The organism is Streptomyces sp. MBT53 (genome assembly GCF_016654115.1).
Taxonomy (GTDB): Bacteria; Actinomycetota; Actinomycetes; order Streptomycetales; family Streptomycetaceae; genus Streptomyces.
Genome location: NZ_JAEQAZ010000129.1, coordinates 1 through 42,971, shown reverse-complemented (window position 1 = coordinate 42,971; position 42,971 = coordinate 1). Strand labels below are relative to the sequence as shown.

The following is a 42,971-nucleotide window of genomic DNA, read 5'->3' as shown; positions in this document are numbered from 1 at the left end:
CACGGCGGCGCACCCGAAAACGACGGCATCCGTTTCGCCTCAGTCTCCTTCCGCTACCCAGACGCCCATCCCGATTCCCCACCCACCCTCGACCGCATAGACCTGCACATCAGACCCGGCGAATCCATGGCCCTGGTCGGCGCCACCGGCACAGGCAAAACCACCCTCACCGCACTCGTCCCCCGCCTCCACGAGGTGACCTCGGGCCACATCACACTCGACGGCGAGGACATCACATCGATGCCCCGCGAGGAACTGCGCACACTCGTAGCCGTGGCCTTCGAAGAGCCGACCCTCTTCTCGACCAGCGTCGGCGAAAACGTCCTGATGGGCGCCGAAGAGGGCGCGGGACAAACGGAGTTGGACCGCGCACTGGCCGTGGCGCAGGCGGACTTCGCGCACGCGCTCCCCCAGGGCACGGACACCCGCGTCGGCGAACAGGGCCTGAGCCTCTCCGGCGGCCAGCGCCAACGCCTCGCGCTGGCAAGGGCGGTGGTGGGCAAACCCCGCTTCCTCGTCCTCGACGACCCGCTGTCCGCACTGGACGTCCACACGGAGGCCGCAGTTGAGGCAGCCCTGCGTCAAGTCCTCGCGGACACAACGGCGTTGATCGTGGCCCACCGCCCGTCCACGGTCCTGCTCGCCGACCGGGTGGCCCTGCTGTCGGACGGCCGTATCACGGCGGTCGGCACCCACCAGGAACTCCTGCGCACGAACGCCGAGTACGCGCATCTCATGTCGGGATCCGAACCGCACGACCGGCCGGAGGACGAACGATGACCGCCCCCACCACATCGGCGCCCACCACCGACGACGACCACGAACCCCCGCGCCCGCACGCCGTGGACGACCCTTTCGACCACGACGACCTGCCCACTCCCCCGGGCGCGACCGCCGCCCTCCTGCGTTCCCTGCTCGCGCCCATGAAGGCCCGTGTCACCGTCACCACCCTCCTCCTGCTGCTCCAGCAGGCGGCCGTGCAGGTGGGCCCGCTGCTGGTGGCGTACGCGATCGACCGGGCGGTGCCCGCGTTCCGCGATCACGACCGCGGGCCGCTGATCGCCGTGGCCGTCGGCTATCTGCTGTGCGCGCTGCTCTCCGGCGGCCTGCAGTACGCGTTCATCGGCGCCTCCGCCCGCGTCAACCAGGACGTGCTGCTCGATCTGCGCGGCCGGATCTTCCGGCACGCGCAGGCGCTGAGCATCGACTTCCACGAGCGCTACACGTCCGGCCGGCTCATCTCCCGTTCCACCACGGACGTCGAGGCGCTGCGCGAACTGCTCAGCGAGGGCCTCCAGGAACTGATCACGGTCATCCTGTCGTTCGTCTACATCTCGGCGATGCTGCTCTGGCTGGACCTGGGGCTGGGCGCGGTCGCGGTGGCGTCCTTCGTGCCGCTGTATCTGCTGGTGCGGGTCTACCAGCGGCGCGCGGTGCGGGTGTACGGGGCGCGGTCCACGGCGATCGCGCGGGTGATCGTGAAGTTCGTGGAGACGATGAACGGCATCCGCCCGGTGCGCGCGTTCCGTCGCGAGGCGGTGAACGACGCCGACTTCCGGATCCTCAACCAGCGGCACGAACGGTCCAACGGCGACGCCCTGTTGGAGATGGCCCGCTATGTCACCGGCTCCCGCCTGGTCGCCAACACGGCGGTCGCGGTGATCGTGCTGTGGGGCGCGAACCGGGTCGCGGACGGCTCCCTGGAACTGGGCGTCCTGGCCGCCGCGGTGCTGTATCTACGGCGGCTCTACGACCCGATCGACCGGCTCGGCATGTTCCTCAACTCCTACCAGTCGGCCGCCGCCTCCCTGCAGAAGATCGCGGGCCTGCTGGCCCAGACACCGTCCGTGCCCGAGCCGTCAACACCCTTGCAGCTGCCCGCACTTGAGTCGGAACAGCCCGGCCGCGAGGTGGTCTTCGACGGGGTCCGCTTCGCCTACCGCACCGGCGGCGAGGTGCTGCCCGTCTTCGACCTCACCCTCCCGGCCGGACAGACGGTCGCCGTGGTCGGCTCCACCGGCGCCGGCAAGTCCACCCTGGCCAAGCTGCTGGCCCGCTTCTACGACCCCTCGGACGGGCGGGTGCTGCTCGACGGCGTGGACCTGCGCGAGCTGTCCGGGCCCGAACTGCGGCGCGGGGTGGTGATGGTGACGCAGGAGGCGTTCCTGTTCTCCGGCACGGTCGCCGAGAACATCGCGATCGGCCGTCCGGACGCGCCCCGTGAGGAGATCGAGCGGGCCGCGAAGGCGATCGGCGCGCACGACTTCATCAGCGCGCTGCCCGACGGCTACGACACGGACGTACGCAAACGGGGTGGCCGTATCTCGGCCGGTCAGCGTCAACTCGTGGCGTTCGCGCGGGCGTTGCTCGCCGACCCGGCGGTACTGATCCTGGACGAGGCGACCAGTTCGCTCGACGTACCGGGCGAACAGGCCGTGCAGCGGGCCATGTCGACGGTCCTGCGGGGCCGTACGGCGGTGGTGATCGCGCACCGGCTGTCCACCGTCGAGATCGCGGACCGGGTGCTGGTCATGGAGCACGGCCGGATCGTCGAGGACGGCCGCCCGGCCGAACTCATCGCGGGGACCGGGCGGTTCTCGGATCTGCACCGGGCGTGGCGGGACAGTCTGGCGTGAGAAGGAGAGCCGCCCCGCCACAGGCCGTCACAGGGGGATGAAACTCCAGCTCATCTGGGCCTGGGTGAGGCCGGTGCTCCAGGAGGTGACCGCGGCGGGCTGCACGAACGCGGCGGAGTAGCCGTTGAGGTTGAGGTCGTAGTTGCCGGAAGGGCGGAACGCCGTGTAGCCGAGGTCGGTGGTTGCCGGGTTCCACCACTCGTAGGTCTGCAGCGGGTTGGTGTAGAACGGCTGCAGGTTGACGGGGGTGGGGTCGTTCAGCGGGCCGCTGCCGTTGATGTCGAGGACCTTGCCGGTGGCGGGGTTGTACAGGTAGATCACGTTCGACGGGATTCCGTCGGGCCTGCCCTTCTGCCATATGCAGTACGGGTTGATGGACCGGCTGAGCAGCTGTAGCCGCACGTTGCTGTCATCCGTGTCGGCGCAGAGGGCCATACCGGGGCGGGGAGAGCCGGCGAGCGGCCGCGCGGACTGGTCCACCAACAATCCGTAGGACCCGACGCTGAACGGTGCGGGGGTGAGGGTGGCCTTGGGTGGCGTCGCGACCGGGTCCACCATGGTGAACTGCCAGCTCATGGACCGCCGATTCTGATCCCACGTGGTGAGCATGACGCCTACGTTGTTGGGGTCGTAGCCGTTCCTGTTGATGTTGAGATCGAGGTTGTTGGTCGGGCGTATCGCCACGCCGCCGTTCCCGGTCTGGCTGCTGAAGTTGAACTGCTGCAGGTTGACCGCGGACGCACCGGAGAGCAGTGGTTTGAGAAGGAGGCTGACACCTTTGGCGGGGTTGCCCGCCAGAGTGATGTACTCACCGATGCCGGTGTTGTACACGTAGTAGTTGTCTCCCACCGCTTTCAGCGTCCACTGGCACGAGGGGTCCAAGTCGGCGCCGCCGACGTTGGTGGACACGAAGTGCACAGGGTTGGGGTAGCCGTACCCGCACAGCATCCCGCCGTCGGCGGAGGTGAGGATGAGGGTGATCGTGACGGCGTGCGCGGACGCCGCGGCCACCACCACGGTGGCGACACTCAGGGCGGCTGCCACCAGGCAGCGCAGGACACGCCCGAGGCGGCGGGTGGCTAACAGGGACACGTCGGAGGCCTTTCGCAAGGGGGGATGGCTCGGTGACAGCTCACTCAGTGACCGCCGTGGCGTCGCGCAGCACTGAGATATTAGGGACGCCGCCGCACCGGGGAAACCCGGTTGCCCCCGCCCGATCACCGCTGACAGGGTTTTGACCATGCCTTGCCCGTCCGCGCCCGACGAGACCGAGCTCGCCCACCACGATTCCGCGGGATCCGGTGGCGAAGGTCGAGGGAAACCCGTACGGGGACGGCGGGCGGGGAAACCACGGCGACGACGGGGGCAGTGATGATCGACGCCTACGAGGATCCCGGGACACCCGACTGTCGGGGCGGCTGGCACTTCCTGTGGTGGCTGGTGATGCGGCAGCGGTGGCGGGCGGTGGTCGGGGCGCTGCTGTCGAGCGTGTGGATGGTGCTGATGGCGGCGGCGCCGTATCTGATGGCGCGGGCGGTCGACGACGGTCTGGTGCCGGGGCATTTGGGCACGCTGGCCTGGTGGACCGGGGCGCTGTTCGTGGTCGGGGCGGTCAACTCGTGGCTGAGCATCATGCGGCACCGCACCATGACCCGGGTGCGGATGGACGCCAACTTCCGCACGGTGAAGCTGATCGTGGGCCAGGCGGTCCGGCTGGGCGCCGTGCTGTCGCGCCGGGCGCGGGCGGGCGAGGTCATCACGATCGGCGTCGGTGACGTGTGGACGATCGCCCAGTCCCTGACCGTCGTCGGCCCCGGCTTCGGCGCCCTGGTCGTCTACGGCGTGGTGGCCGGGGTGCTGCTGTCGATCTCGGCGCCGCTGGCCGCCGTAGTGCTGCTGGGGGTGCCGGTGCTCGCGCTGCTCGCGGGGCCGTTGACCCGGCGGCTGCAAGGTGTGGAGACGGAGTACCGGGAGCGGCAGAGCGTGCTGACCGCGCGTATCGCCGACCTCTCGGGCGGGCTGCGGGTCCTCAACGGGCTTGGTGGCAAAGGGCTGTTCGCGGACGCGTTCCGGCGTGACTCGCAGCGGCTGCGGTCGCAGGGCTACCGGGTGGGCGCGGTGGCCAGCTGGGTGCAGGCGATCGGGGTCGGGCTGCCGACCCTGTTCCTCGCCGTGGTGACCTGGCTCGCGGCCCGGCTGGCGGCCCAAGGGCAGCTCAGCGTGGGCGAGTTGGTCGCCGTGTACGGCTATGTCGCGGTCCTGGTGGGCCCGGTGGCCTTCTTCGTGCAGATGGTCTACGAGCTGAGCCGGGGCGTGGTCGCCGCGCGGAGGGTCGTACGGCTGCTGGCGCTCCAGCCCGAGGCGGACACGGGCACGTCGGCCGCGCCCGCCGAACCTGCCGCCCTGCACGACCCCGACTCCGGGGTGCGGGTGGTGCCGGGGCGGCTGACCGCGCTGGTCGGGGCGCGGCCCGGGGAGACGCTGGCCGTGGTCGACCGGCTCGGCCGGTACGCGCCGTCCCGGGTCACCTGGGGCGGGGTCGCGCTCGACGCGATTCCGCTGGACCAGGTCAGGTCCCGGATCCTGGTCGCGGACAACGAGGCAGACCTGTTCGCCGGACCGCTGCGGGAGGTGGTGTCCGGGCGGCGGGAGCGGTCGGCGGAGGCGGTGGCCGAGGCCGTGTTCGCCGGTGCCGCCGACGACATCGTGCAGGGCCTGCCGGAGGGTCTCGACTCACTCGTGGCCGCACAGGGCCGCAGTCTCTCCGGCGGGCAGCGCCAACGGGTGCGGCTGGTAAGGGCGTTGCTCGCCGAGCCCGAGGTGCTGCTCGCGGTGGAGCCGACCTCGGCGCTGGACGCGCACACGGAGGCGGCGGTCGCCCGGCGGCTGCGCGAGGCGCGCTCGGGCCGTACGACGGTGGTGACCACGACGTCCCCGCTGGTCCTGGACCAGGCGGACACGGTCCTCTACCTGGTCGACGGCAAGGTGGCGGCCGGCGGCGAGCACCGTCGGCTGCTGGCGGAGGAACCCGGCTATCGCGCGCTGGTGGCCCGGGACGCGGGTGCGGATGCGGATGCGGACACGGAGGAGGTCGCACGGTGACGGCGGACAAAGGTCAACTCCCGGTCGCCGAACGGGCCGAGGTGCGGCGGGCCGCGGTCCGGCTGATCCGGGTGGACCGGCGGGCCTTCGCCGTCGTGCTGGTGGTGAACGCGCTGGCCGCCGGGGCCGGGCTGGTCGGGCCGTGGCTGCTCGGGCGGATCGTGGACGAGGTGCGGGCCGGGGCCGGAGTGGGGGTGGTGGACCGGCTGGCGCTGGTCATCGTGGTGTGCTCGCTGGCCCAGTTGCTGCTGGCGCGCTGGGCGCGGTACGTGGGGTACCGGTTCGGGGAGCGCACGCTGGCCCGGGTCCGGGAGGACTTCGTCGACCGGGCGCTGGCGCTGCCCGCGTCGGTGGTGGAGCGGGCCGGGACGGGCGATCTGACGGCGCGCGGCACCTCCGACGTGGCGACCGTGGGCACGACCCTGCGGGACGTCGCGCCCGAACTGCTGGTCTGCTCGGTGCAGGCGCTGTTCGTGATGGGCGCGGTGTTCGCGCTCGACCCGCTGCTCGGGCTGTTCGGGGTGTTGGGTCTGACGCCGATCTGGTTCGCGCTGCGCTGGTATCTGCGCCGGGCCCGGGACGGCTATCTCGCGGAGGGCGCGGCGATGTCGGAGGTCGCCGAGATCCTGACGGCGACCGCGTCCGGGGCGCGCACGGTGGAGGCGTTCCGGCTCCAGGAGCGCCAGGTCATGGCGAGCCGGGACACCCTGGAGACCGCCAAGCGGGCCCGGTTGTACACGCTGTTCCTGCGGACCGTGTTCTTCCCCGCGGTCGAGGTGTCGTACACGATCCCGGTGGCGGGCGTGCTGCTGGTCGGCGGGTGGCTGCACGCGCGCGGGGCGGTGGGTGTGGGCGCGGTGGTGGCGGCGGCGCTGTATCTGCGGCAGTTCACCGAGCCCTTGGACCAGATCCTGATGCGGGTCGAGCAACTGCAGAGCAGCGGCGCCTCGTTCGCCCGGGTGGAGGGGCTGGCCCGGGCGCCGCGCGCGGAGGGCGACGGGGACGCGCCGGCTCCGGCGGACGACCGGATCGATGTGACCGGGGTGCGGTACGCCTACGAGCGCGGCGGCGAGGTGCTGCACGGCGTGGACCTGTCGGTGCGGCCGGGCGAACGGCTGGCGGTCGTCGGCCCGTCGGGCGCCGGAAAGACCACGCTGAGCCGGCTGCTGGCGGGCGTCGACGCGCCGACCGAGGGCACGGTGACCGTGGGCGGGGTGCCGGTCTCCGGACTCTCGCCGGAGACACTGCGCCGCCAGGTCGTGCTGGTCACCCAGGAGCACCACGTCTTCCTGGGCTCGGTCCGCGAGAACCTCCTGATCGCCGAACCGGCCGCCACGGACGAGGAGTTGTGGGCGGCACTGGCGGCGGTCGGCGCGGAGGAGTGGGTGCGGGAGCTGCCGGACGGGCTCAACACCCCGCTGGGCGCGGACGGTCGGGCCACGGACGGTTCACAGGCGCAGCAACTCGCGCTGGCCCGCGTGGTGTTGGCCGACCCGCACACGCTGATCCTGGACGAGGCGACGGCCCTGCTGGATCCGGCCACCGCCCGGCACACCGAACGCGCGCTGGCCGCCGTGCTGGAGGGCCGTACCGTCATCGCCATCGCGCACCGGCTGCACACCGCCCACGACGCGGACCGGGTGGCGGTGATGGAGAACGGGCTGCTGACCGAACTCGGGCCGCACGATGAGCTGGTGGCGGCGGAGGGCGCGTACGCGGCGCTGTGGCATTCGTGGCACGGGAACGGGCGGGCGGCGTCGGACGACTGACGCCGGGCGGTCCTCGCCCGCTCCGCCAAGCCCCGCTCCGCCAAGCGCCGTCCCGTCCCGCCCCGTTCGCGTGCAACCGTCCGATGTTCGCGGCTCTCATACGGGCGTGACAACCACGCCTTCGCTGCCCTCACTCGTCCTGCATGGCCGCAATGCCACGGCCCGCTTCGAGAGCGGCTCGGACCATGCGCGGTGGGAACAGGACGGATGTATCGCGCGTATCCCGCTGGAGGCCATCGAGACAGTCCGCGGTCTGGACCGCACCATCGAGATCGTCCTGACCACCGCGCAGGCCGACCGTCCGGCTGCCGTGTACGCGCTGCGGGATGCCGCCGCCCCCGCCGTGGCCGCGTTCAGTGCCGCCGTGCGGGCGCGCCTTCCCGAACGGGCAACCGACCAGCCCCGGACGGACGGCAAGGACCTGGTCGTCACCGTGTCCGGGCGAACGGGCCGGCCGCTCACGTGGCGGGTACGCGCCATCGCTGCCGCGGTCGCCGTCTGCGCGGCGATCGACGTGACCGTGGGAGTTCTCGACGGGTGGGGGAACGCGGGCCGCGGGAAGAGGTTCACCTCACGGTCAGGGAAGCGCCAAGTGGCGCTCCGTATAGCGGACATGACCACCCGGACAACGAACGATTTCCGGCCAAGTTCCTGACGCGCTCCTGACAGAAAGCGCGGGCTGGTGCCACTCTTCCCACTGGCGCTTCACAGCAACCCCACAGTTTCACTCCTGTGATCCCTGTGATCTCCCCTGGTCGCGCGATCCGCGACCGTCCTGAAGGAGTCAGTGTTGAGAAGCAATTCCTCGCGCAGACGCACCTCCCACATAGTCGCCGTAGCCGGCGTCACCGCTCTGCTCGCCGCGGCCGTCCAGGCGGGCGCGACCTCCTCCGCCGCACCGGCCAAACCCCTTGCCAGCAAGGGGAATCCGGCGCACATGGCCCTCTCCCTCTCCGCCTCGCAGCGCGCCGAGCTGCTCCGCGACGCCCAGTCGGCGCGGACCATCACCGCCAAGGACATCGGCCTCGGCGCCAAGGAGACGCTCGTCGCCCGTGACGTCATCAAGGACGCCGACGGCACGGTCCACACCCGCTACGAGCGCACCTACGCCGGACTCCCCGTGCTCGGCGGTGACTTGGTGGTCGACACCGCCAAGTCGGGCGCCACCGAGCGGGTCATCAAGGCGACCAACGCCACCATCGCGGTCGCCGACCTCACCCCGGCCGTCGCCACCGCGACCGCCGAGAAGCAGGCCGTCTCCCGCGCCAAGGCGCTCGGTTCCACCAAGTCGGCCGCGGACTCGGCCCGCAAGGTGATCTGGGCGGCGAGCGGCAAGCCGGTCCTCGCCTACGAGACGGTCGTCGGCGGCCTCCAGGACGACGGCACCCCGAACGAGCTCCACGTCATCACCGACGCGGCCACCGGCAAGAAGCTGTACGAGTACCAGGGCATCGAGAACGCCACCGGTACCGGCAACACCCAGTACAGCGGCACGGTTTCGCTGACCACGACCCAGTCGGGCACGTCGTACAACCTCACCGACGGCGACCGCGGCGGCCACAAGACGTACAACCTCAACCACGGCACCTCGGGCACCGGCACGCTGTTCTCCCAGACCAGCAACACCTGGGGCAACGGCACCACGTCGAACGCGGCGACGGCCGGCGCCGACGCGCACTACGGCGCGGCGGAGACCTGGGACTTCTACAAGAACACGTTCGGCCGCAGCGGCATCAAGAACAACGGTGTCGGCGCCTACTCCCGTGTCCACTACGGGAATTCGTACGTGAACGCGTTCTGGGACGACAGCTGCTTCTGCATGACCTACGGCGACGGCTCCGGCAACGCGGACCCGCTGACGGCGCTGGACGTGGCGGGCCACGAGATGAGCCACGGCGTCACGTCGAACACGGCCGGGCTCAACTACACCGGTGAGTCTGGTGGGTTGAACGAGGCGACCTCCGACATCTTCGGCACCGGCGTGGAGTTCTACGCCAACAACAGCAGCGATGTCGGCGACTACCTCATCGGCGAGAAGATCGACATCAACGGCGACGGCACGCCGCTGCGTTACATGGACAAGCCGAGCAAGGACGGCGGCAGCGCGGACAGTTGGTACTCGGGGGTCGGCAACCTCGACGTCCACTACTCGTCGGGCGTCGCCAACCACTTCTTCTACCTGCTCTCCGAGGGCAGCGGCGCCAAGGTCATCAACGGCGTCAGCTACAACTCGCCCACCTCGGACGGGCTTCCGGTCACCGGCATCGGCCGGGACAAGGCGCTGCAGATCTGGTACCGCGCCCTCACCACGAAGTTCACGTCCACCACCAACTACGCGGCGGCCCGCACCGGGACGCTCGCGGCGGCCGGTGAGCTGTACGGCACGACGGGCGCCGAGTACAAGGCGGTGCAGGACGCGTGGGCGGCCGTCGCGGTCGGTGCGCGTTCCGGTGGCGGCGGCGGTGGCGGCACGTCGTTCGAGAACACGGCCGACGTGTCGATTCCGGACAACGGGGCGGCCGTCACGTCGTCGGTCACCGTGTCCGGGCGGACCGGCAACGCGCCCTCGAACCTCTCGGTGACGGTCGACATCGTGCACACCTGGCGCGGTGACCTGGTGATCGACCTGGTGGCCCCGGACGGGTCGACGTACCGCCTGAAGAACTCCAGCTCGTCCGACTCGGCGGACAACGTGCAGGCGACCTACACGGTCAACGCGTCCTCCGAAGTCGCCAACGGCGTCTGGAAGTTGAAGGTCCAGGACGTGGCTGCACAGGACACCGGCTACATCAACAGCTGGAAGCTTACGTTCCCGTAAAAACCAGCCGTCCACTTCAGGCCGCACAAACAAGGCGCCGCCCCGGGGTTTCAACTCCGGGGCGGCGCCCTGTTGTGGACGTTTACATTGCCGCAACGTTCACCGGACAGTCGATTTTCAGCCAACATCACTTGGGGGTCCTGACATGTACGCGCCCCTGATGCCAGTCTTCCCTCACGCCGCTTCAGCACAGCCAATTCACATCGCTCCGGTCGGTAACCCCACGCCGTCCGGACTCCCCCACAGAGGAGCTCGCGTGACCCCCCTCTACGCGCGTCACAAGCGCACCACCCTGGCCATCGCCACCGCGGTGGCCGCAGGCGCCCTGCTCGCCACCGGTGTCACCACCGGTGCCTCCGCCCAGCCCGCCACGGGCAAGGCGGCCCCCCTCGCCGCCGCCCCGCAGCTGCTCTCCAACGCCGCGCGCACCGCGCTGGTCCAGGAGAAGCAGGCCGACGCGGCCGAGACGGCGACGCAGATAGGCCTCGGCACCAAGGAGAAGCTGGTCGTCAAGGACGTCGTCAAGGACGTCGACGGCACGGTGCACACCCGCTACGAGCGCACCTACGCGGGCCTCCCGGTCCTCGGTGGCGACCTGGTCGTCCACACCTCGCCGGCCGGCAAGACCGAGGGTGTCACCAAGGCGCACTCGGCGACCATCAAGGTCGCCACCGTCACGCCGAAGATCACGGTCGCCAAGGCCGAGAAGCAGGCGCTGACCGCCGCCAAGGCCGCCGGTTCGGACAAGACCGCCGCCGACGGTGCCCGCAAGGTCATCTGGGCCGCGAGCGGCACCCCCGTCCTCGCCTACGAGACGATCGTCGGCGGCCTCCAGGAGGACGGCACCCCGAACAAGCTGCACGTCATCACCGACGCGGCCACCGGCAAGAAGCTCTTCGAGTACCAGGGCGTCGAGAACGCCACCGGCACCGGCAAGACCCTGTACTCGGGCACGGTCAGCCTCACCACCACGCTGTCGGGCACGACGTACTCGCTGACCGACGCCTCGCGCGGCGGCCACAAGACGTACAACCTGAAGCACACCACCAGCTCCGGCACCGGCACGCTGTTCACCAACACCACGAACACCTGGGGCACCGGCGCCGCGTCCAGCTCCACCACCGACGTGACCGCCGCCGCGGACGCCGCCTACGGCGCCCAGGAGACGTGGGACTTCTACAAGAACACGTTCGGCCGCAGCGGCATCAAGAACGACGGTGTCGGCGCCTACTCCCGTGTCCACTACGGCAGTTCGTACGTCAACGCCTTCTGGGACGACGACTGCTTCTGCATGACCTACGGAGACGGGTCCAGCAACACCCACCCGCTGACCTCGCTGGACGTGGCCGGCCACGAGATGAGCCACGGCGTCACCGCCAACACCGCGGGCCTCAACTACTCGGGCGAGTCCGGCGGCCTGAACGAGGCGACCTCCGACATCTTCGGCACCGGCGTCGAGTTCTACGCCGCGAACAGCAACGACGTCGGTGACTACCTCATCGGCGAGAAGATCGACATCAACGGCGACGGCACCCCGCTGCGCTACATGGACCAGCCCAGCAAGGACGGCGGCTCCGCCAACTACTGGTCCTCCTCGGTCGGCAACCTCGACGTGCACTACTCGTCGGGCGTCGCGAACCACTTCTTCTACCTCCTCTCGGAGGGCAGCGGTTCGAAGACCATCAACGGGGTGGCCTACAACTCCCCGACGTACAACGGCGCCACGCTCGCCGGCATCGGCCGCGCCAAGGCGCTGCAGATCTGGTACAAGGCGCTGACGACGTACTTCACGTCGACCACCAACTACAAGTCGGCCCGCACCGGCACCCTGAGCGCGGCAGCGGCGCTCTACGGTTCCAGCTCCGCCGAGTACGCGGCGGTCGCGGCGACCTGGACGGCCGTCAACGTCACCTGACAGCCGCCGAGTTGACAGGTAAGCGGTAAGGGCGGTACCCGGAGCGAAGGCATCTCCGGGTACCGCCCTACTCTTGGGTCCCATGTCCTTCACGTACGACGACGTCGGCGCGACCCGCGAACGCGGCTTCTGCCCCCCGGGATTCCACCCCCTGTTTGTGCGCACCCGGATCGGCGAGGGCGAGAAGGTCTTCCGCCGGGCGTCCGACGCGCTCCTCACCTGGGAGCTGCACCGCGAGATGGGCGTCGGCATCGAGGCGAGCGCCGACAAGGCCGCCCCCGGCGTGGACGTGACGGTCACCCTCGCGGGCCTGATCAAAGGCCCCTGCCGCATCGTCTGGACGGTCGAGGAACACCGCAGATCGGGCTGGGCCTACGGCACGCTCCCCGGCCACCCCGAGTGCGGCGAGGAGGCCTTCGTGGTCGACCGCACGGGCGACGGCACGGTCTGGCTGACGGTCTCGGCGTTCAGCCGCGGCGCGAAGTGGTACACACGGCTGGGCGGCCCGGCGACACGAGGCGTGCAGCACGCGTACGCGAGACGGATAGGCAGCACGCTGCGACAGATGTGCGCGCCGTACTCGGAGGTGTGAGCGGGTCCGTCAAAACTCCGGTGCGCACCCGCGCCCTACAGGGGCGCGGGGAACTGCGCGACCAGCCACGACGGCCCCGCAGACGGACTACCTCATCAGCACACCGGCCCCTTCAACCCCATCCTCCGAAGGCACCGCCACCAGCCCCAACTCCGCACTGGACGCCAGCAGTCGATGCGCGGGCAGAATCCGAACGGTGTACCCATAAGGCCCGGTCCGATCAAGGGAAAGCGGCCCCTCGAACAACCAGTGCCCTTCCGAGTCCGGTCCCCCCACCGGCTTGAGCGGCACAGCCACCCCGTCCCCGATCCGGTCCTCCGGATCCACCCGCCCCGAAACCGCCTGCACTTCGACGTCGTCCGGGGCCAGGCCGCCCAGGCCAACCCGCACCCGCAGATTCAGCGTCGTACCGAGTTCCGCAGTGGCCGTAGCCGCGGACGTCTCCACGTGGTCGACCGTCACCCCGTGCCAAGCCGCCCGCACCCGCCCCTTCCAGGAGGCGAGTTCGCGCGCCGCGTCCGGCGTCATCGCGCGATGCGCGTGCGCGGCCGGGGCGTACAGCCGCTCCACGTACTCGCGGACCATCCGGCCGGCCAGCACCTTCGGGCCGAGCAGCGTCAGCGTCTGGCGGACCATTTCGATCCAGCGGTCGGGCAGCCCGTCCTGGCCGCGTTCGTAGAAGCGCGGGGTGACACGCTGCTCCAGGAGGTCGTACAGCGCCGCGGCCTCCACGTCGTCGCGGTGGTCGGGGTCCGTGCCGGTGCCGTCGGCCGTGGGGATGGCCCAGCCGAAGTCGGGCTGGAACCACTCGTCCCACCAGCCGTCCAGGACCGAGAGGTTGAGGCAGCCATTCAGGGCCGCCTTCATTCCGCTCGTGCCGCAGGCCTCCAGCGGGCGGAGCGGGTTGTTGAGCCAGATGTCGCAGCCGGGGTACAGCTTCTGCGCCATCGCCATGCCGTAGTCGGGGAGGAACACGATGCGGTGGCGGACGCGCGGGTCGTCCGCGAACTTGACCAGTTCCTGCACGAGCCGCTTGCCGCCGTCGTCCGCCGGGTGCGCCTTGCCCGCCACCACGATCTGGATCGGGTGGTCCGGGTGCAGGAGGAGGTCCATCAGCCGGTCGCGGTCCCGCAGCATCAGCGTCAGGCGCTTGTACGACGGGACGCGGCGCGCGAAGCCGATGGTGAGGACGTCGGGGTCGAGCACGCCGTCGATCCAGCCCAACTCGGCGGATCCCGCGCCGCGTTGACGCCAGGAGGCGCGCAGCCGCTCCCGTACCTCCACGACCAGTTGCTCGCGCAGATCGCGCCGGAGCTCCCAGATGTCCTGGTCCGGGATCTCCGCGACCGCGTCCCAGCGGTCCGAGCCGCCCACCGTCAACGCGTCCTCGGTGCGCTGGGCGCCGATCTGCCGGGCGCCGAGCCGGAACACCTCGGGGGCGACCCAGGTCGGCGCGTGCACGCCGTTGGTCACGGAGGTGATCGGCACCTCCTCGGCGTCGAAGCCCGGCCACAGGCCCGAGAACATCTCGCGGCTGACCGAGCCGTGCAACAGCGAGACGCCGTTGGCGCGTTGGCCCAGGCGCAGGCCCATCACGGCCATGTTGAAGAGGTTGGGTTCGCCGCCCGGGTAGGTCTCCATGCCGAGCCGGAGGATGTTTCCGACGTCCATGCGCGGGAGTTCGGCGTCCGGCCCGAAGTGGGTGGCGACCAACTCCCGGTCGAACCGGTCGATTCCGGCCGGGACGGGGGTGTGCGTGGTGAAGACCGTGCCGGCCCGCACCGCCTCCAGGCCCGCGTCGAAGTCCAGCCCGGCGTCGCAGAGTTCGGCGATCCGCTCCAGGCCGAGGAAGCCCGCGTGCCCCTCGTTGGTGTGGAACACCTCGGGCTCGGGGTGACCGGTGAGACGGCAGTACGTCCGTACCGCGCGCACACCCCCTATGCCGAGCAACATCTCCTGGAGCAGCCGGTGTTCGCTGCCGCCGCCGTAGAGGACGTCGGTCACGCCCCGCGCGGCGATGTCGTTCTCCTCGACGTCCGAGTCGAGCATAAGCAGCGGCACCCGGCCGACCTGCGCGAGCCAGATCCGGGCGCGCAGCGAGCGGCCGCCGGGCAGGGCGATGGAGACCTGGGCCGGGGAACCGTCGTCCTCACGCAGCAGTGCCACCGGGAGTTCGTTGGGGTCGAGGACCGGATAGGTCTCCTGCTGCCAGCCGTCCCGGGACAGGGACTGGCGGAAGTAGCCGTGCCGGTAGAGGAGTCCGACGCCGATGAGCGGTACGCCGAGGTCGCTGGCCGACTTGAGATGGTCGCCGGCGAGGATGCCGAGGCCGCCGGAGTACTGCGGCAGGGCGGCCGTGACCCCGAACTCGGGTGAGAAGTAGGCGACGGCGGCGGGCAGTTCACCGGACTGGGCCTGGTACCAGCGGTCGCCGCCCACATAGTCGGCGAGATCGCCGGCCACCTCGGTGAGCCGGCGCAGGAAGCGGTGGTCTTCGGCCAGCTCCGCGAGCCGCTCGGCGGACACGCTGCCGAGCAGTCGTACGGGATCGCCTTCCGAGGCGGTCCAGCGCTCGGGATCGACGGACTGGAAGAGATCGCGGGTTTCCGCGTGCCAGGACCAGCGCAGGTTGCGCGCGAGATCGCTGAGCGGCCGTAGGGGTTCGGGGAGAACGGGACGGACGGTGAATCGACGGATCGCCTTCACAGCTCCACCTTGCGCGTTCGCTGGATGACACACGGCAATGTGCGTCGTCGTCTCTGAAGACGGTACCGGTGACCGTGTGGACGTCGTCCTGGAATGCCGGACGAGCTGGATGATGCCGACCTGGGCCGAAAAGGCCCCCTCATGCGCCCTTGTGGTGCTTCGCACCGCACGAGAGGCTGCCCAGTGGAGAGTTGAAGGAGGGGAACTCGACCATGGCACGGACGCGTACGCGGCGTCTGCGCCGGGCGGGGGGACTGACCGCGGTCGCCACAGCCGTGGTGTTTTCGGCCATCACCCTGCCCGCGCACGCCGCACCGGAGGGGACCATACTCGGCGCCGGCGCACCCGGCACCGTCAGTGGCAGTTACCTGGTGACACTCAAGGGGGGAACGAAGGCTCCGTCGGCAGCGGGCAAGGGGCTCGCCGAGAAGTACGGGGCGAAAATAAGCCACACCTACGGCACGGCCCTGAACGGCTACGCCGTCGAGGCGAACGAGAGACAGGCGAGACTCCTCGCGGCGGACCCGCGGGTCGCCTCGGTCGCCCAGGACACCCGGGTGACCCTGGAGAGCAGCAGCCGCGTCGAGCGCAACCCGCCGTCCTGGGGCCTGGACCGCCTCGACCAGCCGAGCCTGCCGCTCGACAAGAGCTACACCTCGCCGGACTCCGGGGGCAGCGGGGTGACGGTGTACGTGATCGACACCGGCATCCGCATCACCCACAAGGACTTCGGCGGCCGGGCGAGCTACGGCTGGGACTTCGTCGACGACGACACCACCGCCCAGGACGGCAACGGCCACGGCACCCATGTGGCCGGCACGATCGTCGGCTCCACGTACGGCGTCGCCAAGAAGGCCAAGGTGGTCGCCGTCCGCGTCCTGGACAACGCGGGAGCCGGTACGACCTCGCAGGTCATCGCGGGGATCGACTGGGTCACGCGGCACGCGCACAAACCGGCGGTGGCCAATCTCAGCCTGGGCGGCTACTACAACGCCCAGCTCGACGCCGCCGTACGCAACTCGATCGCCTCCGGAGTCACCTACACGGTGGCGGCGGGCAACGACGGGCTGTCGGCCGGTCTGTACTCCCCCGCCGACGTGAAAGAGGCGATCACGGTCGGCGCCACCGACCGCACCGACGCCCGGGCGGCCTTCTCGAACTACGGCCCGGCCGTCGACCTGTTCGCCCCGGGCGTCGCGATCACCTCCGCGACGGACACGAGCGACACGGCGAAGGCGACCTTCTCCGGTACGTCGATGGCGTCGCCGCACGCGGCCGGCGCGGCGGCGGTCTATCTGGGCACTCACCCGCGCGCCACACCCGCACAGGTGTCCAAGGCGCTCGTCGCGGGAGCGGTTTCCGGCAAGGTGTCCGGTGAAGGGCTCGGTTCGCCGGACAAACTTCTGCAGGTACCGCGGTCGTAGCGCGGGAGTGACGGCTCCGGCCCCGTTCGTCCAGGACGGGGCCGGATCTTCTGTGGAGACCTGCGCGTAAGTAGTTGGCAACCTGCCGGATTGCTAACCCGAATAGGGTGGGAAGGCTCCACCGGTACACCCCCAGACGCACCACGGGATCTCCTTCGCAGGACCCACCTCCCCACATCCATCCGCCCACACCCACGTTGACGCGGACAGGAGCGGTCATGCCCGCCACGCACCACTCGTCAGCACCCCCGACAACCGGCACGGCCACGCCCCCCGTGCGCCCCGCCGGCACGGCACCGCCCGCCCCGGAGCCACCCTCCGCGGTCGGCACGTCCCCCGGCATCGGACGCATCCCCGTCCTCGATGTCCGGCCGGTCGTCCAGCACGGCCACCGGGCCGCCAAAGCGGTCACCGGTGAGACGTTCGAGGTCTCGGCCACCGTCTTCCGCGAAGGCCATGACGCGGTCGCCGCCAATGTCGTCCTCCGCGATCCGGACGGCCGTCCCGGTCCGTGGACCCCGATGCGGGAGCTCGCCCCGGGCACCGACCGCTGGGGCGCCACCGTCACACCGGACGCGCCGGGCCACTGGTCGTACGTCGTGGAGGCCTGGAGCGATCCGGTCGCCACCTGGCGCCACCACGCGGGGATCAAGATCCCGGCCGGGATGGACACGGACCTGGTCCTGGAGGAGGGCGCGCGGCTCCACGAACGCGCCATCGCCGGGGTACCGAAGGGCAGGGGCCTCCGGCCCGTCCTCCGCACCGCCGTCACCGCGCTCCGCGACGAGACCCGCCCGGCCGCGGCACGCCTCGCCGCCGCGCTGACGCCGGAGGTGGACCAGGTTCTCGCCCGCTATCCGCTGCGGGAGTTGATCACGGCCTCCGAGCCGCGCGCGCTGCTGGTGGAGCGGGAGCGTGCGCTCTACGGCTCCTGGTACGAGTTCTTTCCCCGCTCCGAGGGCACGGCCGCCGAGCCGCACGGCACCTTCCGTACGGCGGCGAAACGGCTCGCGGGCATCGCGGCGATGGGCTTCGACGTCGTATACCTGCCGCCGATCCATCCCATCGGGGCGACCTTCCGCAAGGGGCCGAACAACACGCTGTCCGCCGGGCCCGAGGACGTCGGTGTGCCCTGGGCGATCGGCTCCCCCGAGGGCGGCCACGACGCGATCCATCCCCGGCTGGGCACGCTGGAGGACTTCGACGCGTTCGTCGCGCGCGCCGGTGAGCTGGGCCTGGAGATCGCGCTGGACTTCGCGTTGCAGTGCTCGCCGGACCACCCGTGGGTGGACAAGCACCCAGAGTGGTTCCACCACCGCCCCGACGGCACCATCGCGTACGCGGAGAACCCGCCGAAGAAGTACCAGGACATCTACCCGATCGCCTTCGACCGGGACCTGGACGGCCTGGTCGCGGAGACCGTGCGGGTGCTGCGGCACTGGATGGACCACGGCGTGCGGATCTTCCGCGTGGACAACCCGCACACCAAGCCGGTGGTGTTCTGGGAGCGGGTCATCTCGGACATCAACGCCACCGACCCGGACGTGATCTTCCTGGCCGAGGCGTTCACCCGCCCCGCGATGATGGCCACCCTCGCCCAGGTCGGCTTCCAGCAGTCGTACACCTACTTCACCTGGCGCAACACCAAACAGGAACTCACCGAGTACCTGAGCGAGCTGTCGGGCGAGGCGGCCGCCTACATGCGGCCCAACTTCTTCGTCAACACCCCCGACATCCTCCACGAGTTCCTCCAGCACGGCGGCCGGCCCGCCTTCGAACTGCGGGCGGTGCTCGCGGCGACCCTCGCGCCGACGTGGGGGGTGTACAGCGGGTATGAGTTGTGCGAGAACACTCCGCTACGGCCCGGCAGCGAGGAGTATCTGAACTCCGAGAAGTACCAACTCCGGCCGCGCGACTGGGCGTCGGCCGAGCGGGAAGGACGTAGCATCGCGCCATTGCTGGGCAAACTGAACGATGTCCGGCGCCGCAGCCCGGCGTTGCGGCAGTTGCGCGACCTCCACTTCCATCACACGGACCAGGAGGCGGTGATCGCCTACTCGAAACGGAGTGGTTCGAACACGGTTCTGGTGGTTGTGAACCTGGACCCCCACCACACCCAGGAAGCCACGGTCTCGTTGGACATGCCGCAACTCGGCCTGGAATGGCACGAGTCGGTGCCGGTGCGCGACGAGCTCACCGGTGAGACCTATCACTGGGGCAGGGCCAACTATGTGCGCCTGGAACCGGGCAACCGGCCCGCACACATCCTCACCGTCCTGCGACCGTCCCCGCAGATCGGAGGGTCACCCACAATATGATCGTCAACGAGCCCGTCCCGGACACCTTCGAGGACACTCCCGCCAAGGACCGGGACCCCGAGTGGTTCAAACGCGCCGTCTTCTACGAGGTCCTGGTCCGCTCCTTCCAGGACAGCAACGGCGACGGCATCGGTGACCTCAAGGGCATCACCGCCAAACTCGACTACCTCCAGTGGCTCGGCATCGACTGCCTCTGGCTCCCGCCGTTCTTCAAGTCCCCCCTCCGCGACGGCGGTTACGACGTCTCCGACTACACCGCCGTCCTCCCCGAGTTCGGGGACCTCGCGGACTTCGTGGACTTCGTGGACTCCGCGCACCAGCGGGGCATGCGGGTCATCATCGACTTCGTCATGAACCACACCAGTGACCAGCACCCGTGGTTCCAGGAGTCCAGAAAAGACCCCGAAGGCCCGTACGGCGACTACTACATGTGGGCCGACGACGACAAGCAGTACCCCGACGCCCGCATCATCTTCGTCGACACCGAGGCGTCGAACTGGACCTTCGACCCGGTCCGCAAGCAGTACTTCTGGCACCGCTTCTTCTCCCACCAGCCGGACCTCAACTACGAGAACCCGGCCGTGCAGGAAGAGATCATCTCGGCGCTGAAGTTCTGGCTGGACCTGGGCATCGACGGCTTCCGCCTCGACGCCGTGCCGTACCTCTTCGCGGCCGAGGGCACCAACTGCGAAAACCTTCCGGCAACCCACGAGTTCCTGAAGCGGGTGCGGAAGGAGATCGACGCCCAGTACCCCGACACGGTGGTGCTCGCGGAGGCGAACCAGTGGCCCGAGGACGTCGTCGACTACTTCGGCGACTTCCAGAGCGGCGGCGACGAAGCCCACATGGCCTTCCACTTCCCGGTCATGCCCCGCATCTTCATGGCGGTCCGCCGGGAGTCGAGGTATCCGGTCTCGGAGATCCTCGCGAAGACGCCCGCGATCCCGTCCGGCTGCCAGTGGGGCATCTTCCTGCGCAACCACGACGAGCTGACCCTGGAGATGGTCACCGACGAGGAACGCGACTACATGTGGGCCGAGTACGCCAAGGACCCGCGCATGCGCGCCAACATCGGCATCCGACGGCGTCTGGCCCCGCTCCTGGACAACGACCGCAACCAGATCGAACTGTTCACGGCCCTGCTGCTGTCGCTGCCCGGCTCACCGATCCTCTACTACGGCGACGAGATCGGCATGGGCGACAACATCTGGCTCGGCGACCGCGACGCCGTCCGCACCCCCATGCAGTGGACACCTGATCGCAACGCAGGTTTTTCGTCCTGTGACCCCGGCCGGCTGTCGCTGCCGACCATCATGGACCCCGTCTACGGCTACCAGGTCACCAACGTCGAGGCGTCGATGTCGTCGCCCTCCTCGCTGCTGCACTGGACCCGCCGCATGATCGAGATCCGCAAGCAGAACCTGGCGTTCGGCCTCGGCTCGTACCGGGAACTGCCGTCGTCGAACCCCGCGGTGATCGCCTTCCTGCGCGAGTACGAGGACGACCTCGTCCTGTGCGTGAACAACTTCTCCCGGTTCGCGCAGCCGACGGAACTCGACCTGCGGGCGTTCAATGGAAGGCATCCGGTCGAACTGTTCGGCGGGGTGCGCTTTCCGGCCGTAGGAGAGCTGCCGTACTTGCTGACCTTGGCGGGGCACGGCTTCTACTGGTTCCGGCTCCGCAAGGAAGCCGCCTAGTCACCCCGTGGGGCGGGGTGGATCCGGTTTCCCCCGCCCCGCCCGGGGCACGCAACAGTGACACCCCGACCACCCCGGGGAAAGGAACGTGACGCCATGGCGGAAACTGTCACACTTTCCGGCCGGACCAGTCCCGGTCCCGGCCTCCTCGCGTCCCTCGACCCCCTCCTGCGGGAGTGGCTGCCGAGGCAGCGGTGGTTCGCGGGCAAAGGCCGTCCCGTCACCGGTTTCTCGCTGGTGGCCGCCACCGAACTGCTGCCGGTGGACGGCCCGCTCGGCCTGTACCACCTGCTGGTCCGTGCCCATCAGGCACCCGCGCCCGGCGAGTGCTACCAGCTCCTCATAGGCGTGCGCGAGGCGCTGCCGCCCCGGCTCGCGCCCGCGCTGATCGGACATGTGGAGGAGGGCCCGCTCGCCGGACGCACGGTGTACGAGGCCCTGCACGACCCCCGGCCCGCCGAGGTGCTCCTGGAAGCCCTGCGCACCCAGGCCCACATCGGCGGGCTGCGCTTCGAACGGGACCCGGGCCAGGAGATCGCGGCCGGTCTCGCACCCCGCCTGATGACCGCCGAGCAGTCCAACTCGTCCGTCGTCTACGGCGACCGGTTCATCCTGAAGCTGCTGCGCCGGATCGTCCCCGGCACCAACCCCGACCTGGAACTCCCGCTCGCCCTCGCCCTGGAGGGCTGCCCCCGGGTGCCCGCGCCGACGGCGTGGCTGCGCGCGGAGTTCGCCGAGGAGCCGTACGTCCTCGGGGTGCTCCAGCCGTTCGTACGGGGCGCGACCGACGGCTGGGAACTGGCGCTGCGCGAGCTGCGCAAGGGCGAGGACTTCGGCGCGGAGGCACGGGCGCTGGGGCGGGCCACGGCCGAGGTCCATGTGGCGCTGGCCCGGGCACTGCCCACCACGACCCTGGGCCGCGTCCAGCTGGACCTGCTGGTGACGGGCATGACCGAGCGGCTCGACGCGGCGGCACAGGCCGTCCCCGTGCTCCGGCCGTACGTACCCGGACTGCGTACGGCGTTCTCGGCACTGGCCGATCTCGCGGCCGAGGGACACACCTGGACCGCCCAGCGCATCCACGGCGACCTGCACCTCGGCCAGTGCCTGCGCTCGCCGTCCGGGGAGTGGTCGCTGATCGACTTCGAGGGCGAGCCCTCCCGGCCACTGGCGGAACGCCGACTGCCCCAGCCGCCGGTGCGGGACATCGCGGGGATGCTGCGGTCCTTCGACTACGCGGCCCACTCCGCCGACCCGCCGGCCCCGGGCTGGGCGGCGCGGTGCCGGGCCGCGTACTGCTCCGGGTACGCGGAGATCGCCGGTGCGGACCCGCGCACCGACCCCGTCCTGCTGCGCGCGTACGAGACGGACAAGGCGGTCTACGAGGTCGTCTACGAGGCCCGGCACCGCCCCGACTGGCTCCCGGTCCCGCTCTCCGCCGTACGCCGCCTCGCCAACCCGACCACCTGACCCACCCCGCCCAGGAGGCCCCGCCGTGACCCCGCGCACCCCGTCGTCCAACGGTCCGGATCCGAAGAAGAAGGCCGCCGCGAAGAAGGCGACGGCCAAGAAGGGTGCCGGTGCCGGGAAGAAGAGCTCAGCGAAGAAGAACGCGCTGAAGAAGGCCGGGGGCAAGAAGGCTTCGGCCAAGAAGACGAGCGCCGCCGAGAAGGCCACGCGCAAGACGGTGACGGCCGACACGGGCACCGGCTCGCCCACCCCCGAGCCGACGCCCGCACTCACGCCTGCGCCTGCGCCTGCGCCGGAGAAGGACGCGCCCGCGCTCACATCCGCATCATCACCCACGCCCGAAATCGAACCCGTACCCACGCCCACGCCCGCACCCGCACCCGCACCCGCACCGGAGATCGCCATATCCCCTGCCCTAGATGCCCTGGACCGCGACCGCCTCCTCCACGGCACCCACCACGCCCCGCACTCCGTCCTCGGCGCCCACCCGGTCCCCGGCGGCATCGCGTTCCGGGTGTTCCGGCCGTTCGCACTCGGCGTGACCGTCGTGACGGACGGCTCGACGTCCGAACTGCACGACGACGGGGACGGCTTCTTCTCCGGGCTGCTCCCCCTCCCCGACGTACCGGAGTACCGGCTCCTCGTGGCCTACGACGGCACCGTGCAGGACATCGAGGACGCGTACCGTTTCCTGCCCGCGCTCGGTGACCTGGACCTGCATCTGATCGGCGAGGGCCGGCACGAGCAGCTGTGGCAGGCGCTCGGCGCGGAGCCGATGACCCACCAGGGCGTTACCGGCACCCGCTTCACGGTGTGGGCGCCGAACGCCCGGGGCGTACGGCTGGCAGGCACCTTCAACTTCTGGGACGGCACGGGCGCCCCGATGCGCTCGCTCGGCGCCACCGGCGTCTGGGAACTGTTCATGCCGGGCATCGGCGAGGGCGAGCTGTACAAGTTCGAGATCACCAGGCCCGACGGTTCCAAGACCATGCGCGCCGACCCGATGGCCCGCCGGACGGAGGTCCCGCCCGCCACGTCCTCCATCGTGACGGCCTCGCACCACGAGTGGGACGACGCGGAGTGGATAGCCGGGCGCACCGAAGTCCCGTCCCACGAGGCACCGTTCTCCGTCTACGAGATCCATCTCGCCTCCTGGCGCCCGGGCCTGACATATCGTCAGCTCGCCGAGCAACTCCCCGCCTACGTCAAGGACTTGGGCTTCACCCACGTGGAGCTGATGCCGGTCGCCGAGCATCCCTTCGGTGGTTCATGGGGCTACCAGGTCACCGGCTTCTACGCCCCGACGGCCCGCCTCGGCACCCCCGACGACTTCAAGTTCCTGGTCGACGCCCTGCACCAGGCGGGCATCGGCGTCCTGATGGACTGGGTCCCGGCCCACTTCCCGCGCGACGACTGGGCGTTGGCCGAGTTCGACGGACGGCCCCTGTACGAGCACGAGGACCCGCTCCGCGCCGCGCACCCCGACTGGGGCACGCTGGAGTTCGACTTCGGCCGCCGCGAGGTGCGCAACTTCCTGGTGGCGAACGCCGTGTACTGGTGCGAGGAGTTCCACATCGACGGCCTGCGCGTGGACGCGGTCGCCTCGATGCTCTACCTCGACTACTCGCGCGAGCCGGGTCAGTGGACCCCGAACGAGCACGGCGGCCGGGAGAACCTGGACGCGGTGGCCTTCCTCCAGGAGATGAACGCGACCGTGTACCGGCGGGTGCCCAGCGTCGTGACGATCGCCGAGGAATCCACCGCCTGGGACGGCGTGACCCGCCCCACCGACACCGGCGGCCTCGGCTTCGGGTTCAAGTGGAACATGGGCTGGATGCACGACTCGCTCGACTACATGACCCACGACCCGGTCCACCGCCGACACCACCACGGCGAGATGACGTTCTCCATGGTCTACGCGTACAGCGAGAACTACGTCCTCCCGATCTCGCACGACGAAGTGGTCCACGGCAAGCGCTCGTTGGTGTCGAAGATGCCCGGCGACTGGTGGCAGCAGCGCGCCAACCTCCGCGCCTACCTCGCCTTCATGTGGGCCCACCCGGGCAAGCAACTCCTCTTCATGGGCCAGGAGTTCGCCCAGGGCGCCGAGTGGTCCGAGACCCACGGCCCCGACTGGTGGCTCCTCGACCCGGCCTACGGCGCCGAAGCCGACCACCGGGGCGTACGCGACCTGGTCCGCGACCTCAACACGGTCTACCGCCACACGCCTTCGCTCTGGCAGCTGGACACCGACCCCACCGGCTTCCAGTGGATAACGGGCGACGCGGCCGAGGACAACGTCTTCGCCTTCCTCCGCCACGACACCGACGGCACCCCCCTCCTCGCCGTCAGCAACTTCTCCCCCGTCGTCCGCCACGACTACCGCCTCGGCGTCCCCGACGACACCCCCGCCTGGCACGAAGCCCTCAACACCGACACCGCGGTCTACGGCGGCAGCGACGTCACCAACCCCGACCCGATAAAGCCCGAACCCACCGCGTGGCACGGCCGCTCGGCAAGCATCCGCCTTACGCTGCCACCGCTGGCGACGGTGTGGCTGCGGCCGGCCTAGGACAGCTCCGGTACATCGGTGAGCGCGCGGGGCAGCGGTCCCGTGTGCACCACCCCGAGCCGCTGAGTGGCCCGGGTCAACGCCACGTACAGATCGCTCGTGCCGTAACGCCCCGGCTCGACGACAAGTACGGAGTCGAATTCCAAGCCCTTGGCCTGGCGCGGGTCCAGCAGGACGACCGTCCGCGTCAGGTCCGGCTCCGCGCCCGCCGTCACTCCGTCGAGGCGCGCGGCCAGCCGCCGGTGCAGGTCGCGCGGGGCGATGACGGCCAACCGGCCCTCGGCGGGGGTGAGTTCGCCGACGGCCTTGGCCACGGCGCCGGGGAGGTCGTCGGTGGCGCGCACCCAGGGCCGTACGCCCGTGGACCGTACCGAACTCGGCGGTTCGAAGTCGGGGTGCTCGGCGCGGACGACGGCTGCCGCGAGGTCCATGATCTCGGCGGGGGTGCGGTAGTTGACGCCGAGGCGGGTGTGGGTGAAGCGGTCCTCGACGTAGGGGGCGAGGATCGCCGACCAGGAGCCGACGCCCGCCGGTTCCGCGGTCTGGGCCGGGTCGCCGACCAGGGTCATCGAGCGGGTGGGGCTGCGCCGCATGAGCAACCGCCAGGCCATCGGGGAGAGTTCCTGTGCCTCGTCGACGATGATGTGGCCGAACGCCCAGGTCCGGTCGGCCGCCGCGCGCTCGGCGGCGCTGCGGTGGTCCTCCTCCTCGTGCCGCTCGGCGAAGCGCTCCGCGTCGATGATGTCGTGCGCGGACAGCACCTCGGAGCCCTCGGGGTCGCCCTCCTCCTTGTCCTCGAACTCGAAGGTCCGGGAGGCGAAGGACACGTCCAACACGCCCTGCGCGAACGACACTTGCTCCTCGCGCTCGCGCTGGGCCCGCGCCCGCACCACCCGGTCGTCGCGGCCGAGGAGTTCGGCGGCCTCGTCGAGCAGCGGTACGTCCGCCACGGTCCACTCGCGGGTCACCGGGCGGCGGATGGCGTCCGCGTCGTCGTCGGAGACGTAGCCGACGGGGTCGGCGAGGAAGTCCGCGACGAGGTACTGCGGGGTCAGCCGCGGCCACAACTGGTCGATGGCGGCCCAGACTTCGGGGTTCTCGGCGAGTTCGTCGCGGATCTGCGTGATGTCGCTGGGGTCGAGCAGGTTGCTGCCGTCGAAGGGGTCGGTGCCGATGCGTTCGGCGACCATCTCCGTGAGGGTGTTGAGGATGTGGCCCTCGAAGTGCTCGCGGGCCGCGTTGTGCGGGAGCCCGGCCTCGCGGGTGCGGTCGCGGGCCATCCGGACCAGTCCGTCGTCGAGCATGAGGATCTCGCGGTCGTGCTCGATCGCGATCACCGGGTCGGGGAGCGACTGCCAGTCGCGTACGACCCTGGCGAGGACGTCGGCCATGTCGGCGCGGCCCTTCACCGCGGCGGCGGCCCGGCTGTCGGTGGCGGTCGCCTTCACACCGGGGAACAGCTCGCCGACGGTCGCCAGCAGTACGCCGGTCTCGCCGAGGGAGGGCAGCACCTCACCGATGTAGCCGAGGAACGCGGGGTTCGGGCCGACGATGAGGACGGCGCGCTTGGCGAGCAACTCCCGGTGTTCGTACAGGAGATACGCGGCCCGGTGCAGCGCGACGGCGGTCTTGCCGGTGCCGGGTCCGCCCTCGACGACGAGCACGCCTCGATGGGGTGCCCGGATGATCTCGTCCTGCTCGGCCTGGATGGTCTGGACGATGTCGCTCATCCGGCCGGTGCGCGCGGAGTTGAGCGCGGCGAGCAGCACCGCGTCGCCGGTCGGGTCCTCGTGGCCGGTGCGGGTGGCGTCCCCGAGGTCGAGGATCTCGTCGTGCAGGGCGGTGACGCGGCGGCCGTCGGTGGTGAGGTGCCGGCGGCGGCGCAGACCCATCGGGGTGTGGCCGGTGGCGAGGTAGAAGGGGCGGGCGACATCGGCCCGCCAGTCGATCAGGATCGGGGTGAGGTCGGCGTCGTCGGCGCGGATGCCGATGCGGCCGATGTGGTGCCGGACTCCGGAGGTCAGGTCGATCCGGCCGAAGCAGAGCGAGCCGTCCACGGCGTTCAGCGCGGCCAGCAGCCCCGAGCGCTCGGCGACCAGGATGTCCCGCTCGAGCCGGGCCTGCATGGGTGTGTTGCCCTGCCCGAGCGCGTCCGTGACGGAGTCCTCGGTGGCGCCGCGCAGCGCGTCCACGCGCGTGTACAGACCGTCGATGAATTCCTGCTCACCGTGAATTTCATCGCTGTTTGACAATTCCACTCCCGGACCTATATACTGTGCTCACTGAGCCTCTTTGCGACCTAATTCCCATGAAGTCGCGAACCATTGAATATACGCAAAAGAATCCCCCGAGCGCAATTGCTCAGGGGATTTTTTCGTGCCTGCGGATCGTGTCAGCGGGTTCAGATCACGTCGGCCAGTTCCTCCAGCAGCCGCCGCTTCGGCCTGGCTCCCACCATGGCCTTCACCGGCTCACCGCCCCGGAAGACCATGAACGTGGGCATCGAGAGAACCTTGTACGCGTTCGTGGTCTCCGGATTCTGGTCCACGTTCAGCTGGACCACCTTCAGCCGCTCGCCCTCCTCCGCGGCGAGCGCCCGCAGCACCGGCGCCATCTGCCGGCACGGCGGGCACCAGTCCGCGGTGAACTCCACCAGCACCGGCAACTCGGCCCCGATCACCTCGGCCGTGAAGTTCTCGTCCGTCACATCGGTCACGTGCGTCACATCGATCACAGTTCAGACCCTCCCAGTTCGCACAACGGCGTCGGCTCCTCGACGGTCGCCAGCCGCACCCCGATCTCCGCCCGCACCGCCTGCAACTCCCCGATCAGGGAATCCAGTTCGGCCAGCTTGCGCCGGTAGACCGCGAGCGACGCCGGGCACGAGTCGCCCTCCGGGTGCCCGGCCCGCAGACACTCCACGAAGGGCCGCGTCTCCTCCAGGTCGAACCCGAAGTCCTGCAGGGTCCTGATCTGCCGCAGCAGCTTCAGATCCCCCTCGTCGTACGTCCGGTACCCGTTGCCACCGCGCCGCGCGGGCAGCAGCCCCCGCGACTCGTAGTACCTGAGCGTTCGCGTCGTGGTCCCGGCCCGCGCGGCCAGCTCGCCGATTCGCATGCCCCCGACGGTAATCCTTGACGTCGGCGTCAGGGCAAGAGCGGTCACGGCAGGAACGGTCAGGGCAGGAGCGGTTTCCGCTCCACCGGGGAGGTCAGCACGATCGACGTCGTGGTGCGCCCAAGCGCGGAGACCGCTTCGAGGACGTCCTCCAGGTGGACGGTGTCCCGGACGACGACCTTGAGGATCCAGCAGTCCTCGCCGACGACATGGTGCACCTCGGTGATCTCGGGGCGCTCGATCAGCTCCAGGGTCCTGGGGTGCTTCAGGTTGTAGCCGCCGTGCGGATTGACCCGGATGAACGCCTGGATGCCGTAACCGAGCCGGCCGGGGACCACCTGGGCGCCGTAGCCGCTGATCACGCCCGCGGTCTCCAGCCGCCGCACCCGCTCGGTGACCGCCGCCGGACTCAGCCGGACGCGTCGCCCCAGCTCGCTGAGCTTGATCCGGCCGTCGGTCTGGAGGAGTTGCAGAATCTGCCGGTCCACGGCGTCGAAGGCCGCCGATGTTTCATCGGCACCGGCCCGCGAATGCCGTGGTTCTTTCGGTGCGGCGGCCGGAACTCCCATGTCTTCCCCTTCAGTCCATACGGTTGCGCCAGCAGAATTATGGTCATGGAAAAGGCGCGAGAGGTATTGGTCATCGGCGGCAACCGCTACTTCGGCAAGCGGCTGATCGCCCGGCTGCTGGCCGCCGGAGACCGGGTCACGGTCCTCAACCGGGGTTCGTCCGCGCCGCCCGCCGGAGCGGCGCACCTGATCGCCGACCGCGACGACGAGGACGCGCTGCGCACCGCGCTCGGCCCGCGCACCTTCGACGTCGTCGTCGACCAGGTCTGCTACACCCCGCGCCAGGCGGCGATCGCCCGCCGCGTCTTCACCGGCCGCACCGGCCGCTACGTCATGACGTCGACGGTCGAGGTGTACGAGTACGAGGACTCAGCCGAACTCGTGGGCGAGGCGGCCGTCGATCCGGTCGCCGTGCCCGTCGACCTCGAACTCCCCTGGGACGCACCGGAGTTCCTCGACACGCACTACGGCGAGGGCAAGCGCCAGGCGGAGGCGGTCTTCGCGGCACCGGGACCGGAGTTGCCGTATGCGGCCGTCCGCGTGGCCCATGTCCTGGGCGGCGCCGACGACTTCACCGGCCGCCTCCAGCACTACGCCGACCGCATCCGCGCGGGCGAGCCGATCGCCGTACCGGCCGCGAACCACCCGGCGACCTACATCCACGTCGACGAGATCGCCGACTTCCTCCACTGGACGGTCGGCCAGGACTTCACCGGCCCGGTCAACGCGGCCTCCCACGGCCTGCTGACCACACAGGAGTTGTGCGAGGCGATCTCCGCACACCTCCCCTCCGGCAGCACGGTCCTCCGCACGGTAGAGGTCGGCGAGACCTCCCCCTTCTCCTTCGCCCGCGCCTACGGCATGGCCAACTCCCGTGCGGAGCGGCTCGGTTTCGCCTTCGGTGACGTACGGCGGTGGCTGCCGCAGGCGGTCGCCGAGACCCTGGGAAAGGACAACTGACATGCGGTACCGCGCACTTGGCGACCTGCGGGTGAGCGCCGTGGGACTCGGCGCGATGCCGCTGTCCCTGCCGGGCCGCCCGGACGGACGACGCGCGCTCGCCACGGTGCACGCCGCCCTGGACGCGGGCGTGACCCTGCTGGACACGGCGGACTCCTACCACCTCCCCGGTGCCGAACCCGGCCACAACGAACGGCTGATCGCCCGCGCGCTCGCGAGTTACGGCGGCGACACGTCCGACGTGCTGGTCACCACCAAGGGCGGGCGCGGCAGACCGGCGGACGGCAGCTGGACGGTGACCGGTTCGCCACGCCACCTCAAGGCCGCCGCCGAGTCCTCCCTGCAGCGGCTCGGCGTGGACGCGATCGGCCTCTACCAGCTCCACAAGCCCGACCCGGACGTGCCCTACGAGGAGTCGGTGGGTGCCCTGCGCGAACTGCTCGACGAGGGCAAGATCCGGCTGGCCGGCATCTCCAACACGGACACCGGCCTGATCCGCCGGGCCCACGCGATCCTCGGCGACCGTCTGGTGTCGGTGCAGAACCAGTACTCGCCCGCCGTCCGGGACAGCGAGCCGGAGCTGCGGCTCTGCGCCGAACTCGGCCTGGCCTTCCTGCCGTGGAGCCCGCTCGGCGGTATCTCCCGCAGCTCCCTGGACGGCCCGCAGGACCCGGACGGCGCGACCGGCTCCACCGCGTTCCACTCGGTGGCCCGCGAGCACGGGGTCAGCCCCCAACAGGTTTGTCTGGCCTGGCTGTTGGCGAAGTCACCGACCGTGATCCCGATCCCGGGCGCCAGTCGCCCCGAGTCCGTCCGGGACTCGACACAGGCGGCGGAACTGACCCTGACCACGGCCCAGCTGACGCGCCTGGACCAGGGTCTCAAGGGCGTCAGACCATGACCCCGGCGGACGTCTCCACTTCGAGCAGGGACGCGCTCTCCCGCTCCTCGTCGAAGGCCTTGCGCCCCCCGCGCAGCCCGAACAGCCGCTTGGCGAGGGCGATGTAGAGGACGGCGAGGATGTTGAGGACGAGGGTGGCGATCTTCAACCAGCTGATGTGCTCGGTGAGTTCGTAGATCTCCAGCGGCAGGAACGCGGCGGTCGCGACCACCGTCAGATACTCCGCCCAGCGCTTGGCGTACCAGAGCCCGCCGGCCTCGACGAGTTCGATCAGCGCGTACGCCAGCAGCAGTACGGCGACCAGGACCAGCGTGGAGTGCTTGTAGCCGAAGGTCTTCTGGATGGAGCCGACGACCGGCGAGTGGTCGAGGTCGTAATGGAAGTGCTTGAAGACCGGGCGGAAGACGTTCAGGTAGTCGTCGAAGAGCTTGCGCACCGAGTCCTGGCTGTTGCTGAACTTCCACACCGCGGCGGCGACCAGCACGATGAACACCCCGCGCACGGCCCGCTCGATCGCCAGGAACCGCAGGATGAACAGGTCCCGCAGCACCTTCCCGCGCGGCACCAGCGGGGCGTTCTCGGCGGGCCCCGAGCCGTGCGGGTCGCCGAGCACGAAGTCGCCGCAGCGCAGACAGCGCCAGGCCGCACCGAACTTGGTCTCGACGCGCAGCCGCTCCCGCAGCACCGTCTCGTCGGGCGCGTACGTCACATGCCCGTGCCGTGCGCAGTGCCGCCGGTCCCAGTCGATCTTCATGCCCATGTCCCCCGTGACTCCCGCCGAACGAAAACGTGCCATACCGCGCCGGAGTTTTCCGGCACGGCACGGCACGGTAGTGCATCCCCCAGAAGTGCGGGGAGGTGGACCGGGCGGCTGAGCGACGGGGGGACACCCAGCCACCCGGAGTCCGTGGGGCGTCCGGACCTTGTTCAGGTGGGTCCGGGCGCCCCGCTCGGGGGGCGGATCAGGCCTTGGCGAGTTCCTTCTCGCCGCCCTGCTCGGGCACACCGTCGAGGTGCTCGTCGCTGTCCTCGTCGAGCAACGTCTTCTCGTCGAAGGGCAGTTCACCCGCGAGGACGCGGTCCACCCGCTCCTTGTCGACCTCGCCGGTCCAGGTGCCGATGAGCAGCGTGGCGACGGCGTTGCCGGCGAAGTTGGTGACCGCGCGGGCCTCGCTCATGAAGCGGTCGATGCCGATGATCAGGCCGACACCGTCGACCAGGGCCGGCTTGTGCGACTGCAGACCGCTGGCGAGCACGGCGATACCGGAGCCGGAAACCCCTGCCGCACCCTTCGAAGCGACCATCATGAAGAGCAGCAGCCCGATCTGCTGGCCGATGCTCATCGGCTGGTCCATGGCGTCGGCGATGAACAGCGAGGCCATGGTCAGGTAGATCATCGTGCCGTCGAGGTTGAAGGAGTAGCCGGTCGGCACGGTGATGCCGACGACCGGGCGGCTGACACCGAGGTGCTCCATCTTCGCGATGAGCCGCGGCAGCGCGGACTCGGACGAGGAGGTGGAGACGATCAGCAGGAACTCGCGGCCGAGGTACTTCAGCAGCTGGAAGAGGTTGACCTTGGCGACCAGCTTGGTCAGCGTGCCGAGCACGATCACGATGAACAGGAAGCAGGTGACGTAGAAGCCGAGCATGATCGTGCCGAGCGCCTTGAGGGCGTCCATGCCGGTCTCGCCGATGACGGCGGCCATCGCGCCGAAGGCGCCGACGGGCGCGGCCCACATGATCATGCCGAGGATGCGGAAGACCAGCTTCTGGATGTACTCGACCCCGCGCAGCACCGGCTCACCGGTCCGGCCCATGGCCTGCAGCGCGAAGCCCGCGAGGAGCGCGATCAGCAGCGTCTGGAGAACCTGGCCCTCGGTGAACGCCGACACGAAGGTGGTCGGGATGATCCCGAGCAGGAAGTCGACCGGGCCCTCGGCGGCGGCCTGGGCCTGCGTGTGTCCGACGCCCTTGACGGCCTCGGTCAGGTGCATGCCGCTGCCCGGGTGGATGATGTTGCCGACGACCAGGCCGATGGCCAGCGCCACGAACGACATCGCGATGAAGTAGCCGAGCGCGAGCCCGCCGACCTTGCCGACCTGCGCGGCCTTCCGTACGGAGCCGACGCCGAGCACGATCGTGCAGAAGATGATCGGCGAGATCATCATCTTGATCAGCGAGACGAAGCCGGTACCGATCGGCTTCAGTTCCTTGGCGAAGTCGGGCGCGATGAACCCGACGGCGATGCCGAGGGCGACCGCGACGATCACCGCGATGTAGAGGTAGTGGGTACGGTCCCGCTTCGCGGGGGGTGCGGCAGGTGCGGGAGCGGTGCTGGCCACGGCTGCCCTCCTTGACGACGTCGTCGGCATCATCCGGCGTGCGGCTCACGACCGGCGGAATCCCGTTGTGCGGCTCACATCCGGGAAGATCCGGGAGATGGGGGCTCCCAGGGGGTTGCGGTGACTATCTCCTGGCTTGTGAGGGCGGTCACCCTTACGTTCATTTAGTTCGCGCCATTTCGGAGAGGCACACTGACGACATGCGCTTCCCGCACATCCCCCGCCCCCGCAGCCTCGCCGGTCAGCTCTTCGGCATGCAGGCGGTGCTGATAGCGGTCGTCGTCGCCGGGTACGCGCTGTTCACCTACGTCAGCGACCGCAGCCAGGCCGAGGACGCGGCCGGCCGCCAGGCCACGGCCGTGGCCCGCTCGGTCGCGGACTCGCCGTCGGTGGTCGCGGCGATCGGTACGTCCGACCCCACCGCGCACCTCGAGACGTACTCCCTGCGCGTACAGCGGGACACCCAGGTCGACTTCGTCACGATCATGAACCCGCAGGGCATCCGCTGGACCCACCCGGACAAGAACCAGATCGGCAAGAAGTTCCTCGGCCACATCGGGCCCGCCCTCAAGGGCGACTCCTTCACCGAGACCTACACCGGCACACTCGGCGCGTCCGTCCGCGCGGTCACCCCGATCTACAACACCGGTCACACCCGGATCATCGGCCTGGTCAGCGCCGGCATCCGGGTCGAGGCGATCACCCAGCGGGTGCAGGACCAGGTGACGGCCCTGATCGGCGTCGCGGCCGGCGCCCTGGCACTGGGTGCCGTAGGGACGTACGTCATCAACGCCCGCCTCCGCCGCCACACCCACAACATGAACGCGACCGAGCTGAGCCATATGCACGACTACCACCAGGCCGCGCTGCACGCGGTACGGGAAGGGCTGCTGATGCTCGACGGGCAGTACCGGGTGGCGCTCATGAACGACGGCGGACGCGAGCTGCTGGGAGTGACGGGTGACGTGGTCGGCCGCTCGGTCGCGGACCTGGGCCTGCCCGCACCACTGACGGGGGCACTGCTGTCGTCGGAGGAACGGGTGGACGAGGTACACCTGACGGCGTCACGAGTGCTGGTCGTGAACACGTCCCCGGTGTCGGGCGGCGAACGCCGAGGAACGGTGGTGACGTTGCGAGACGTCACCGAACTCCAGTCCCTGATGGGCGAGTTGGACTCGGAGCGCGGCTTCACGCAGGCGCTCCGCTCACAGGCGCACGAGGCGGCGAACCGCCTGCACACGGTGGTGTCGTTGATCGAACTCGGCCGGGCGGAGGAGGCGGTGGACTTCGCGACGGCGGAACTGGAGCTGGCCCAGACCCTGACCGACCAGGTCGTCTCGGCGGTCAACGAGCCTGTGCTGGCTGCCCTGTTGCTGGGCAAGACGGCCCAATCGAACGAGCGGGGCGTCGAGTTGGTGGTGTCCGAGGACAGTGGATTGGACGACGGTCTGCTGCCGGACTCCTTGTCCGCGCGGGACTTGGTGACGATCCTCGGGAACCTGATCGACAACGCGGTGGACGCGGCGCAGGGGAGCCTGCGGGCACGGGTCACGGTGACAGCGCGGACGGAGGCGGAGCCGGACGCTACGGGTTCCAGCTCCGGCTCCGCGCTGGTGCTGCGGGTGGCGGACACGGGGACGGGGGTGGACCCGGCGCACGCGGAGGCGGTCTTCCAGCGCGGCTTCTCGACGAAGCCGGCGGGACCGGGCGGCCGGGGGCTGGGGCTGGCGTTGGTACGGCAGGCGGTGAACCGGCATGAGGGGACGTTGACAGTGGCTGAGGCGGAGGGAGGCGGGGCGGTGTTCGAGGTGCGGTTGCCGTTGTGGGGGACGGAGACGGGTAGCGGTGAGGGTGCTGTCGGGGCGTCGTCGTCTCCGGGCGCTGGTTCCAGAGGTGAGGGCTCATGACTACGGCCGAGCCGATCCGCGTGCTGATCGTGGAGGACGATCCCGTCGCCGCCGACGCGCACGTCATGTACGTGGGCCGGGTGCCGGGGTTCGTGGCGGTGGGCAAGGCGCACACGGGGGCGGAGGCGAGGCGGGCGCTGGAGCGTACGCAGGTGGATCTGTTGTTGCTGGATCTGCATCTGCCGGATGCGCACGGCCTGCAACTGGCGCGCTCGCTGCGGGCCGCCGGCTACCACGCGGACGTGATCGCGGTGACGTCGGCGCGGGATCTGGCGGTGGTGCGGGAGGGGGTGTCACTGGGTGTCGTCCAGTACGTCCTGAAGCCGTTCACCTTCGCCACCCTGCGGGACCGGCTGGTGCGGTACGCCGAGTTCCACGCGGCGGCGGGCGAGGCGAGCGGCCAGGACGAGGTCGACCGGGCGCTGGCTGCCCTGCGGGCGCCTTCGCCTGCGGCACTGCCGAAGGGCCTGAGTGCGCCGACGCTGGAGAAGGTGACGGTCACTCTGCGGGACTGCGGGGAAGGGCTTACGGCCGCGGGGGTGGCTGAGGCGGTGGGGATTTCCCGGATCACGGCTCGGCGGTATTTGGAGCATCTGGTGGAGGCGGGGAGGGCGGCACGGAGTCCGCAGTACGGGACTGTGGGGCGGCCCGAGTTGCAGTATCGGTGGGTCAAGGGGTAGGCGGGCGGGGCGAGTTGGACGGTCGTGCGTAGCTGAGGACCTGGTGGCCGAGGCCGACGACGATGAGCGCCTCGGCGACGGACAGGGCGAGCAGGCCGGGTGTCGTCTGGCCTGCGGCCCAGTAGACGATGAGCCCGGCGAGCGGGACGACACAGAACGCCAGCAGGTCGACGGACGACTGGATGACCTTGCGGGAGCGCCGACGGGTGTCGGAACGGTGGGCGGCCTCCCACGCGAACACCGCCTCGGCTTGGGCGAGTTCGGCGAGCCGCGGCCCCAGCTCGTCCCGTACGTACGTCCCGATCGCGGAGATCTTCTCGTCGTTCACGAGGTAGGTCCAGCCGAGCACGACACACACCGGGGGCAGCGCGAGCAGCATCTCGGACTGCTTGGCCTGGGCCGCGGCGGCGATGACAGCGGCGACGATGGTGAGGGTGACGTAGAGGAGGTTGTCGCGGAAACCGATGCGGGTCTTCTGCTCGTCCTTGACGGTCTGGTACTCGGCGAGGAGCAGTTGGGCCACGGTGACGTCTCCCTCGGACACGCTGCTCCCCCTCGCTCTGGTGCCAACACGCCCACTGTGCAGGCACCTTGGCAGTACTTTATGAGGGTGCCGGAGACAAATCCCACCGTGGTGGTACTGACCGCATTGTCCCTTGAGTACGAGGCCGTGCTCGGCCATCTCGACGACGAAGTACACAAGCGCGTGCACGAACAGGGCACACGAGCCGAGGTGGCCCGGCTGCCCGGCACCCCCTGGGATGTCGCCCTGGTGGAGATGGGTGAGGGAGCCCGCACGGCCGCCGCGCTCACCGAACGGGTCATCACCTGGCTCAAGCCGCAGGCGGTCATCTTCGTCGGAGTGGCCGGGAGCCTCAAGCAGGACATCCCGGTCGGTGATGTCGTGATCGCGACGAAGGTGTACGGCATCCACGGCGGCAAGGAGACTCCCAAGGGCTTCCTCGTCCGCCCGGAGGCCTGGCACGCCTCCCATCACCTCGAACAGGCCGCGCGCCACGCCCTGCGCCGCGACCGGCACGTGCACTTCAAGCCGATCGCGACAGGCGACGTGGTGCTCGCCTCGGCCAGGTCCGCGCTGATGCAACACCTCAGGACCCAGTACAACGACGCCGCCGCCATCGAGATGGAGGGGGCGGGTGTGGTCCAAGCGGTGGAACTGGCAGGCGGGGACGCGCTGGTCATCCGGGGCATCAGCGACCGTGCGAACGCGGCCAAGTCCCGCAAGGACGAGGAAGGTTGGCAGCCTCGGGCCGCGGAGAACGCGGCTGCGGCGGCCGTTGCGGTACTGCGGGAGTTGATGCCATTCCGGGGGCGGTCGGAGCGGTCCGGATCGGGGTCCGACGGGGATGCCGAGGACTCCGAGGAGGGGCCCCATCGGGCGGCGACGTACGGAGGGGATCACCTCGACTTTCGGGGGAGCACCTTCAACGGGCCGTTCGTTGCCAAGCGGGTGGACCGGGAGCGGTAGTAGCGGGGCGGGGCGCGGGTCCGTTCACGGGCCGGTGCCGGTGGCTACGGCCGCGTTGCCTGCGGTGCCGGCAGGGTTCACCGGGCGCGACGAGGACTTGGCACGCCTGTTTCCGGTACTCGACCCGGCCACGGAGTCCGATCTGCCGGTGGTGATCTGCGCGGTGTCGGGGTTGGGCGGGATCGGGAAGACGTCGTTGGCATTGTGTGCCGCGCATCGGGCGGTGCGGGACGGGTGGTTTCCGGGCGGGACGTTGTTCGTCGACTTTCGGGGGTACGACGAGGATCCGGTCACGGCGGATCAGGCGGTGGTTGCGCTGTTGGATGGGATGGGGGTTCGGGGGGCGGATCTTCCGCAGACGGTGACAGGGCAGTACGGGTTGTATCGGCGGCTGTTGGCGGAGGAGCGGCGGTCGATGTTGTTGGTTCTCGACAACGCGTCGGATGCAGGGCAGGTGATGCCGCTTGTGCCGGGGACGGATCATCACCGGGTGCTGGTCACCTCCCGGGACCGGCTCACCGACCTGGAAGCTCAGCTGATCGACCTCGATGTCCTCAACACGGAGGGTGCCACCGACCTCATCAATAGATCCTTGCGGCTCAGCGATCGCAGCGATGATCGGGCAACGCGCGAACCGGAGCCTGTGTCGGAACTCGCCACACTCTGCGGCCACCACCCGCTCGCGCTGAAGATGACCGCAGGGATGCTGCGCAGGCGCCGCCACCGCTCCGTCGCATCCCTTGTGGACGAGTTGCGGGGTGCCGAGGATCGGACGGCGGCTCTCGGACTCCGCCCGCTTTTCGAAGCGGCGTACCGGCAACTGCCGTCTGCGCAGGCCAGGTTGCTGCGTCTGCTCGCCCTGGCTCCGGCGGCCGAAGTCGGCAGCGAAACGGCCGCCGCACTGGCGGACCTCGGCGTCGACCAGACGTTCGCCCTGCTCGAAGAGCTCGCGGCAGCCCACCTTGTTACGCCTGTTCCGGGAGGGGCGGACGTGCGGTGGCGGTTGCATGACTTGGTGCGGGTGTTCGGGGTGGGTGTGGTCAAGGGAGACGCGGAGTTGTGGGAGGAGGGAGAGGCGGCGCGGGAGCGGGTGCTGGCGTTCTACCACCGGTGGGCGCGGGCGGCGGATGGCTGGTTGCGGTGGCCGCCAGGGAAGTCGGTGTCGGAGCGGTTTGTGGATCGGGCGGGGGCGTTGGCGTGGCTGGACTCCGAGCGGGCGGGTTTGGTGGCGGCGGTGCAGTGGGCGCGGGAGGAGCGGTACGCGGACACGGCGGTGCGGCTGTCGCAGTGCCTGGGGGAGTATCTGTACTGGCGGCGCTCTTTCGACGACTGGATCACGGTGTGCGGTGTCGCGCGGGAAGCTGCCCACCGCGCCGGTAACCGGATGGAGGAGGCCATCGCGTGGAACAGTCTCGGCGCCGCCCTTCGGGAGACGGGCCAGGCGGAAGAGGCCATCGTCGCCCACATCCGGGCCCGCGACCTCTTCCAGACCGTCGGAGATCGCCTCCGCGAGGCCATCGCGTGGAACAACCTCGGCCTGCCTCTGCGGGAGGCGGACCGGGTGGAGGAGGCGATCGACGCCCACACCCGCGCCCTCGACCTGTACAAGGCCGCCGGGGACCGCCCCCGCGAGGCCATCGCGTGGAACAACCTCGGCCTCGCCCTGCGTCAGGCAGGCCGGGTGGAGGAGGCGATCGACGCCCACACCCGCGCCCTCGACCTGTACAAGGCCGTCGGGGACCGCCACGGCGAGGCCAGGGCGTGGAACAACCTCGGCGCCACCCTGCAGAAGGCGGCTCGGCTGGAGGAGGAGGTTGAGGCGTATGAGAAGGCCCTGGAGGGCTTCCGAGACTTCGACGACTGGTACGAGACGGGCCGCACCCTCTACAACCTGGCTCTCGCCCACCAGCACGCCGCCCGCCCCACCGAGGCCCGCGCCCACTACCTCCAGTCCGCCGCCGCCTACACCCGAGCCAACGCCCCCGCCGATGCCGCCTACGCCCAATCCCGCGCAGACGCATTGACCTGACTAGACCACTCCACTTACCTTCACCGGGCAGCCATCCGCCCAGGCCACAACGTAGTGAGCCCGTAGGAGGTCGTGCCCGTGCGCCCCACCGCCGTCCGCCCCCACCGAACTGCCCTACTCACACCTCTAGTTACTCTCGCCCTCGCCGCAACCACCCTCACCGCCTGCGGCAGCGGTTCCGGCAGCAGCCCGGACACCGTCAAGATCTCCTTCAAACAGTCGACGGACAACTCCATCAAGGTGATGGACACCTATCTCGCCGACATGAAGAAGCAGTTCGAGAAGCAGTACCCCGGCAAGAAGGTCGAGCTCGTCCCGATCAAGGCCCCGGACTCGGAGTACTACACCAAGCTCCAGCAGATGCTCCGCTCCCCGAAGACGGCCCCGGACCTGGTCTACGAGGACACGTTCCTCATCAACAGCGACATCACGTCCGGCTACCTCAAGCCCCTCGACTCGTACCTCTCCAAGTGGCCGGACTGGAACCAGTTCGTCGACACGGCGAAGTCGGCCGCGAAGGCCGAGGACGGGAAGACGTACGGCGTCCCGGACGGGACCGACACCCGCGGCCTGTGGTTCGACAAGGGAATCTTCAAGAAGGCGGGCCTGCCCACGAATTGGCAGCCGAAGACGTGGGACGACGTCCTCGCCGCGGCCCGCACGATCAAGCAGAAGGTCCCGAACGTCACCCCCCTCAACGTCTACACCGGCAAACCGGCCGGCGAAGCCGCCACCATGCAGGGCTTCGAGATGCTGCTCTACGGCACCAACGACGGGACGACAGACCCCCTTTACGACAAGTCGTCGAAGAAGTGGATCGCGGGCAGCCAAGGCTTCAAGGACGCCCTCTCCTTCGTGCACACGGTCTACAAGGAGAAGCTCGGCCCGGATGTGTCGGACGCCCTCGACCCCAACATCCAGACCTACGTGTTCGGTGACATGCTCCCCAAGGGCAAACTCGGCATCGCCCTCGACGGATCCTGGCTGCCGCAGGCGTGGTTGAAGGGCAGCGGTCACGAATGGCCGCAGTGGTCACAGGAGTTGGGCCTCGCCTACATGCCCACGCAGAACGGCCAGGCCCCCGGCAAGGTGAGCATGTCCGGCGGCTGGACCTGGGCGATCCCCTCCAAGGCCGGCAACCCGGACCTCGCCTTCGACTTCATCAAGACGATGCAGACGAAGGCGAACGCGGAGAAGTGGTACATCGCCAACTCTGGTATCTCCGTGCGGAAGGACGTCGCCGCCGACCCCGCGTACGCGACCGCCCAGCCCGGCATCAAGTTCTTCACGGACCTCGTCGCGAGCACGCACTACCGCCCCGCCTACCCGGCGTACCCGAAGGTCTCCACCGCGATCCAGGAGGCGATGGAGGGCGTGACAACGGGCGACATGTCCGTTGACAAGGCGGCGAGTTCGTACGACGACGAACTCAAGTCGGCCACGGACAACCAGGTCACCCAGAAGTGACCACCGCACCCCGGCAAGCGGCGGGCCCGGACGCGACGAAGTCCGCACCGCGCCCCCGGCAGTCCGCGTACCAGCCGCCAACCCCCCGCAACGACCACCGCACCCTCCGCCGCGTCCTCACCCAACTCCTCCCCCTCTCCCCCGCCCTGACCCTCCTGCTCCTCTTCCTGGCCGTCCCGATCGGCTACTGCGCCTACATCGCCTTCACCGACCTCCAACTCACCGGCCAGGCCCACTCGTCCTTCGTGGGCTTCGCGAATTTCCGTACGGCCTTCAAGGACTCGGAATTCCTCAACGCGGTATGGCTGACGCTGGTGTTCACGGTGTTGTCGTCCCTGATCGGCCAGAACACCCTGGGCCTGGCGCTCGCGACCCTCATGCAGCGCGCGTCAAAACCGATCCGCACGCTCACCGGCGCGATCGTGATCACGGCCTGGGTCCTCCCGGAGGTCGTGGCCGGCTTCCTCCTCTACGCCTTCTTCCGCCGCGAAGGCACCCTGAACGCCATCCTGGACTGGCTCCATCTCCCGTCCGAGAACTGGCTGTTCACGCTCCCGATCCTGGCGGTGTCCTTCGCGAACGTCTGGCGCGGAACAGCGTTCTCGATGCTGGTCTACTCAGCCGCCCTCAACGAAATCCCCAAGGAGATCACGGAGGCGGCGGAGGTCGACGGCGCGGGCGGCTGGCGCCGCATGTGGCACATCACGCTGCCGATGATCCGCCGCTCGATCGGCACGAACCTCATGCTCAACACCCTCCAGACCCTCTCCGTCTTCGGTCTGATCTGGGTGATGACGAGAGGCGGCCCGGGAAACAAGAGCCAGACCCTCCCCCTCTACATGTACGAACAGGCCTTCCAGAACAGCATGATCGGCTACGCCACGGCGGTAGCGCTCCTCCTGCTCCTGGTCGGCTCGCTCTTCTCGGTGATCTACATGCGCCTGCTGCGAACGGAGGTCTGACCCATGGCACTCACCCTCTCCTCCCGCCGCAGAAGCAGACGCCTGGCGGCGGACGCGGGCCTGCTGGTGGTCGCGGCAACGTTCGCGCTCCCCCTGCTCTGGGTGATCCTGTCGTCCCTAGACCCTCACGCGGACCTGAAGGTGAAGGCCCCCGACGGCCTCACCCTGGACAACTTCCACGCGATCCTGAACTCGGACATCACCTTCACCCCCCTCCTCAACAGCCTGATCCTGTGCGGCTTCGGAACACTGCTGACGGTGGTGTGCTCGGCACTGGCGGCGTACCCGCTGTCCCGCTTCCGGTCGCGGCTCAATCGCCCGTTCCTACTGACGATTCTCTTCGCAACGAGCCTTCCGATCACCGCGATCATGGTGCCGGTGTACGCGTTGTTCGTGCAGGTGAACCTCATCGACACGATGCAGGGCACGATCTTCTTCTTCGCCGCGTCTCAACTCCCGTTCGCCATCTGGCTGATGAAGAACTTCATGGACGGCGTACCGAAGGAACTGGAGGAGGCGGCGTGGACGGACGGCGCGTCGTCGTTCCAGTCCCTCGTGCGGATCGTCCTTCCGCTGATGGGACCGGGCGTCGCGGTGGTGACCGTCTTCTCGTTCGTGATGATGTGGGGGAACTTCTTCGTCCCGTTCATGCTGCTGCTCACCCCGGACCAGATGCCGGCGAGCGTGAGCATCAATGAGTTCTTCGGGAATCGGGGGATGGTGGCGTATGGGCAGTTGGCCGCGTTCTCGGTTGTTTATTCGACGCCGGTGATTTTGTTGTATGTGCTGGTGGCGCGGCGGTTGGGTGGGGGGTTCGCTTTGGGTGGGGCTGTTAAGGGGTGATCTGTTCGGCCCAGGTGCGGGCTTTGGCTGCTTCGGTGGGTGCGTTGGCGCGGCTGTAGGCGTCGGCGGACTGGAGGTAGCAGATGCGGGCCTCGGCTGGGCGGGCGGCGTGCAGGTGGGCGATGGCCAGGTTGTAGAGGGTTCCGCCTGCCCGGTACCAGTCCTCGAACTCCCGGTAGCCTTTCAGCGCCTTCGCGTACGCCTCAACTGCTTCCTCCACCCGGTCCGTTTCCCGCAGGGCGGTGCCGAGGTTGCCCCACGCCATGGCCTCGCCGTGGCGATCCCCAACGGCCTGGAACAGGTCGCGGGCCTGGGTGTGCATACCGATCGCCTCCTCTGCCCGGCCTTCCCCCAGCACGAGACCGAGGTTGCCCAACGCCCTGGCCTCGCCGTGGCGATCCCCGACAGCCTGGTACAGGGTCCGAGCGCGAGTATGGGCGTCGACCGCCTCCCTCACCCGGCCCGCCTCCCCCAAAGCGAAGCCTAGGTTGTTCCACGCCATGGCCTCGCGATGACGGTCCCCGGCCGCCTGGAACAGGTCGCGGGCGCGAGTATGGGCGACGATAGCCTCCTCCGACCGGCCCGTTTCCCGCAGGGCGATGCCGAGACTGGTCCACGCGCTGGCCTCAGCCACCCGGTCACCGGCACGGTGGGCAGCCTCCTGCGCGACACCGCACACCGTGATC

Annotated in this window: 32 protein-coding genes; 22 read left to right on the top strand and 10 right to left on the bottom strand. The window is 69.7% G+C overall.

Translation table 11 applies throughout. The features are described 5' to 3' along the window. Both JHN45_RS35295 and JHN45_RS35290 read left to right on the top strand, forming a co-directional pair. Positions 1–780: ABC transporter ATP-binding protein (locus JHN45_RS35295; protein ID WP_201053335.1), on the top strand; the 780-nt coding region annotated here is incomplete at its 5' end. Beyond that, the gene (locus JHN45_RS35290; RefSeq protein ID WP_201053333.1) at positions 777–2,636 is read left to right on the top strand and encodes an ABC transporter ATP-binding protein; all 1,860 of its coding nucleotides are present in this window, start codon (positions 777–779) and stop codon (positions 2,634–2,636) included. The genes JHN45_RS35295 and JHN45_RS35290, both read left to right, overlap by 4 nt. Positions 2,637–2,663: 27 nt before the next feature. Here the strand turns inward: JHN45_RS35290 and JHN45_RS35285 are convergent, their stop codons facing one another. Further along, positions 2,664–3,728 carry a hypothetical protein gene (locus JHN45_RS35285; protein ID WP_201053331.1) on the bottom strand — a complete coding sequence of 355 codons (1,065 nt, stop codon included), beginning with the start codon at positions 3,726–3,728 and terminating at the stop codon, positions 2,664–2,666. Between the two features lie 279 nt (positions 3,729–4,007). Between JHN45_RS35285 and JHN45_RS35280 the strand changes: the two genes are divergently transcribed. The 6 genes from JHN45_RS35280 to JHN45_RS35255 all read left to right on the top strand — a co-directional run bounded on the left by JHN45_RS35280 (position 4,008) and on the right by JHN45_RS35255 (position 12,832). Next, positions 4,008–5,738, top strand: coding sequence for an ABC transporter ATP-binding protein (locus JHN45_RS35280; protein ID WP_201053325.1), 1,731 nt, complete (start codon positions 4,008–4,010; stop codon positions 5,736–5,738). Further along, positions 5,735–7,507, top strand: a complete 1,773-nt coding sequence (locus tag JHN45_RS35275) for an ABC transporter ATP-binding protein (RefSeq protein ID WP_200712361.1) — start codon at positions 5,735–5,737, stop codon at positions 7,505–7,507. Before JHN45_RS35280 ends, JHN45_RS35275 begins: the two co-directional genes overlap by 4 nt. Positions 7,508–7,613: 106 nt before the next feature. Continuing rightward, on the top strand, positions 7,614–8,162 hold the full coding sequence (locus JHN45_RS35270) for a hypothetical protein (protein ID WP_201053323.1): 549 nt from the start codon (positions 7,614–7,616) through the stop codon (positions 8,160–8,162). A gap of 135 nt (positions 8,163–8,297) precedes the next feature. Beyond that, complete coding sequence (locus JHN45_RS35265; RefSeq protein WP_201053321.1) at positions 8,298–10,325, top strand: M4 family metallopeptidase; 2,028 nt, start codon at positions 8,298–8,300, stop codon at positions 10,323–10,325. A gap of 256 nt (positions 10,326–10,581) precedes the next feature. After that, a complete protein-coding gene (locus JHN45_RS35260) occupies positions 10,582–12,240 on the top strand; it encodes a M4 family metallopeptidase (protein WP_201053314.1) in 1,659 nt (552 codons plus the stop codon). A gap of 82 nt (positions 12,241–12,322) precedes the next feature. Continuing rightward, positions 12,323–12,832: a DUF1990 family protein gene (locus JHN45_RS35255; RefSeq protein WP_201053312.1), complete on the top strand. Its 510-nt coding sequence runs from the start codon at positions 12,323–12,325 to the stop codon at positions 12,830–12,832. An 87-nt stretch (positions 12,833–12,919) separates the two neighbouring features. On the opposite strand, the gene JHN45_RS35250 is transcribed toward JHN45_RS35255, so the two are convergent. Then, the gene (locus JHN45_RS35250; RefSeq protein WP_201053310.1) at positions 12,920–15,538 is read right to left on the bottom strand and encodes a glycosyltransferase family 1 protein; all 2,619 of its coding nucleotides are present in this window, start codon (positions 15,536–15,538) and stop codon (positions 12,920–12,922) included. A 212-nt stretch (positions 15,539–15,750) separates the two neighbouring features. On the opposite strand from JHN45_RS35250, the gene JHN45_RS35245 reads away from it, so the two are divergent. From JHN45_RS35245 to glgB, 5 genes are all read left to right on the top strand, one after another. Further along, positions 15,751–16,962 (top strand): S8 family peptidase, encoded by a 1,212-nt coding sequence (locus tag JHN45_RS35245; RefSeq protein WP_200712355.1) that lies wholly within the window; start codon positions 15,751–15,753, stop codon positions 16,960–16,962. 218 nt (positions 16,963–17,180) lie between these two features. After that, positions 17,181–19,280, top strand: a complete 2,100-nt coding sequence (locus JHN45_RS35240; RefSeq protein ID WP_201053307.1) for an alpha-1,4-glucan--maltose-1-phosphate maltosyltransferase — start codon at positions 17,181–17,183, stop codon at positions 19,278–19,280. Then, entirely contained in the window at positions 19,277–20,977 is a 1,701-nt protein-coding gene (gene treS / locus JHN45_RS35235) for a maltose alpha-D-glucosyltransferase (protein ID WP_200716724.1), read from the top strand. Before JHN45_RS35240 ends, treS begins: the two co-directional genes overlap by 4 nt. Positions 20,978–21,073: 96 nt before the next feature. Further along, positions 21,074–22,447: a phosphotransferase gene (locus JHN45_RS35230; RefSeq protein WP_201053306.1), complete on the top strand. Its 1,374-nt coding sequence runs from the start codon at positions 21,074–21,076 to the stop codon at positions 22,445–22,447. 25 nt (positions 22,448–22,472) lie between these two features. Next, positions 22,473–25,019, top strand: coding sequence for a 1,4-alpha-glucan branching enzyme (glgB, locus tag JHN45_RS35225; RefSeq protein WP_201053299.1), 2,547 nt, complete (start codon positions 22,473–22,475; stop codon positions 25,017–25,019). Here the strand turns inward: glgB and JHN45_RS35220 are convergent. From JHN45_RS35220 to JHN45_RS35205, 4 genes are all read right to left on the bottom strand, one after another. Further along, positions 25,016–27,271, bottom strand: a complete 2,256-nt coding sequence (locus JHN45_RS35220) for a UvrD-helicase domain-containing protein (protein ID WP_236584453.1) — start codon at positions 27,269–27,271, stop codon at positions 25,016–25,018. The genes glgB and JHN45_RS35220 overlap by 4 nt on opposite strands. Before the next feature lie 149 nt (positions 27,272–27,420). Then, positions 27,421–27,735 carry a thioredoxin gene (gene trxA / locus JHN45_RS35215; RefSeq protein ID WP_200715360.1) on the bottom strand — a complete coding sequence of 105 codons (315 nt, stop codon included), beginning with the start codon at positions 27,733–27,735 and terminating at the stop codon, positions 27,421–27,423. Positions 27,736–27,749: 14 nt separating this feature from the next. After that, complete coding sequence (locus tag JHN45_RS35210; RefSeq protein ID WP_093629193.1) at positions 27,750–28,136, bottom strand: MerR family transcriptional regulator; 387 nt, start codon at positions 28,134–28,136, stop codon at positions 27,750–27,752. Between the two features lie 59 nt (positions 28,137–28,195). Continuing rightward, positions 28,196–28,705 carry an Lrp/AsnC family transcriptional regulator gene (locus JHN45_RS35205; protein WP_201053290.1) on the bottom strand — a complete coding sequence of 170 codons (510 nt, stop codon included), beginning with the start codon at positions 28,703–28,705 and terminating at the stop codon, positions 28,196–28,198. A 45-nt stretch (positions 28,706–28,750) separates the two neighbouring features. On the opposite strand from JHN45_RS35205, the gene JHN45_RS35200 reads away from it, so the two are divergent. Continuing rightward, positions 28,751–29,665, top strand: coding sequence for an NAD-dependent epimerase/dehydratase family protein (locus JHN45_RS35200; protein WP_374195659.1), 915 nt, complete (start codon positions 28,751–28,753; stop codon positions 29,663–29,665). Position 29,666: 1 nt separating this feature from the next. After that, complete coding sequence (locus tag JHN45_RS35195; RefSeq protein ID WP_201053286.1) at positions 29,667–30,566, top strand: aldo/keto reductase; 900 nt, start codon at positions 29,667–29,669, stop codon at positions 30,564–30,566. Here the strand turns inward: JHN45_RS35195 and JHN45_RS35190 are convergent. Both JHN45_RS35190 and JHN45_RS35185 read right to left on the bottom strand, forming a co-directional pair. After that, on the bottom strand, positions 30,556–31,320 hold the full coding sequence (locus JHN45_RS35190) for a DUF2127 domain-containing protein (RefSeq protein ID WP_200715368.1): 765 nt from the start codon (positions 31,318–31,320) through the stop codon (positions 30,556–30,558). The genes JHN45_RS35195 and JHN45_RS35190 overlap by 11 nt on opposite strands. Positions 31,321–31,528: 208 nt before the next feature. Next, entirely contained in the window at positions 31,529–32,941 is a 1,413-nt protein-coding gene (locus tag JHN45_RS35185; RefSeq protein ID WP_236584451.1) for a cation:dicarboxylate symporter family transporter, read from the bottom strand. Positions 32,942–33,108: 167 nt separating this feature from the next. On the opposite strand from JHN45_RS35185, the gene JHN45_RS35180 reads away from it, so the two are divergent. Both JHN45_RS35180 and JHN45_RS35175 read left to right on the top strand, forming a co-directional pair. Next, entirely contained in the window at positions 33,109–34,815 is a 1,707-nt protein-coding gene (locus JHN45_RS35180; RefSeq protein ID WP_201053282.1) for a sensor histidine kinase, read from the top strand. Continuing rightward, on the top strand, positions 34,812–35,495 hold the full coding sequence (locus tag JHN45_RS35175; RefSeq protein WP_201053280.1) for a response regulator: 684 nt from the start codon (positions 34,812–34,814) through the stop codon (positions 35,493–35,495). The genes JHN45_RS35180 and JHN45_RS35175 overlap by 4 nt, the downstream gene beginning before the upstream one ends. Here the strand turns inward: JHN45_RS35175 and JHN45_RS35170 are convergent. Next, entirely contained in the window at positions 35,485–36,039 is a 555-nt protein-coding gene (locus JHN45_RS35170) for a hypothetical protein (protein ID WP_201053273.1), read from the bottom strand. The genes JHN45_RS35175 and JHN45_RS35170 overlap by 11 nt on opposite strands. Before the next feature lie 60 nt (positions 36,040–36,099). Here JHN45_RS35170 and JHN45_RS35165 point away from each other — a divergent pair, with 60 nt between their 5' ends. The 5 genes from JHN45_RS35165 to JHN45_RS35145 all read left to right on the top strand — a co-directional run bounded on the left by JHN45_RS35165 (position 36,100) and on the right by JHN45_RS35145 (position 42,285). Beyond that, positions 36,100–36,984, top strand: a complete 885-nt coding sequence (locus JHN45_RS35165; protein WP_201053271.1) for a 5'-methylthioadenosine/S-adenosylhomocysteine nucleosidase — start codon at positions 36,100–36,102, stop codon at positions 36,982–36,984. Between the two features lie 40 nt (positions 36,985–37,024). Continuing rightward, positions 37,025–39,013, top strand: a complete 1,989-nt coding sequence (locus JHN45_RS35160; RefSeq protein WP_201053264.1) for a tetratricopeptide repeat protein — start codon at positions 37,025–37,027, stop codon at positions 39,011–39,013. Between the two features lie 72 nt (positions 39,014–39,085). Continuing rightward, on the top strand, positions 39,086–40,480 hold the full coding sequence (locus JHN45_RS35155) for an extracellular solute-binding protein (RefSeq protein ID WP_374195658.1): 1,395 nt from the start codon (positions 39,086–39,088) through the stop codon (positions 40,478–40,480). Next, positions 40,477–41,442 (top strand): carbohydrate ABC transporter permease, encoded by a 966-nt coding sequence (locus tag JHN45_RS35150; RefSeq protein ID WP_201053257.1) that lies wholly within the window; start codon positions 40,477–40,479, stop codon positions 41,440–41,442. The genes JHN45_RS35155 and JHN45_RS35150 overlap by 4 nt, the downstream gene beginning before the upstream one ends. 3 nt (positions 41,443–41,445) lie before the next feature. Continuing rightward, positions 41,446–42,285, top strand: coding sequence for a carbohydrate ABC transporter permease (locus tag JHN45_RS35145; protein WP_201053255.1), 840 nt, complete (start codon positions 41,446–41,448; stop codon positions 42,283–42,285). Here JHN45_RS35145 and JHN45_RS35140 read toward each other — a convergent pair. Continuing rightward, on the bottom strand, positions 42,275–42,971 hold a 697-nt coding region (locus tag JHN45_RS35140), incomplete at its 5' end, for a tetratricopeptide repeat protein (RefSeq protein ID WP_201053253.1). The genes JHN45_RS35145 and JHN45_RS35140 overlap by 11 nt on opposite strands.

What these genes read in the sequence shown, in the direction of transcription:
- JHN45_RS35290 (WP_201053333.1), top strand. Translation starts at nt 777, where the DNA reads ATGACCGCCCCCACCACATCGGCGCCCACCACCGACGACGACCACGAA.
- JHN45_RS35280 (WP_201053325.1), top strand. Translation starts at nt 4,008, where the DNA reads ATGATCGACGCCTACGAGGATCCCGGGACACCCGACTGTCGGGGCGGC.
- JHN45_RS35255 (WP_201053312.1), top strand. Translation starts at nt 12,323, where the DNA reads ATGTCCTTCACGTACGACGACGTCGGCGCGACCCGCGAACGCGGCTTC.
- JHN45_RS35245 (WP_200712355.1), top strand. Translation starts at nt 15,751, where the DNA reads ATGGCACGGACGCGTACGCGGCGTCTGCGCCGGGCGGGGGGACTGACC.
- JHN45_RS35240 (WP_201053307.1), top strand. Translation starts at nt 17,181, where the DNA reads ATGCCCGCCACGCACCACTCGTCAGCACCCCCGACAACCGGCACGGCC.
- treS (WP_200716724.1), top strand. Translation starts at nt 19,277, where the DNA reads ATGATCGTCAACGAGCCCGTCCCGGACACCTTCGAGGACACTCCCGCC.
- JHN45_RS35230 (WP_201053306.1), top strand. Translation starts at nt 21,074, where the DNA reads ATGGCGGAAACTGTCACACTTTCCGGCCGGACCAGTCCCGGTCCCGGC.
- JHN45_RS35210 (WP_093629193.1), bottom strand. Translation starts at nt 28,136, where the DNA reads ATGCGAATCGGCGAGCTGGCCGCGCGGGCCGGGACCACGACGCGAACG.
- JHN45_RS35205 (WP_201053290.1), bottom strand. Translation starts at nt 28,705, where the DNA reads ATGGGAGTTCCGGCCGCCGCACCGAAAGAACCACGGCATTCGCGGGCC.
- JHN45_RS35200 (WP_374195659.1), top strand. Translation starts at nt 28,751, where the DNA reads ATGGAAAAGGCGCGAGAGGTATTGGTCATCGGCGGCAACCGCTACTTC.
- JHN45_RS35195 (WP_201053286.1), top strand. Translation starts at nt 29,667, where the DNA reads ATGCGGTACCGCGCACTTGGCGACCTGCGGGTGAGCGCCGTGGGACTC.
- JHN45_RS35190 (WP_200715368.1), bottom strand. Translation starts at nt 31,320, where the DNA reads ATGAAGATCGACTGGGACCGGCGGCACTGCGCACGGCACGGGCATGTG.
- JHN45_RS35185 (WP_236584451.1), bottom strand. Translation starts at nt 32,941, where the DNA reads ATGATGCCGACGACGTCGTCAAGGAGGGCAGCCGTGGCCAGCACCGCT.
- JHN45_RS35180 (WP_201053282.1), top strand. Translation starts at nt 33,109, where the DNA reads ATGCGCTTCCCGCACATCCCCCGCCCCCGCAGCCTCGCCGGTCAGCTC.
- JHN45_RS35175 (WP_201053280.1), top strand. Translation starts at nt 34,812, where the DNA reads ATGACTACGGCCGAGCCGATCCGCGTGCTGATCGTGGAGGACGATCCC.
- JHN45_RS35165 (WP_201053271.1), top strand. Translation starts at nt 36,100, where the DNA reads ATGAGGGTGCCGGAGACAAATCCCACCGTGGTGGTACTGACCGCATTG.
- JHN45_RS35145 (WP_201053255.1), top strand. Translation starts at nt 41,446, where the DNA reads ATGGCACTCACCCTCTCCTCCCGCCGCAGAAGCAGACGCCTGGCGGCG.